We start from the raw sequence: 47,511 nt of genomic DNA on the forward strand, positions 1-47,511 counted from the left end.
CTCGCGGTCCGGGATCAGCCGCATCCCACCCGCCCCGGGCGTCACCACCACCGGCTCCGGCTCCACGAGGCCCGAGGGCCGCCGTCCCCCGTCCGTCGCCTCGGTCCACTGCCCGAACACCACCTCGGCCGCCTCCAGCCGGCCCAGCTCGGCGTCAATCTCCGCCAGCTCCTTGCGCAGCAGCTCGGCCCGCTCAGTCAGTCGCATCCGCCGCTCGATCGTCCACGTCAGCACGTCCACCATGCGCCTCCCTCCCGTTGCAAAACCTACGAGACGCCTCGGGCGGACCACCCCAGAACCCGCGAACCGGCCCGTGGCAGACGATCACCTGCTAATGATCACGTCCGAGATCAGCACGAGCGCGTCAATCTCCACCCACACCAGCGGCCCGACCTGCGAATTCAGGATGAAAATCGCTCAATGGCTGCTAGCAGCCTCATCGGCTGCCGCCCCTGCGTCAGCCGCGGCAGCAGAGTCTGCCTCCGCGATGGTCTTGTCCGTGTCATCCGCTACGGCAGAATCCGTCGGCGAGTCCGCCTCGGTGACAGCTTCGTACGTGAGTCCTTGCTGAGCAGCCTTGGCCGCACCGAAAGTCTGGACGTACTGCTCATCGGTCGCAAGGAGAAGTTGACCTCCCTCTGCACTGGCCGCTGCGTCGCCGTCAGCGGCACTGGTGCCCGCAGACCCTACTGAGCTCTGGTCGGAGACATCGGGAGCATCGGCGTAAGCGGGAGCCACCCAAGAACAACGGACCCCAACAGTGCGAACGAAGCCACTTTGGCCTTCATTCGTTACCCCCCTCTTCTTTTTCACAGGCATCAGCAATACGTCGTGGTCAGCGGCGTACTGCGCGATCAAGCTACCTGCGAAAGATCCGCTCGTCCACTCAATTGAGTGATTGCCGAACAACCATGACAACTGGTGCCCAGGGCTCTGCTCATGCCGCTCAGCTGCACGCTTCAGAGTCGACTGCCTAAGGTTGAACGGGACGGTGGGGGCACGTTCGTTCCACTCAACCATAGGCACCGCAGGTCAGAGGGCCACCCTGCCCACAGTCATCTGGGACAGGACACGAAGGCGCCTTCGGCCTGCACCGCGTGGTACGCGGCGGAGGTCGAAGGCGCCTTGTCGTACGGTCGTTGGGAGCGCGGCGTCAGCCGAGCTGCCCGGTCGGCCGCAGGGTGATGTGGTTGATGTCAACGCCCGCGGGCTGGTTGACGGCGAAGACGATCGTGTCCGCGATCTGCTCGGCGGTCATCGCCGGCGCCGCCTCGGGGGTGCCGCCGCGCTCGTCCCAGAACGGGGTGTCCACCACCCCGGGGGCGACGACGGTCACGCCGACCCCGTCCTTGCCGACCAGCAGCCGAGTGTTCTCGGCCAGCGCGTGCGCGGCCCACTTGGTGACCGAGTACAGGTTGCCCGGCGTGTTGCGCACCCCGGCGACCGAACCGATGATCACGATCCGGCCCTTGGACTCCCGCAGATGCGGCAGGGTCTCCCGCACCAGCAGGGCCGGGCCCAGGACGTTGGTGAGGACCATGGCGCGCATGTCCTCGGGGGCGTGGCTCTCCAGGTTGCCGGGCAGTGAGAAACCGGCGTTGGCGATGACGGTATCCAGTCGGCCCCACGCGTCGACCACGCGGCGCACGGCGGAGGCGACGTCGTGCGCGTCGCTGGTGTCGCCGGTGATCGTCAGCAGCCGCTCGCCCGCTGCGGCCGAAGCGGCGAAGGCGGCCAGCTTGTCCGCGTCACGTCCGGTGACGGCCACGCGGTGGCCCTGCTTGAGCAGGGCGCGGGCGGTGGCAGCGCCGATTCCGGTCGAGCCACCGGTGATCAGCGTGACGGGTTCCATGGGACGGCCTCCTCAACGATGTGGTCATCGGGGCTCCGCCAGGATCCCGGACGTCGATGAACGCCACGTTGCGCGTGAAGTCGACCGACTCCGGGCCGCCGGTTCCCCGAAACGCCTGCACTATACCCAGCGATCTTCCGACCGAGCCTGTTCGCCCTCGCTGACCAGCCGCGACGCCGCACGAAGTGGCCGAAACCGCCCTGCTGGACCCCACATTGGGTCCTGCGGGGCGCGCAGGGCCGGGGCTGCGCTCACGCTCCTGGTCCGGCAAGCATGACGGACAGGAGTACGCGAGGACTTAGCGGTTAGCTGTGATCATGTCTCGCCTGTTCTTCGCAGGGTTTCCAGGTGTTGTTCCCTCATCTGGACGGTGTCATCGTGGAGTTGGTCGAGCGGGCTGCGACCGGGGTGGTCACGATGCATGCGCGGGCCCGCTCGGAGGGTGCGGACTGTCCGCACTGCGGTAGTGCGTCGGGCCGGGTGCACGGCCGGTGCATGCGCAGGCTCGCGGATGCCGGGGTCGGTGGGGCCAGTGTGGTGATCGAGCTGCTGGTGCGGCGGTTCACGTGCCTTGCCCAGCTCCACCAGGAGATCGTCGCCTTGGGTTTCGCCGGAAGGATCCAGACCGTCCAGCGCTACCTCCGCCTGTTGAAGGCCGCCACCGCCGCGCCGCCGGTGCGTGGTCCGGCTCCACGGCCCCGCCGTATCGTCCGCTGGATCATGACCGACCCCGGCAACCTGACCGATGAGGCCGCCGATCTCAAGGAGATCCGGACCAGCTGCCCCGAACTCGATGCCGTCACCCACCATGTCCGCGACTTCACTGCCATGATGCGCGACCTGACGGGCGATCAACTGCCTGCCTGGATGGACCGCATACTCGCCGACGATCTACCTGCCCTGCACTCCCTGGTCAACGGACTGAGCCGCGACATCGACGCCGCCACCGCCGGGCTCTCCACTCCCTGGAGCTCAGGCCATGCGTCACAAGATCGGCGCCAGAGCCGAATTACGTGATCGTCGACAGGGCGGGCGGCGAGCCGGCTCAGCAGGGTGAATTGGTGGGGTGCGGCCTGGCCCTCGCAGAGGGGAGTGCGTTCGTCGGCGACGGGCACTGGGCCGGTTGGGCGTGGAATCCGGGGTGCCCTTACTGCCGGGGGGTATGGGCGACCAGCCGAGTTGGCGTAGTTCGAGTTCGTCTTCGCACTGGCGCTGGCGCGTGCGGCGCCCGCGGTTGCAAGCGGGCTGGCCGGGTGTGGTCTGCCTGACGGGGGGCGGGTGGCGGTTCAGCAGCCGGTGGCGGGGTGGGTGGCTGGGGGAGTGGTGGCCTGGAGGTCCCAGTCGGGGGGGTTGGAGGCGGAGCCGCCCAGTAGTTGGACGGTGCCCTGGACGTTTGTGGCGACGGTCTTGTGCCAGTACCAGGGCCCGGTGGGGGAGGAGTTCGCGGTGTCGAAGGTCCAGCCCAATGTTCGCAGGGCTGCCTTCAGGTGCGCGATGACCTGGGCGTCGGTGCCTCCGCCGGTGAAGTCCAGGTTCACGGTCGGCTCGTCCCAGCCGTAGGTTGATTCAATCCCGTCGCAGGAGTCCCACTTCGGCATGGTCGCGTGTCTGGAGGAGATGTGTGCCCCTGCGGGTGCGGCGCCGAGCACTGGTTTGATCGCCGCGAGCAGCCGTCCGCCCGGGTCGGGGTCCCCGGTCGGCTGCGGCGTGCTGGCGCACCCGGCCAGGACCGCGACTGCCGCAATCACGGCTGCTGGGGCCGCCGCCGTGCGTCTTTGCCGGTGTGCCGCCGTCCCGGGAGCGTTGATCATGGTCTTCAAGACGCCCACCCACCCTGTGTCGGTTCCCCGCGGGCCCCTGGCGCCGGGGTGGCGGGTCCTGCCCTGCGGGGCACGGCGGCTTGGGCGCCGCAGAAGGATCCGCTGCGTCTTCGAGGCGGTCACGCACTGCGGCCACAGCCGTGGATTTCCGGCAGGGCTGCTGTTGATTGTCCGGGTGGTTGTTGTCGGCAGCGAAGGCCGGGGCCCGCCTGCTCGTGGAGGGTGCGGGCCGCGCCAGCCGGCCGAGGGTGCCTGCGGCGGGGCTGGGACCTGCACGACGGCCGGCGCCGGATCGGCTCGCGGCCGCGGACCATCGACGAGTACTTCGCCGTCGAACAGCCGCTGCTGCTGCCCCTGCCGGATGAGCCGTTCGAGACCGGGCGGGTGTTCACTCCCAGGGCCGACCGCTACAGCCTCATGTTGACTGCACTAAAGCGGCTGTTTTCGCAGTTCAGAGGACATGTCGGGGCTCGTTGCTCTACGGTCGCTGCCCGTGACGACAGACGAGGTGTCGCAGCGGGATCTCGCGTCCCTGGCGGTTCCGCTGGTGGGCTCGCTCGCAGCGACCGGCGATCCGTGGGAGCCGTATTGCCTGCTTGACTGCGACGGGGTTCCGGTCGAGGCGGTGAGCGCGTACTTCTGTACTTCCGTGATCTGCAAGCAGCCGGCCGCAGCGCGGCAACAATTCGCTCCTACGGGATGGACCTACTGCGGTGGTTCCGATTCCTGTGGGCGATTGGCCTCTCGTGGGACCGCGCGACGCGCGTGGAGGCACGGGACTTCTGCAGATGGCTACTGATCGCCGGCAAACCGGTCCGCCCGCATTGGCGCCACGGCGAGGACGCTGCGGTGATGAAGCTGTCCGGGGTTCCGTTCGCGGCCTCGGTGCGAGCACATAACGAGACAGTGCTGCGCTGCTTCTACGACTTCCACCTCGGGATTAGCAGCGGCCCGATTCTGATCAACCCGTTCCCCCTCGACCGATCCCGCCGCGGAAGCCGGCCCAATGCGCATCACAACCCGATGGAGCCGTTCCGCAAGGAGCGGACCGGGCTGTATCGGCCACGGGTGCCCAAACGTGTTCCCCGTTCCATCCCTGACGAGGAGTTCAACGAGATCTTCGCGCGGCTGCCATCTCACCGGGACCGGGCGCTGGTCGCGTTCTATGTGTCCACCGGCGCCAGGGCCTCGGAGTTGCTGTCGACGACGCAGGGCGGGGTTGATCCGGGTCGACAGTTGGTCTCGGTGGTCCGCAAGGGCGCGGGTGAGGTCGCCGAGCTCCCGGCGTCCACGGACGCATGCGTGTGGTTGCGGCTCTACCAGGTCGAGATGGAGGGTCTGATCCCGAAGGGGCGCAGGCTTCCTCTGTGGTGGACGTTGCGGCGGCCGATGCGTCCGCTGACTTACCACGCCGCGCACCGGATGTTCGAGCGGGTGAACGCCGCAGCTGGCACCTCGGCCACGCTGCACGCTCTGCGGCACACCGCGGCCTACCGGATGGCGGAGGATCCGATGCTTCCGCTGACTGACGTACAGCTGGTCCTCGGCCACGCGCTGCTGACCACGACGCAGATCTACCTGACGCCCCGGAAAGAGGACGTGATCAGGAGGGTGCTGGCCCACCATGCCGAGCAGACGCGGCAGGCTGCGGCGCGGCAAGAGCCGACGCCGGCTCCCGGCTACGACCAGCGGACGCTGGACGTGCTCTTCGCCAGGGAGGTCCGGTGAGCACGGCGACCAGGACCGTCAACGCGTCGACCTCGGTGGCAGCGATCGGTGACCGCTACCCGGCTCGGCCGGTGCCTGATGACTGGCCGGCAACAAGACAGCCGACTGAGCAGGTGCTGGAGCTGTGGGCGGCGGTGTCTCCCCGCAGGCAGACGCCGCGCAGCCACAATTTCCGCCGCCGCGGGCTCAGGCTGCTGCTGGAGTGGCTGCAAGAGCAGCCCGGAGACAACTGGCAGCAGCGATGGCTGGCCAGCGGCGCGGACGCAGCCGGCGAGCGTTGGGCTGACGGACTGGCCTGCTGGCTGCAGCGGCAGGGCAAATACTCGCGGACACGGCTGGAGACCATGACCAGCGCGCTGATCATCTTGGTCGGGGCCGACGTGATACGCCCCTCGCTGTCCTGGCTCTTCACCGGCGGAAAGAAGCGCAAGGTCGCACGGAACATGATCTGGTCCCGCGACGCCGCAGGCTTCGACCGCGTCAATCGGTTCTGCCGCCAGGACTCCGGATCACCGACGACGCGCGTGAGCACATCGTGTTCCGCCTCGCAGTGATCATCGCGGCCAAAGGCGGGACGACGGCCGACATCACCGTCGGCGACCTGCTGGAGTCCCTGGACATCGAGTACTCCCTGCGCGGAGAACGGCGCCTGGGCTCAGCCGCGTTCCGGGTCCTGCGAGAGCTGGGGGTCTTCGGCCCCGGCGTCCCAACGCTGAGGGAGATCACGGGCAACGGCCAGCTGGCTGTCGAGGAACTCGTCGACCGCTACCTGATCGCCTGCCGCCCGATCCGCGACCTGCTGGTGGACTACCTCAAGGAGCGGCAGCCCGCCCTCGACTACTCCACGCGACGCGGCGAGGTCTATCACCTGGCCAAAAGCTTCTGGGTGGATCTGGAGCAGCACCACCCTGGCATCGCCTCGCTGCGCCTGGACCAGGCTGCGGCGACGGCCTGGAAACAGCGCCTGCAGACCAGAACCAAGAAGATCGCGACCGACGACGGGCAGCGGATCGAGGTGACCGTCGAACGCCTCAACTACCACGACACCCTGGCAACGGTCCGCGCCTTCTACCTGGACCTCGCGCAGTGGACGCTGGAGGATCCCGCCCGCTGGGGCCCCTGGGTTGCGCCCAGCCCAGTGAGCCAGCACGACCTCGACCGGCGCAAAGCCACACGACGCCGAAAAGCCCGGATGGACGCCCGGACCCGCGAGCGGCTGCTCGTTCTGCCAGCCCTCGTGCGCTCCACCTACCAGCACCGCAAAGAAGCCGAGACGCTCCTGGCCGCCGGACGCCAAGCCGAACCCGGCCAGGAGTTCGCCGCAGTCGGCCAGACGCTGATTCGCACACATCGCCCCCACGCCACGCCGGACAACATCTGGGCCACTGATCCGGTCACAGGCCGACAGCGGCTCCTCAACCGCGAGGAGAACCACGCCTTCTGGGCCTGGGCGATCATCGAAGTGCTGCGGCTGACCGGAATCCGCATCGAGGAGATGCTGGAGCTCAGCCACCACAGCCTGGTCCAATACCGGCCCCCCACCACCGCCGAGATCGTACCGCTGCTGCAGATAGCCCCGTCCAAGACCGACATCGAACGACTCCTGGTCGTCGGCCCGGAACTGGCCAACGTGCTGTCGACGATCATCTGTCGGCGTACACGTGAACGTGGCCCCGGCAAGATTTCCGTGAAGCTGGAGTGTGCCACCGTGCGCCGGTGACGCTCCGTCACGGGTAGCGGCGTCGGAGGTGCGCCATGAGGACGACGCGGTGGCGCAGGAGCGGAACACCGGCGCGGCCAGCCATGATCCTCTTCTGGAGCTTCAGATCCGTGATGCGGCCTTCGTTGACGCCGGAGTTGAACGGGGTGGTGATCCCTTGCACGACTGCTGGCTGGTCTTCGCGAATGGCGTTGGCCAGGCTCGCCAAGGCAGGCAGGCCAGAGGCCGCGAGTTGGTCGAGCCAGTCCGGCAGCGGGGCGGCGTCGCAGGCATCGAGCATGGCCGCGAACTGCCTTACCAGAGTGTGGGTTTGGTCGAGCTCCGGGCAGTGTTCGAGCAGTCGATGGAGTGTCTCGGTGGCGTGCAGGCCGCGCCGGGGCGGTGTGGTGGTGATCCACCGGGCGACCTGGCGGGGCGAGGGTGGCCGCTCGCGCGGTGTGTCGATCGGCAGACCGCGACGCAGCGGCGCGATGGCCATCTTGACCCGCTGGTAATGGCCGCGGTAGCCCTTGGCGGCGATCTCCTGGTGCAGCACGGTCGCGGTGTGCTCGCCTTCCTCCCACCGCTGCCGCAAGTAGTCCAGATACGGGGCGAGGCTCGTGGACCGGCGGGGCGGTGTGCGGCGTATGCACTCCTGCCAGGATCCAGCGCGTGCGTACTTGGCCACGGTGCGGCGGTTCAAGCCGAGTTCGCGGGCTATCGCGCTGAGACTGCGGGCTGTACCGGTGTATCCCTGGACGGTCTCGAACAGTCGCTTCGCGTGACGGCGAGCGGGAGTATCGGCCGCCTCACACGGTTCGTGCGACGGCGGTGGTGCCGGTTCGGGCTCAGGCACCGCGGCGGTCAGGCAGTCGCGGTGGGCGGCAGCGATGTCCCCGATCCGCTTCGACAGCCCCTGCCACAGATGGAAGCGGTCGCTGACCTGCACCGCGTCCGGCGCGCCGTCAGCGATGCCCTGACGGTAGACCAGCGAGCCGTCCCGGCAGACCACCTCAACACCGGGGTGCGTCCGCAGCCAGGCGGCCAGCTGCTCGGCGTCGCGCCCGGCCCACAGCTCGATCGGCAAGCGGGTCTCGGCGTCCACCAGCAGGGTTCCGTAGACGTCCGCGTACAGGGCGAAGTCGTCCACGCCCAGCACTCTCGGGGTTGCGGCCGGCGGTAGCGGCAAGCGCATCAAGTGGAACAGCACGCTGGTCCGTGACAGCGGCACCTTCAGGATCTGCAGCAGCCGGGCGCCGCCACGTCCGGCAAGGAGCACCCCGGCCATCTCCACCAGGTGCTGCACCAGCGGGCTGCGGCGCTGGTAGCGCACCGTCAGCCCCTCGACCTGCTCGGCAAACGTCCGCCGGCCGCAGCGCGGGTTGTCACAGAACAACCGCCGCACCGACAGCCCGATCAGCACCGGGCGCCCACCGACGGCGACATCGGCCATAGCGACTGTGCAACCGCGCAGAACCACGACCGCAGTCCGGACACGCCACCGTCACCTCGCGAGTGCAGGCGCTGATGCGGACCACATCGCCCACCACCCACACTCGTTCCACCCGCACCGCATCAAGGTGCGGAGACATGATCGGTAAGAGGTCATCACACTCGCTGACAATGCCCTCGCCCGTGACGGAGCGTCACCGGCGCACGGTGGCACACTCCAGCTTCACGGAAATCTTGCCGGGGCCAGGAAAGTCCGTACGCCGACATCCGCTCTCAAGAACTCATCCGTGACGCCGACGAGTACCGACTCGCCCAACAAGTCAGAAGAGCGAAGTCGGCTCCCCGAGCCACGGCAGCCAGCACGTCGCGACCGACTACACGGCGCCTGCTGGCCTGGCTCTGCGGGTGAACATCGCGCTGCCTACGGTTGAGCGGGACACCGACCGCCAACCTGTCCCACGCAACCGTAGGCACCACAGGTCAGAGCCCCACCCTGCCCACAGTTATCTGGGACAGGACACCTATGAAACAAACCCGGGCCAGGGAGCCTCGCGCTCGCGCTTCGGCTCTCCGGCACCGGCGCCGGGGACGCTCGCTGTGTTCCGGGAGGGCCCGCCGCACCGGCGTGGCCCGGACGGGGAGAGGACTCCGGGGAGACGAGTTCGACCCGTGCGACGATGCAGCGCAGCAGTTGGCCGCAGCCAGGAACCGAACTGCTGCAGCGCACGTCTCCCGCACCATGATCTCAAGCGAGCGCCAAGAGCACGCGATTTCCTCCAGGCTGGTCTCGCCGTCCGAGGTGAGTGTGGATCCGTCGAAGGGCAACGACTACGACAGCTTCGCCGGGGCGTACGCGGCCGCAAACGAGACCAACCTGGTCAATGCCTACTACGAGCGGCCCGCGATGCTGGCCCTCGCTGGAGACGTGGCCGGCCGGCGGATCCTCGACGCCGGCTGCGGCTCGGGGTCCCTGTTTGCCGCGCTGCGCGACCGTGGCGCCATGGTGAGTGGCTTCGACGCGAGTGGCGGGATGCTGGAGCTGGCCCGGCAGCGGCTCGGCGACGGTGCGGACCTGCAGGTGGCGGACCTGGGCAGCCCGCTTCCTTACTCTGATGACACGTTCGACGATGTAGTGGCGTCCCTGGTGCTGCACTACCTGGAGGACTGGGGGCCGGCGCTGGCCGAGCTGCGACGCATACTCAAGCCCGGCGGTCGGCTGATCGCTTCCGTCGACCATCCCTTTGCCATCAACCTCATACACCGTGAGGCCGGCCGCGAGGCCGAGTGCAGCTACTTCGACACCACCAGCTGGACCGTAGAGTGGACCGTGGGCGGCTATACCGCCCTGGTGAGTCGCTGGAACAGGCCGCTGCACGCGATGGTCGAGGCTTTCACCGGGGCCGGTTTCCGGATCACGGTCATCAGCGAGCCGGAGCCTGATCCCGCCGCCCGCGAGATGTTCCCCGAGGCCATCGCGGCCGAGCCGCGCTTCCTGTGCTTCCTGTTCTTCGTCCTGCAGGCCGAGTAGCAACCAGGGCGACCAGCCCCTGCGGAGCGGTCAGCTGTCCTCGTCGTCGGCCGCTTCCTCGCGGGCCAGGCGCCGGGCGGCGGTGGTGACGGCCCCTACCTCGTCACCCCCGAAGGATGCGAGGACGCCCCGATCCTGGGCAGGGAGGCGTCAGCGTCCTGCGCCGCTGAAGCCACGTCACGTCAGGCGGCCTGGTCGAGGCCGGCGGCGGTCAGGTCCTGCTCGCGCAGTGGGGTGAAGTCGACGTCGAGTTTCGGGTCGTATGCGTCGGGCTGGATGCCGAGTTCGTGCGTGGAGTACTCGCCGAACCGGTTGATGTGCTCGGTCAGGTATGGCGAGATGTGCGCCAAGTCCTCCGGGGCGATCTCCCACCCTTCCTCCAGTAGCTGACGGACGATCTCCGCGATGTCCAGGGCGTTGTGGAAGATCACCGCGTTCGTGAGCAGCGCGTTGAACTTCATCGCCTTCTCCTGCTCGATGGGGTCGTTGTCGGCGATGACGCCACGGTTGCCGAAGCCGATCCACTGGGAGAACCGGTTGAACGACTCCACCTTGTTGGTCGCCGCCGTCACCCGCCGGCGCAGTGGCGCATCCGAGAGGTAGCGCAGCATTCTGTGGAATCTGCTGTGTCAAGCCGTGTGCCCTGCGAACGCCTGGATGTCGAGATTGATCAAATGGCCCGCCGTCTATGCGGACCGGTCGACCACGGCACCAAATCTCCGACGCCCGAAAATCTTGTCAGAGTCACGTTCAGCGGTACGTCTACAGCAGGGCGAGGATTTCGGCGGTGGTGCCGTTCTCGGCCAGGAGGGGGAAGATCGTCCCTATGGCGTGCTTGTGCGCCTCCGCGTTGATGTCGGTGACGGCGTCGGTGGCGATGGTGACACTGAAGCCGGCGTCGTGTGCGTGGCGGGCGGTGGACTCCACGCCGAGGCTCGTGGCGATGCCGGTGACCACTACCTGGGTCACGTCCCGCTGCTGGAGCTCAGTGGCCAGGTCGGTGCCTTCCAGTGCGCTCCAGCCGCCCTTGGTGATGACCAGGTCGCCGGGCTGCTGATCCAGTTCGGGGACGATGTCCAGGAACCCGTCCGGGGTCTGCTCGACACGGGGAACAGAGACCTCGCTGCGCCCGATGGGCATCTGGGCGGGATCGAGCCGGACCAGCACGACGGGCAGGCCGGCGGCCCGGAAGTGTGCGGCCAGGGCCGCGCTGTTGGCGATCACGTCGGCGATCGGGTGGACCATCTCGTAGGCCATGGTGCCTGCCTGCAGGTCGACGACCACCAGGGCGGTGCGCTCATCGAGCGTCGTCACGGGCATGGTGTTTGTTCCTTTCTGGTATGGGGGTTCCGCGTCTTTCCCGCCCCGGTCAGGAGGTGAACGGGTTGTCAGTACGGGTGACTACCTCGTGCGGAATTCCTTCGGTATACATGATCAGTGCCGGCCGGCGAGGTCGTCGGGATCGATGAGCAGCCGCCCGGTGATTCGGCGCCGGGATCCCGGGCGGCCCGCCGTTCCTCGTCGGCGCCGCGCCGCCGGTGATGAGCGCGGCGGCGCGGCGCCGTCATCCGGCCCCTCGGCTGGTATTGATGGCGCCGAGCCCGCAGTTCCCTTTGTGTCCTATCTGCAGCGCTACCGGGGTTCTCTCATCGCCGCCTCCATAGGAAGGGAAAGTATTTCCTTTCCTTATTATCCACACGGCTGCGCTGAGGGATCATCGTGTGGGGCAGGTGATGTCGGTGATGCCGCCGCATTGCTCGTTGGTGAGATAGCTGGGCATGTCCGAGGGCCAGTGGTCGGTGGTGTAGTGGGTGAAGGTGCCGATGGCGGTGGTGTAGCCGAGGTTGAGAACGTTGCACAGGGCGACGACGGCGAGGATGCGCGCGGCGTTGGCCTTCCAGCGGGGGCCGGTGATCTGCTCGCTGCCGCGCTCGACGGCCGTCAGGCCGTTTTCGTCGCGGCGGTAGAGCAGGTAGCCGGCGATGACGAACGGGGTGGGGAAGAAGACCAACTCAAGGATCGGGAACTGGTCGTAGTGGCCGCCATGGATGGAGAAACCCTGGATGGCGCCGGGCCAGGCGTCGATGTGCTGGACTAGGGCGCCGGCCAGGTCCATGAGGCTTAGGGTGCACCACACGCTGGCGAACCCCGCGAGGATCACAAGCCAGAGCGGGGCCTCGGGCCGGCGTCGCTTCACTGTGCGTATGGCCCACAGGGACACGAAGGTGGCCAAGGTGAAGGTGACGAAGTAGTTGGACGGATTGATCAGCAGGGGTTCGGCGATGCGGTTGCCGTTCGTGCTGTGATATCCGGGGATGAATCCGGCCCAGCTGCCGCGGTTCACCGCGGCGGAGTTGTAGGTGAACATGGGGGTGAGGAAGTTCAGCCACGGGTCCAGCCAGTAGGAGGACAACCAGCCGAGCATCAGAAGGCGGGCTGAGTCGATCCGCCGGGTCTTGTAGATCCCGCGGATGAACCAGATCAGCCCGACGACCCCCATCACGGTGCTGATGGCCTCGAAGCCCCGCACCATCAACAGCCCGGTCGAGGAGAGGTGGTCAGGGCCGGTGGGTGTGGCTCTGAAATCCGACGAGGCGATCCATCGGATGTAGACGGCAGTCTGGACGGCGATGAATACCGCGCCGAGGCCGGCCCAGACATGCACGGGCCGAAGCCGACGCCGACCGGCGACGTCGACGGCAGGGACATCTTGCAGCATGACGAACTTTCTGTTCGGGATGAGGAGTTCGAGCAGCCCGACGGGCGCCCTCTGGCCGGGGCGGCAGTGGTCGCAAGACAGAGCTCGCGCCGACACGCCGGTCCAGGCCGGCTTTGCGCCGTCAGTCCGCACAGGGGCGCCGCCAAGCGGGCAGCACCATCTGATGGACCAAGCGGCGCAGCTCGTGGTCGGTGATCAAAGCACCCGCTACCTCGGGGTGTTCATGGCCCACGGAGACAGGTTCGGTCTCCGGGCCGGTCAAGGACTGTCGAAGACGAGGGCTGTTGCCGGTCTTGCTCACGACGGGGACCGTCCCTCAGAGATGGAGGAGGCTCTCATTGGGTCTCAGGTCTTCCGGTCGTGACAGAGGGGCAGAAGCACACGGTCGACGAACCGGGCGATCCGGGCCCGGTCGGGACGAACGCCATGCACCAGGAGCTCGTGCAGGTAGAACGATCGCGCCGCATCGGCGACGTACTCTGCGTCGACGTCGGGCCCGATCTCTCCCCGCTCGGCCGCAGCGGTGAGGAGGTCTGTGCAGTAAGCGGTCTCGTGTCGCCGGATGAGCTCACGCGCGAAGGCACCCAGGTCGCCCGCGATCCGGGACGCGACGATCAGACCCACCGCGAGGTTGGGCGACGCCTTCTCGGACGCTGCTTGGCTCTCCATATTGGCGATCAGGTCGCCGCGGAGTGTTCCGGTGTCTGCCAGGGTGACGGATGCCGCCAGCTCTTGCTCAACCGCTCGCTGAAGGGCCGCCGCCATCAGTTCATCCTTGTTGGCCCACCGCCGGTAGGCGGTCTTCGTGCTGGCTCCGGCCGCCTCACACACTGCGCCGACGGTGAGCCTGTCGTACCCAACCTGGGACAGCACCTCAAGCGCCGCGTCAAGGAGTGCCTCCTCCCGCTCACGGCTCAGTGGCCGGCCGACGGTAGCCGCCTTGGGCTCTTTCATTGCCGCCTCCACAGGAAGGGAAACTGTTTCCTTTCCTTATTATGCACACGGCTGCGCTGGCGCGGAACGGAGGGTGTGAACTGTCACAGTCCAGGGCGGTTCATTTCGCGGGAGGCTTTTGATCGCACTGTGAGCGTCCGGCGACCCTGTGTCCCGGTCCGGAGATCCTTGGCGCACTGGCGTCCGATGGCATCGATGATCTGGTCTGCAGTCTTCGTCCGGCAGAACCGGGCCCGCGGGTCTGCGTCCGGTCGGAGCCGCTCACCACAGGCTGGGCAATACCGGACGGGCGCCCGGCCGTCACCATGGGCCATGTGACCAGGCTAGGCCCGCCAGAAGGTCACTTCAGCGACTTCGGACACGGGCACTTATCGTCGGCTCATGCCGGGTGCGGCCGTGTCACAGGCCATCGGCGATGCCCCGCCGGACCTCGATGATCGGCAGCAACTGGCGCGGGGTGGGCCCGGACGGCGTGGGGATGTCGGCGAGGCGTTCCAGGAGCTGGCCCAGGGCGGCTTGGCCATCGTCGACGGCGGCTTGTTCTTCGTCGGTCAGCGGGATCGCGGCCCGCATGCGCTGGAGGTTGTCCTTCGCCTCCAGAAGCTGGGCCTTGCTGGAGTCCTTGGGTGCGTAGAAGTCGCAGCGGGCGCACGCCATGCGGTGCAGGCACTGCTCGAAGAACGTGTACGTAGAAGTTACGTAAAATCTCCCTGGGTGATCATGTAGCCCGGGTTCATCCACGATCCTGGGGAACGGCTTGAGCAGCACATCGGTACTCATGGCCAAGTGGCCGGTACTGGCGCGAAACGATCACGCGGCAACCTGGCTGCAGGCGTGGGAAGATCTCGGGCGCGCCCCGCGGACTCTGGACGCCTATGCGCGCGGGCTGGCGGAATACCTTGCGCTGTGTGAGCGCGAGGCGGTCGATCCGCTGTCGGCGGGTCGACCGCATGTGGGAATGTTCGTCCGCGAGTTGACGTCTCGGCCGCATCGCTGCGGCGCGAACGTCGTGTCCATCGAGTCGGGGGTAGGGCTGGCGAACGCGACGATCCAGCAGCGTCTGGTGCCGGTGCGCCTGTTCTACGACTTCCTTGTCGAGGAAGGGCTGCGCGAGTCCAATCCCGTGGGCCGCGGACGGTATACCCCTGGTCGGCGCGCGAGCGGTCAGCGGGGGCTGGTGCCGCGGTTTTCCAAGCTGCCCTGGATCCCGACGGAGCAGCAGTGGCTGGACCTGCTGGAGGTCGCGCGGCGTGAGCCGGTGCGGAACCGGGTGATGCTGGCGCTCGCCTACGATGCGGCGCTGCGCCGGGAGGAGTTGTGCTCGCTGCGCACCGGTGATCTGGATCCGGCGCACCGGACGGTACGGGTGCGGGCGGAGACGACGAAGAACCGGCTGGAGCGTGTGGTGCCGTACTCCGCGCCGACGGGTGTGCTGCTGGCCGACTACCTCGCCCGTCGCGCGGCCATCAGCCGGGCCCGGGGGCCGCTGTTCTTGTCGGAGTCGCGGCGCAACCACGGTCAGCCGCTGAGTCTGTGGACGTGGTCGAAGGTGGTGCGCCGTCTCGCGCTGACGGCCGGTGTCGAACGGTTTTCCACCCACACCACCCGGCATCTGTGCCTGACCGATCTGGCACGGATGGGCTGGGAGGTGCACGCCATCGCGTCGTTCGCCGGGCATCGCCGCACCGACACGACGTTGCGGTACATCCACCTCTCCGGCCGTGATCTCGCCGAGAAGCTGAAGAGCGGGATGGACCACATTCACGCCTGGCGGGTACGGATGCTCGCCGCCGCGGGCACGCAGAACGACGCGGCGGGAGGAGTCTCGCGATGACGACCACCGTTGCGACTGTGGGTACCGGCGGAGGCTGGCAGTGTCCGATCGACCTGCGCCGCTACGACCGTTCGCCCGTGCTGTCGATGGCGGAGCAGCGTGCCATTCGCGAGCTGGGCGTGCGAAACCTGCGCCGGCTGCGCCATCACGACCCGGATGCTCCCCAGTGGGCCGAGATCGGGCGACTCCTGCGACCTCTGCAGGATGTCAACGCCAGCTTCGACACGCCGCCCAGCATGCACACGCGGCGGGCCATACACGACGCAGCCGCCTGCTGAGGTCTGCGGACGTGGGCCGAACCTTCTGGGGCTGGAGCCAGCAGGATTGGCTGGACTTCCTCGGCCGCAACCATAAGGCCTACCAGGAGCAGGTGCCCGCCTGGGCGGAGGGGTACGTAAGGCCCTTCCTCTGCGGCCACGCCTACCACCTGGGCGGCTACGCTCGGTTCCGGCATCTGGGGCACTTCGACCGTTTGTCGCTGGCCTGCCGCGTCTTCGGGCGACGGCTGGTCGAAGAGGAGATCGCGCGCGTTCGTACCGTGCTGACCGGCTGGGGCTATCAGTACGGCAAGGAAGAGGACAAAGGCGTGCCCTCGGTGATGAGCCAGCTCTTCCTCCTCAACCGCAGCCCGCACACCGGTGACCTCACCACGCCGTTCTTTGACCGCGTCCGGCGCGAGGAGCTTCTGACCGACGGGGGCATGAGGGTCCTGTACGCGGTGCAACGGGCCGTGGCAGCCCTCGGTTTCTGCGACCCGCCCGCCACGGTCTCCGGCTCCGATGTGGTCAGCCAGACCGGGGTGCCACCGGTATGGGCCGCCTGGGTGGAACGGTGGAACGCCACGACGACCATGACCCACCGCTCCCGCCTCCACGTCAGGGCCGCGCTGCTGAAGACCGGACGGTGGATCGCCGCACAGCAGCCGCAAGCCGCCGATCCCGCCGCATGGACCCGGCAGACGTGCGCGGCCTGGATCGCGGCCGTCGACCGCATGGAGATCGGCGACTACGTCGTGCGCACCAGCAGCTTCGCAGAACGCCTCGGCCAACCGCTGCAGGCCAACTCGAAGGCCGGCCTGATCCGCTCCGTACGGGTCTTCTTCCGCGACCTCCAGGACTGGGAGTGGCTGCGCCCGGGATTCGACCCCCTGCGAGCTCTGTCGGTGCCGCTCAGCATCATTGCCCTGCTCGGCCCGCACCCACGGGTGATCGCTGACGAGGTCTGGGCCAAGCTGCTGTGGGCCGGACTCAACCTGGAATCGGCCGACATCCCCCGCGGCAAAGCCGGACCCACCTACCCCCTGGAACTCGTCAGAGCCGTCACGCTGACCTGGCTGTTCGCCGGGCAGCGCAGCAACGAGATCGCCCGGCTGCGCCTGGGCTGCATCCGCTGGCAGCACGACGGCAATCCCGTCGCCGGCGACTCCGATAACGTCCTCGCCCGGGACGCCGTCTGCCTGCTGGACGTACCCGCGCACAAGACCGGCACCGCGTTCACCAAACCGGTCGACCCGCTGCTCGGACAGGCCATCAACGCCTGGGAATCACTCCGACCCCAGCAGCCGAAGCGAACCGACAAACGCACCGGAGAACAGGTCGACTTCCTGTTCTCCCACCGCGCCCGTCCTGTTTCCAGCGGCTACATCAACAGCAGCATCATCCCCATGCTCTGCCGCAAGGCCGGCGTCCCGGCCGCCGACGTCCGCGGCAACATCACCAGCCACCGTGCCCGCTCCACCATCGCCAGCCAGCTCTACAACGCCAAAGAGCCCATGACCGTGTTCGAACTGCAGGCGTGGCTTGGCCACCGCTCCCCGGAATCCACCCAGCACTACGCGAAGATCAGCCCCAACACGCTGACCAAGGCGTACGAGGACGCCGGGTACTTCGCCCGCAACGTACGCACCATCGAGGTCCTCGTCGACCGCGACGCCGTCGCCTCCGGCGCGGCCGCCGCCGGGGAACCGTGGCAGCACTACGACCTGGGCCACGGCTACTGCATTCTGTGGAATCTGATTTGTCAAGTAGTTCAGCCTTTGCCCTGGTTGACGGCGACGATCGGTAGGAGCGTCGCGGTCGCCGGAACGCCGATCTCGCGGGGTGTCGTTCCGGCTGGCGTGGGGATGTCGACCAGTCGTTCCAGCAGCTGGTCGAGCGCGGCCTGACCGTCGTCGACGGCAGCGCGTTCCTTGTCGCTGAGCGGGACGCTCGCCAGCATGCGCTGAAGGTTGTCCTTGGCCTCCAGGAGCTGGCCCTTGCTGGAGCCCTTCGGTGTGTAGAAGTCGCAGCGAGCGCAGGCCATCCGGTGCGGGCACTGCTCGAAGAACGTGTAGGTGCAGAACCCGTGACCGAGGTCGTAGTACTGCCACGGCTCGCCCGACGCGGCCGCTCCGGAGGTGACCGCGTCCCGGTCGACCAGGACTTCGATGGTGCGGACGTTGCGCTCGAAGTACCCGGCGTCGTTGTAGGCCCTGGCCAGCGTGTTCGGGGTGATTTTGGCGTAATGCTGAGTAGCTTCTGGGCTCCGGTGACCGAGCCAGGCTTGCAGCTCGAACAGCGTCATCGGCTCCTTGGCGTTGTAGAGCTGGCTGGCGATCGTTGACCGGGCCCGGTGGCTGGTGATGTTGCCCCGGACATCGGCGGTCGGGACGCCGGCCTTGCGGCAGAGCGAGGGGATGACCGCGGTGTTGATGTAGGTGTTCGCGAGGCGTTTGGCCCGGTGCGCGAACAGGAAGTCCACCTGCTCACCCGTCTTGCGGTCCAGCATCCTCGGCTGCTGCGGCCGTGCATCCTGCCATGCCTCGATCGCCTTGCCCAGCAGGGGGTCGATGGGCTTGGTGAAGGAGGTGCCGGTCTTGTGGGTGGGGACGTCCAGCAGGCAAACGGCGTCGCGCGCCAGCACCTCGTCGGAGTCGCCGGGAATGGGGAAGCCGTCGTGCTGCCAGCGGATGCAGCCCGTGCGGAGGCGGGATATCTCGTCGCTGCGCAGGCCACCGAAGAGCCAGGTCAGGGTGACGGCGCGGATGAGTTCGATCGGGTAGCAAAGTCCGTAGGTGTTGGTCGGGAAGTCCTCGGGATCGACGTTGAGCCCGGCCCACAGCAGCTTCGCCCATATGTCGTCGGCGATCACCCGGGGGTTGGGGCCGATCAGCGCCGCGACGCTCCTGGGCGTGGCCAGTGCGCGAACGGGGTCGAAGCGGCGGGGAATCCACTCCCATTCCTGGCAGTCCCGGAAGAACGTCCTGGTCGCGGTGAGGTAGCCGGCCTTCGTGCGAGGGGACAGCGGTTTGCCGCCGCGCTTGTCGAGTCCCGCCCGGCGCTGCACGTGCTCGCCGACGGTCATCCGGTCCAGGGCCGCGACCCAGGCCGCGCAGGTCTCGCGGGTCCACTGGGCGGGTTCGACGATCTCGGGGTGCTCGGCGGCGAGCCACCGGCCCGCCTTGGCCACGATGGACCGGAACCCGCCCCTGACCTTCGGCGTGAGCGTCGAGGTGTCGTGCCAGCGCTCCACCATCGCGGCCCAGGGCTCAGGAACGCCTTCGAGGTCGGGCATCACGGCGTGGATGGGCTTGGGCGGTGGGCCGGCGTGTCCGAGGGCGGCGATCGCCCGGTGAACACCGTGGAGGTTTCCGCGCCGGGCCCCGGACGGGAGCGCAGGGCTCTCGCGGGCCCGTTGCAAGGCATCGGTGGTCATGTCCTGCAGAAGCGGGCTGCGGTTGATCAGCATGATCTGGACCAGCACGGTGCGGAACTGGCCGAAGGCGCCGTTCGAGGGGTGATAGCCCCAGCCCTGGAGGGTGGCCGCCACCTGCGCGATCGTCTCCTCGACCGGCTCTTGACCGAAGACGCGCCAGGCAAGCGAGCGGCGGATGAACCCGCCGATGCGGTGGAAGTCGGTAAAGTCGCCGAGCAGGTAGGCGAACGCGGCCACGTAGGGCCGGACCGTGCCGTCAATCCACCCTGGCCAGGCGGCCTCGAACTCCTTGTGGCCAGGGGCGATGAGGCGGACCCAGTCGTCTGCCGACCACGCCCAGAACGACGTGCCGTCCTCCAGGCAGCGCCGCAGGATCAGGCCGATGGCGTCGGTCACGGCCCGGCGATGGGCGGGCGTGTCCGGGCACCACCGAAGCACGGCTCGTGCATCGTCGAGCGGGCGGAGCAGTCGGGAGATCGCCCGCCACTCGACCCGCTCCGGGGCATAGCCCCGGCGTCGGCGAACCTCCCAACCCAGACCGGTCAGCGCCGCGCTCTCGCGTTCAGCGAGTTCGGGGCGACGGTCGTATCGGGCCGGGTCAATGGGCCAAGGCCAGGAAGGGGCCGTGGCCGTCTCGGAAGCGGCCGCCGATATCGCCGCGGTCACAGCGCGACCGTCCCGGTCGCCTGCTCGCCGAGACGGGCCAGCATCTGCACCCGCCAGCCGTGGATCTGCTCCATGCCACGGCTGAGCTTGTCGGCCAGATCCCGGCCCGACAGGTGGATGTAGGTGAGTGTGGAGTCGGTGTGCCGGTGGCCGGCGAAGGTGGCGATGGCGTGCAGTTCCCAGCCCATCCGGGCCAGGTCGGTCAAGCAGAGGTGTCGCGTGGTGTGCGTGGAGAATCGCGGGACATCGGCGGCCAATGCGATCCGGCGGACGACCTTCGACCAGGTCCACAGGCTCAGCGGCTGGGCGTGGTTGCGCCGGGACTCCGACAGGAACAGCGGGCCGCGGGCCCGGCTGATCCTGGCCCGGTGTGCGAGGTAGCCCGAGAGCAGGACGCCGGTCGGCGCGGAGTACGGGACGACGCGCTCCAGCCGGTTCTTGGTCGTCTCAGCCCGTACCCGCAGGGTTCGGTGGGCCGGGTCGAGGTCATCGGTCCGCAGCGAGCACAGCTCCTCGCGGCGCAGTGCGGCGTCATAGGCGAGAGCGAGCATGACCCGGTTGCGGACCGGCTCCGCGGCGGCGACCGCGAGGATGTCCAACCACTGCCGCTCGGTGGGTATCCACGGCAGCTTCGTGAGCCTCGGAACGAGGCCGCGCTCGTGCCCGCCACGGTGCCGGCGGCCAGGCGTGTAGCGGCCCCGGCCGACCGGGTTGGAGTCGCGCAGTCCGTCCTCCACAAGGAAGTCGTAGAACAGCCGGACCGGTACCAGGCGCTGCTGAATCGTGGCGTTGGCCAGGCCCGAGCCCGAGTCGATCGAGACCACATTCGCTCCCCGGCGGCTCGGCCGAGATGTCAACTCCCTTACATAGACGGCGATGTGTGCCCGGTTCGCGGTCAGTGGGTCGACATTCTCCCGCTCGCACATCTCCAGGTACTCGGCCAGCCCCCGGGCGTAGGCATCGATCGTCCGGGGAGCCCGACCCAGGTCGCTCCACACCTGCAACCACCCAGCGGCCTGCTCGTGCCTGCCGAGCACCGGCCACTTCTCGTCCAGCACCACCGTGCCCAACACATCTCCTCAGTCCGTGGTCGTACCGCAGGGAGATGATCTCCGCTGCGGTCAGATTCCACGTAACTGATAGCTGCACCGTACGGATCACCCGGCCGACCTCCCGGAAGGCGGCGTAGGTGGCGTTCTTCCGTGAACCGGAGCGCAGCCGCTTCAGCAGCGTGGAGGAGGAGATGGCACCTTCGCGTACGGAGACGGCCACGCGCATCAGGTGGCGGAACTGGGACTCGATCAGGTCGAAGTCGATGACGTGCTTGCCCGGCTCGCCGAACAGGGCGTCGATGTGCACGTACTCCGTGGCCTTGGAGGGCCGGTAGAAAGGTCAGTTCCTTCCAGTTCCTGATCCTGGGCATCAGGTCGAAGCCCAGCAGGTGGGTGAGCGCGAAGACAGGGAAACTCTGGCCTTGGGTATCGGCGTGCACAGTGGTCGGCTGCACCTCGCTGGTGTTCTTCAGCAGGCCCTCGATGATGTAGACGGCCTCCCAGACGCCGCATGGGATGAAGTGCGTGAACAGCGCGATGTAGGTGTCCGAGACGTGGTGGTAGGCGATGCCGCCCGGCTTGCCGTACCGGACGCTCGTCTCGGAGAGCAGGTTGTCGAGGTAGGTGTCCATGTGGGTGCCGTCCGCAGCCACCGCGGTGCCGTCGCCCCACGCCTGCGAGATGTCCAGGCGGGCGTGCGCGTTCACCAGGTCGGCGACCGCCTCGTTCAGCAGCACGATCGAGAAGTGCTTGTTGGCGACGTACGACAGCTCGTGCCCGCTCACGCCGGGGATGTGCCGGGCGGCCTCGTAGGGGCCCATGTTGGTGCCCTTGACGAACGTGACGATCACGTAGCGGCCCAAGGGGTCGGTGAGCTTGGGCTCGTTGCCGGACGGCGGGCCGAAGCGGCGCCACCACTCCACCCAGTACGCGGTCCGGGCCACGATCCCCATCAGGGACCGCTCCGGCATCCTCGCCTTGATCTCCTGCTCCAGGCGCTTCGCTGAAGGCCGCTGGCCGTCAGCGCGGAACGCCTTCAGCGACGGGATGCCCGTCTCCGGATCGATGACCAGGCCCTCGTTCTCCGGGTACCCGGCGTCCGCCGCCGCGGCAGCGCCTCGCAGCTTGTCCTCCAGCTGCCGTCGGAAGAACTTCGCGTCGAACTCGGCGCTCTCGCCCGGCTCGGCGAGGCCGACCTCCACCAGGTAGGACCCCAGCGTCTCCTGGACGACTTCCCAGTCCAGCAGTTGCTCGGACCAGTCGGCGTACTCCTCCGAGCCGACCACCGCGACGTCGCCGGTACGCAGCTCCTCGGCGAGTGCGGTGAAGACCATCGCCTCGAAGTGCTTGCGGACGAACTGCCCGGTCCGGGTCTTGTCGAGGACGGCCTTGCGCCAGTTCTGGGTGGCGAAGGAGATGTCGACCTCCTTGCCCTCCTCGTTGAAGGCGGTGATGTACTCGCCGCGGGCCGCTTGGTGACGCTGGGCGTGCGCGAGCGCGTCCAGCACCCGGCTGTCCTCGCTGGTCGCGGTGAACTTCAGGTTCTCGGCGGCGGCCAGGTCGAACGTCACTGCCCGGTCCCGGCCGATCTGCCCGTACAGCAGGACTTCCCAGAAGTTGCCGTGGTGGGCGGAGACCTTCTCGATCTGCTCGTACTGCTTGGCGAACCCGCCGAAACCCTCCACCGCCCGTGTGACCGCGCCGAGCCCGCCGGCCTGCACCATCTGCGCCTTCACCAAGGTGAGGACCGCAGGGGAGACTCGGCCCTCCAGCCGCTTCGCGACCTCGGCCACCGACGCCTCCTCGTCCAGGCCCTCCAGGGCCTGGCGGGCCTCGGCGGTCATGGCCGCGGCCTTCTCCAGCGCTTCGTGGGCCGGGCCGCCCTCGTCGATGTGCTTGAGCACGGTGCGGTAGTTCCCGATCAGGGTCTCAACGATCTCCCGCTCGGCGAGCCGGATCTCCTCCAGCTCCGCCTTGGCCTTCTTGATCTTCGTCGCCACGCGCTTGCAGAACATCGTCGCCAGGTCGTCCCGCACTCGCATCCGCGCCTTGTGCGTCAGGGCCGCGACCAGCGCGATGCGTTTGACGGGGGCGAAGTCCCGTAGCTCCGAGGCATCAGCCGCGTCGGCCTCCCCGGCGAAGTCGGTGATCTTCCCTGCGGCGACTCCGTCCATCCACACATCGGTGTCGCCGAGACCGTCCAGCCATTCCAGACGCTTGGTCAGGTTCTTGAAGTGCGACCAGGTCGGGCCCTTGGCGGGCTTCTTCAGCCGGTTGAACAGCGTCGTCCCGTCGCTGTCGCGCTCCTCCAGCAGCCGCATGAGCCCTGCCCGCTGAGCGGCGCTCATGCGGTCGTGGATGCCCGCGCGGATCGAGGCGTTCACCTCGGTGCGGATCTTCGAGGCCATCTTGTCGAAGGTCGAGAATCCCGGCAGTTCCAGCCCGGCCTCCACCACCTTCTCCAGCGCGATGTTGATTAGATCTGCTGGGCGGTTCTTCGCCGCGGCCTCCTTGCGGATCGACTGTTCGACGATCCCCCGGGCCTTTGCCTGGTCGTACGTCACGCCGACCCGCTTGCGGACCAGGCCACGGTGATGCTTGGCCGTCCTCTCCGATCGGTAGACCGGCAGAGTGCCCTCCGGCAGCTCCACCGCCCGCCGTACGAAGTCCACCACCATCACCGGGACGTCCTCCAGAGCCGGGAAACCCCATGCGCCGGTACGACTTCAACATCAGCAGCAGGGCCAGCAGATACTCATCGCAGTCCGTGGCATCGGCCGCCCACTCCAGCTCCTCGCGAGTCGGCGAGAAGAACAGATGCAGCTCGTGCGCGGTGATCAGCCGCTTGAACCGCGGATACGCGGTCCGCTCGATCGAAGTCACAACCCACCCCAGGCCCAGATGACGCTCAACATCACCACCAACGACACTGAGCCGAACGGGTGACGGGCCGGGCCCTCAGGGCTTCAAGATCATCCTGTTGCCCCTTTGACGCGTATCTCGGTCACACCCCTGGATCGCGCGGCAGTCCGCCGCTGTCGGCCCATACGGCCAGCCGCCCGACGGCATACAGAAGCCGCCGCACCTCGTAGCTGGTGGCCGGGGCGGTAGCCGCCACCGTCGCCCGTACCTGGTCGGCGACCGGCGCCCACCGCCGGTGCGGCAGCCGCGGGCGGTAGTCACGGATCCGGCCGGAGATCTCCGAGTTCAACGTCACGGCCCAAGCCCACCGGCTGGTCAAGCAGCCAGCGAAGGGGTTGAAGCCGATCTTCACGGAAAGGAGTGCATCTGCATGGTCGGAGGCATGAACCGCCGAAGGCCGCCGCGCGAGCTTGCCCGCGATCCGGAAGCCTGGCCCCACGCCCAGCTCACCGACCCCGGTGCCGTCGCCGTCCAGGCCATCGCCCGAACCCTCACGAGCATCCTGGAGACCCAGAAGCGGAGCCTGCGGCAGACCGCCGCCGGCGCCGGGGTCAACCGGCAGGCCATCGCCGACCTGCTCGCCGGACGCTGCTGGCCCGACGTCGCCACCGTCGCCCGCCTGGAGAACTTCCTTGCCGTGCCGCTGTATCCGACCTGCGGCGGAACGCATCCCGACCACTGAAAACCGGCCTTCCCGCCCCCGGGCACCAACGGCGTCCAGGAACGACGAAATAGGCCACGCACCCCCCGGGGCGAGCGCGGTTGCTCTAACCTCGGGAGAGTGCGTGAGCCACTACCAATGGGGTCCACGTCGAAGGTTTCGAAGAGGGTCCAAGCTCAACGGAACCCGTCCCCTCCTCCCCGTAACGGGAGGAGGGGACAGTTTCGGGATGGCGCTGTCGTCAGGCGGCCCCTTCCAACCCGGTCTCGTCACCGGGCCCGGACCGCGCTGCCTGCCCGGCCTCGGGTGTCCGCACGATCGCGAACACGGCGGTCTTCACCTCGGCGATCCGTCCGTGTCCGGCAAGCCGCTTGCAGGTCGCGCGGATCGTCTCCACCGCCGCCGTCCCGGACTTGCCCTCCGTCGGGCGCCCCAGAGCAGCGGTGAGATCCCTGACGTGCATCTGCTTCCCGGACGTGGCCAGCAACTGCTCGATGGCCTGCATCACCTCGCCGGACTTCGCCCCAGCCCTCTGCTTCGGCCGCGCGTTCTTGGTGCCTGCCTGCCGGCGTCCCTGCGGGGACGCAGCCGTCTCAGCTGCCGGAGCAGGGGAGTCGTCGTGCGAGGGTGGGGTGTCGCTCCCGGCCGTCTCCGAAGCGGTTTCATGCTCCTCAGCAGCGCTCGGTGCCTGGGCGAGGATCTCGTCGAGGGCACCGGCGAGCTGATCACGGGTGGTCTGGGCTTTCAGCAGATCATCCTGGACAGCCGCGAGTTCGGCCGCCAGCTCACGCTGGCGTTCCTGGAGACGGTCTGCCTTGCGGGCGTAGAAGTTCACGGCCGCACGCACCCCTGACGCCGCAGCAGCATCATCCGTGTCAGCGAAATCCATCCGCCCTCCCCAGCCAGACGACGCCTCAGGCGCATCGCCAGACATCGTAGGCAACGCCAGACGTCCCAGACAGCCAAATGGCAAACCACGTCTGGCAGTTGGCCAGACAGACTGGCCTCCGCACGGCACGGCCTCGCACCCGCGGCTGACGACTACCGCTGCCAGACGTACCGAACAGGACCGCAGCCGCACCGATGTCGCCCCGGGCCGGAATGAGTTCCCCGAAACGCATTTCGTCGTCTCCGGCAGCGGGCGGCGGCATCACCACTACGATGCCTCTCATGCATCACCTCTGTGACTGACCAGCGATCGTTCTGTGGCCCTCCGCAGGCCACGGGGCACACACGACGTCATTCCGTCGTTCGTCCCGTTCATCTTTCGGGACGTCACACTGCTGGAGTCACTGGTGTTCCTCGCTCGACGCCGCCCTCACGGAAGCCTTGTCGCGCTCCTGCGTGACAACGCCGACTTCCGACGCCTCTTCTGCGCTTCCGCTCTCAGCCTGACCGGTGACTGGTTCACTTTCGTCGCCCTGAGCAGCTTCGTCTACCGCCACACGGGCTCGCCGGGCTGGACAGCACTGCTGTTCGCCGTCAACTCCCTGCCCGGGGTCGTGCTGCTGCCGCTGATCGGACCCCTCACCGACCGGTTCGACCGGCAACGCCTGCGCATCGCGTGCGACCTGGGCGCGATCATCCCGGTCGCCGGCCTGCTGGTCGCCTTCCACATCCAGTCCGTCCCTCTGGCCCTCGGGTGCCTGGCAGGACTGTCCATCGCCGCAGCGATCGCGAGTCCCATCCCCGAGGCCGCACTGCCGAACCTCGTCACTGCCCGAGAGCTTCCACTGGCACAGACTGCTCTGGGAAGCCTCTACTCGGCGGGCCTCCTTGTGGGAGCTGGCCTGGGAGGCGTGGTCTCCGCGGCATGGGGCCCCTCGGTCACTCTCGTCATCGATGGGGCGACCTTCGCCGTCTCCGCACTCCTCATCATGAGGATCAGGCAGCCGCTCTCCAAGACGATCGCGAATCGTCGGATCCGGATGCGGGCCGATACGGCCGAACTCTGGACCTTCGTACGGACCACCTCGGTGGTCTCCGCCTTTCTGTGGCTGACCGTGGGACTGCGCCTCTGCTACGGCATGGTCGGCCTGCTGCCTGTTTACGCTCTCGACCGCTTCCACGTCGGCGACGCCGGCGTCGGTGCCCTGTATCTGGCACAAGGACTCGGCGCTGTACTGGGTCCCTTCCTCGGCCGACGACTCGTCGCCGGGTCGATGCGCCGCAGACTGAACGCCGCCGGTGCCGCCCTGGCGCTCTTCGGGATCGGCTATCTTGCCCTGGCGCAGGTCACAGCCCTCGGTCCCGGCATGGCCGCAGCTCTGATCGGCCACATCGGAGTGGGCGCCTGCGCCATCCTCGCCGTCAACGGCCTTCAGCTCGCGACCCCCGACCACATCCGCGGCCGGGTCATGGTCCTCGTCTTCGGCCTCTCCTCCGCTTTCCAAGGCGTGTCGTCTCTCGCGGTGGCACCTCTGGCCGCGTCCATCGGCATGCCCGACACCACCCGACTTCTCGCTGCACTCGCCATCGCCTGCGCAGCCGTCTGGACGGTCGGTGTAACACGCACGGGGACAGCGCGAAAGCGCGTCGAACCGGACATGTCCCACGAGGACACCCCGGACCTCGCGCACTGAGTCCTGTCAAGAACATGCCCACCTGCACCTTCGAGGGGTGGGCCGCAGACCGCAGCGGCAAGTGGAGACACCACCCTCATTTCCTGCTCTGCGTGTGACCAGCGCATATGCAGTCGCACTCACGTCCGGTGTTCGTCCGGTAACCGCACTGTGATCGCCCCCCCCTCGCGGGAGAGAGTGTTGAAGCGGCAACGGGTGTCCGGACGCACGGTGTCGCAAGGCCACGACCAGCCCCGAAGGGAGTGAATACAGTGGACGACCTCCTCCAGAAGATCGCCGCGACGATCACGAACGAGGACATCACGCAGGCGCAGGAGTCCTCCGCCGCCATGAGCGAGACGAGCGGTGACGCCAAGAAGTACCGGCTGCAGATGTTCGCCGCCGACCAGGGCTGAGCCCGAGCGGGCCGCCGCCGCAGGAAAGATCCACTCAAGAATCCCTGCGGCGGCGGCCCGCGATCGCACCCCCAACAGTAGCTGCCGCCGATGAGGCGAGGAGAGGTCATGCTGCATCTGTTCGGAGCCGAAGAAAATCTGAGGACAATCACCGCTCTCGCCTTTCCTTTCATCGGTGAGGGGCAGCCGGTGACATTCCCTGTCCTCAAGGAGGCGTACCGATCCTTCCTCCGAACTGTGCAGCCGAGCGTCCCGTCGGAAACCGGTGACGAGCCCGCTTACATCCAGGAGACGCGTCGAACCCTGGAGTACCTGGGCGTCTTCAGCGCAGACTCGGCCTTGACCGACACCCGCTACCAGTTCGGAACCGTGAACGAATCCTCGGTGGCGATAGAAACAGGTGCGCAGAAAGCGCTGGCCTGGACCCAGAAGTGCGCGGACTCGATCGCTCGGCGAGACGAAGCCTTCGCCGCGCTCTTCCCGCTGGCCATGAACGCGGTCTTCCAGGCGCCCAGCGGGATCGCCAGCGGAGGCACCACCAGCGCTGCACTCGGTGTCCTGTGGGTTGACCCGAGGGACTCGTGGGACGACCGTGATCTCGAAGAATTTCTGATACACGAACTGAACCACACGCTGATCTTCCTGGACGAGTGTCGGTTCGGACTCTTCACGTCCTACCCGGAACTCCTCAAACAGGAGAACTGGGTTACCTCCGCGATCCGCAAGACAGTCCGACCGCTGGACAAGGCGTATCACAGTGCGATTGTCGCTGCGGACGTCCTGCTCGCGCGTGAAGAAATTCTCGGGCACCCGGATTCCGCGATACTTCACCCTCTCTCGCCGGCCATGGCGCAGGGAGCCATGGAGGCCATCAGGGACATCAGCCTTCCGCCCACACGAGATCTCCTCACCCCGCACGCGCTGGAAACCCTGGACCGCTGCCGACAAGAAGTAGAGCGTCTGACGCGGAAGAACGGGTGGCCGATGGCCGTCCCGGCCGGCGAGTGAGGAGCTGGCCAGCCGTGTATTTTCTCGGAGGCGCTGCAGCCAACCTGCAGACGGTCATGGTGCTCGCCCGGCCACACCTGCCGGAGGGCGAACCGGTCAACGAGACAACCGTCGCCCGGGCCTACCGCGACTACCTCGCCGACCTTCAGCCGGGCGTCCCCAGCACCCCCACCACCGAGACATTCCTTGTGCGTGACGAATCCCAGTCCGAATTCCTGGCCGACCTGTTCGGACTGAAGGAGAGCCCGGAGAGAACCCAGGAAGACGCGGTGGCGGAAACGCCATCAATGGATGACACGAAGTCCGCTTTCTTTGGCGAAGGGCTGAAGGGGCTCGCCCAGTACGACGCGGAACTCTCCATGCTCTTCCAGATGGCCGTGAAGTCGATTTTCTCCACCCCGGCCAGTCACATCCCCGGAAGCATGACCGTACGTGCCGCGCTCGGCGTCATGTGGGTGTACCCGCTCAAAACCTGGGCGATCGAGGACCTGATCGAGGCGTATGTGCATGAACTCACGCACACGCTCGTCATGCTCGACGAGCGCCGCTTCACCCACTACCCGCACTACGACGAACTGGAATACGAAGAGAATCTCGTGAACTCTGCGATCAGGAACGAGAAACGCTCACTCTTCGCCTCCGTGCACAGTGTCTTCGTGGCGAGCGAACTTCTTCAGCTGCGAGAAGTCCATCACGGCCACCGGCTGGAGTTTCGCATACACCCGCCATCGCGGAACATGCGCGAAAAGTCGCTTGCGGCTCTCGAATCCATTCTTGCTCTCCCGAACATCGATCGCCTTGCCAGTCCCCGGCTCCGGGACCTGCTCGAAACAACAGGAAAGCAGCTGGACACCCTTCGTCCTGGCGCACTGGGATCCTGATCGAGAGAAGGTGGACAATGTTTTTTCTCCGAGGTCCCGAAGAAGGACTCCAGGACGTCGTCACACTCTCCGCTCCCTACCTCGACCGGCGCAGCGTTTCGCTTCCCGCGGTCAAGGCCGCCTACCAGACGTACCTTGCCGTTCAACAGCCCAAGGTCCCAGCGAAGACCGTGGAACACACGGAATTCGTCCGCGATGCATCATGGCGGACAGAGCTGAGCCGCTGGTTCCGCAACCCTGACGCACCTGACGCGGCAGGAGTACCGGAAGACTCTTCGGCAGTAGAACGGGCCATGGACCGAGTCGAAGAAGGATTCCGCATCCTGTGCGGGAGCGAACCCGAACTTGCCCCGCTGTTCGATCTGGTCGTCAATCAGGTATTCGTCATGACGCTCCCACAGGAACCGGGCAGCGGTTCCTCCTTCGACGGAGTCGGGCTCGTCTACGTCAACCCTCTGCCCGAGTGGAGCACGCAGGACGTCATCGAATGCCTGGTCCATGAGTTCGCCCACACGCTCCTCTACCTGGATGCCCTACGGCACACTCACCACCCTGACTACCGCCTGCTCGACATGCCGGAAAACGAGGCGGAAACCGCGATCACCGGGCGCCGTCGTTCAATCTTCTTCGCGTTCCAGAGCTTCCTCATCGCAGCCGAGATCCTCACCGTCCGACACCGGCATCCCGAAATCTGCCCCGGCGTAGGCATACACGGGTCCACTCCCGAGATCCTGGCCACCGCGAAGAGGACGTACGACCGCTGCATGGCGCATCCCAACCTCGACGCTCTCGCGACACCCCGGCTCAAGGCCCTTCTCAGCGACGCTCGCACTCGCATGCTGGAGATCGAGCAGAGCATGTAGCGGAACCCAGGGCACTGCTCGCTCGCACTCGCTGTGAGTCAACCTCATGTGAAGCCGACGGGGAACGATCTTCGACGTCACGGGGAACGATCTTCGGAGCGTATAGTCGCCGCACGTCACACGCACTCGTGAACACCCCACGCACGACTGTTCTTGAGTTCGCTCGGGAGCGGTTGACGAGATCCCGCCGATCTTCATGATCGGTCGGGATCTTCGTCGTTTCCGGGGTCTGTTCGAGCCTGTTCGGGGTGGTGGATGGCGGCGGACGCCCAGCGTGGCCGTGCCGCTGTCCGGCTTCTCCGTGTCACACGCATCGCAGCCAGCCCCGGGGTGCCGGGGCTGGCTGCGGTCGTGTTCGGTTCTTGTGGTTCAGCGGCCTGTGGTGGGTGGCGGCGGCCGTCCGGTCTGTGTGGGTGGTTCGGTCTCCCGTGGTGCTGGCGGCTGGGGGTCGGTGTTGTCGAAGACGGTGTCGGTGAGTTGGGTGCCGCTGCGCTGGCAGAGCCAGGTTTCGAGGATGTCGAGGTTTCCGGCGGTGACCAGGATGGCGACGAGGAGCGTCTGGGCTGCCTGGCCCGGTGCCGGGCGGTGTTTCGGGTTGCCGATGTCGATCTCTTCGCCCTTGAGGCGCCCGTGGATGCCCTCGTTGTGCGAGCGGATGGGTTTGTAGGCGGCGATCCAGTCGTCGGACAGGTAGTGGCTGTCCTGCCGGAACTTGGCGGTCTTGAGGTCGCCGGAGGCGTCGGCGGGGACGGTGATGTCGGACTTGCTGCTGACACGGGGCAGTTCGTCCGCCGGTGGCGGGGTGAGCCATTCGTCCTGGGGGAGCTGGACGGTTGGTCGGGCGGAGGGGTGTGCGGCGCGTTTGCGGCTGTCGCTGAAGTCGACCGTTGCAGAGGGCGGGCCCGGGGTGCGGGGTGTGCGGGGGCGGAGCCGGTCGCGGCGTGCGCAGTTTACCGACGGCGAGGGTCCGGCGGCAGGGCATTGGAGGCGGATGGCGCCGCGTGCGTCGGGTCCTTGTTTGGTCTTGAGGTAGTGCGGCTCGCGGGCGGTGATGTGCTCGGTGAGCTGCTGGTTGTCGTGGATTTCGCGTACGGCTTTGTCGTCCAGGCCGCGGGTGGCCTGCACGAGTGCGGCGGGCATGTGAGGGCAGGCGAGGGAGCCGTCGACGAGCAGGGCGCCCTGCCAGCTGCCCTGCTGACCGCGGTCATTGACCTTGTAGTCGAGGGCGAGTCGGTAGCCGAGGCGGCGTACGGGGATCTGAAAGTTCTCAGGAGAGCACCCGGTGTAGGCGCGGTCGGCCGCGCAGGTGCCCACCGGCAGGCCGAGGCCGCCGAGTTCCTCCAGGGCGAGGACGGCGTTGCGGCCGGTGCGGACGGTGGGGGTGTCCAGGACCGGGCCGACGCACATCTGCGGGTAGGCCGTCGGCTTGCCCGCGGGCTCGCCGGGGCGGCGGCGGTGCGCGGCGACGGCGAACGTGGCGCTGTAGCCGAAGGTGCCTTCGTCGGAGCCCCCCCTGAAGTGCCAGCCTGCGGTGATCTCCACCGACGCGGTCTGGGACCGTTCGCTGGCGTGGCGGGCGAGGACCGGGATGGCGGTGGCGTCCACGCCGAGGTCCCCGCGCCAGCCGCGCAGGTGGCCCCGGACCTGGGCAGATCGGACCGGGGCCAGGACCAGTTGGTTGGCCAGCTGCTGGAGCCGTTCGGCGGCTTGCCGGCCGGCGGGGACGTTCCAGGCCGTCCGCGCAGGCGTCGGCGGTCTTCTGGGCAGGCGGGAGCGGCGGTCGCGGCGGGCGGGGGCGAGGATGGTGAGGCCGACCTTGAAGTCCTCGATCCTGGTGATCTTTCCGGGGCGGATGCGGGGTCGCAGGGCGCGTGCGGCCGTCTCGTCCGCCGCGGGGCGGGGGGGCTATGCAGAGATCGCTGCTACACCACTCGGCGGGACGCCATCGACCAGTCAATGGCAGTTCGAGGTAACGATCGGGCAGGTGGACGGATGCCTGAGTCGCCCTCGCCTGGAGGTTTCGTCAATGCGGTCGCGTCTTCTGGAGACCGGACGGACCATCCCTCCAGAACCACCACGGAACTCACGAACAATTCATTTGGTCCCGGCGGCGTCGACAAGGAGCGGCAGGAGGACTTGGTCGACGATGCGGGTGATGCCGTCGGCATGGAGAGGTGCGCCGAGGAGTGATTCGTGTCCGAGCATGAGCGCGATGGCGGACGCGATTTCGAGGCGATCGGGCGCCAGGATGCGCTCAACGCGTTCGGAGGTGAGTTCCCCGCGATGGTGGGCCCGGTTAAGGCACGCGGCGATGCCGTCGCGTTGCGCGGCGACGTATCGTGCGCGGAGGATCGCGGTGATCTGTGGGTGTGTGGGGGTGGTGGCGGCGAGAACGGTGGTGAGGCGCTGCGCTCTGGGTTGTCCGCAGGCGCTGGTTCCCACGAGAGTGAGGATCAGGTCATCACGGAGAGTGGCGGCATCGGTGACACTTTGGGGTGGGTCAGGAAGCAGGAGGCTTTCCAGCGCGTCTGCGACGAGGTCTTCGCGCGAGGCCCAGCGTCGGTAGACGGTGGCTTTGGCGACGCCGGCACGTAGAGCGACGGCGTTCATGGTGAGGTTGGCATAGCCGTGCTCCGTGAGGAGGTCCAAGACGGCTTCGATGATGCTTGCGTCGCGCGCGGTGTCGCGCGCAGGGCCGTAAGAGGCGCTGGGGCGCTGTCGTCCGGAGGTACTGGTCTTCCTGCTCACACCCTAGACTGTATCGTATCGAGTTGCGTGTCTGCGGTACGCCCAGTCGGTGGCGAGGATGGAGAGCGCTCCCGGCGAGGGGCTATCTGAATGATCTTGGGATTCGCGGGCAGGAGCCGGGCATCCGTGAGGGCGGGGCTCGGTACGCGCCGCGACCCACGACTGCGCCGGCGGCGGCCCGGCGTCGAGATGTTCGCGCCAGGGCACGGCGACCCGCGTCCGGTCGGATCCTCTCGACCCGTAAAGAGCCCGCGGGTATCGCCCAGCAGGAGATTCCACCTGCCACCACGTAGCGGATCGCATCCAGCAGTTGGCGGTGGCAGTAGACCTCGGGCCGCCCGTGCGGCCAGGACGGTCCTGTCCGGCTGATCAGCAGCATTGTTGTGCGCGTGCTGATGCGCCCCTCCAAGCAGGTAGGCGCCGGCGCCGAGGGTGATCCGAGGGCATGGCGACGGATCGGGCAGTGCTGCAGAACGTACACTCGATACCACGACGTCTCGATACGGTACAGTTTCGGGTTAGGTAAGAACGCGAGATCAGAACCATCGAAGGAGACCCCCATGTCCCGACTGGGCTCCGTTCCGCTGTCCGTCCTGGATCTGGCGACCGTCAGTTCCGGCAGCACCGACGCCGAGGCCGTCAACCGCTCCGTCTCACTCGCACAGCACGTCGAGGGACTGGGATACCAGCGGTTCTGGACCGCCGAGCACCACAACATCCCGTCGGTGGCCAGCAGCGCGCCCGACCTCCTGGCGCTGCGCGTGGCGGACGCCACCTCGACCATCCGGGTCGGCGCGGGAGGGGTGATGCTGCCCAACCACTCCCCACTCCAAGTCGCGGAGCGCTATCTCACTCTGGAGGCATTCCACCCAGGCCGCATCGACCTCGGGCTCGGCCGCGCACCGGGCACCGACCGGCGCACCGCGCACGCCGTGCGCCGCTCGGAGGCCCTCGACTTCGGGAGCCAGATCGACGAACTGACCGGCTTTCTGGACGGTGCCCTGCCGCCCGGGCACCGTTACGAGGGGATACGGGCCCTGCCTCAGGGGCCGAGCCGGCCGACGCTGTGGCTCCTGGGGTCCAGCCTGGCGAGCGCGTCCCTCGCGGCAGCCCGGGGAGAGCGGTATGTCTTCGCCGCGCACCTTGCTCCCCACCTCGCAGGGGTGGCCGTGCAGCACTACCGGGAGCAGTTCCGGCCCAGCGCCGCTCTGCAGCAGCCGTACGCCATCGCCTCCGCCACGGTGATCGCCGCCGAGGACGACATGCAGGCCGACCGGCTGGCCGGCTCCAGCGCCCTGGGCTTCGTCCGCACAGCGACGGGGCGGCCGCAGCCGATACCGAGCCCGGAGGAGGTGGACGCGCACCGCTGGACCGACCAGGAGCGCGCCGTCGGTCAGTCCTACCTCCAGGGGCAGATCATCGGGGGTCCGAAGACGGTCGAGGCCGGGCTGAGCGACCTGCTCGAAACCACGGGCGCCGACGAACTCATGATCACCGCGACCGTGCACTCCGCCGACGACCACCGGCGGAGCTTCGAGATCATCGCCGAGGCCGCGGCGGGCACGAAGGCGTCCCGCTGATGGGTGCCCTTGAAGAGCTGGCGATCCCCGCGCGTCCCGTACTGACCCCGTCGACGATCGTCTCCGTCACGGCCGGGTTGCGTCAGCCGTCGTCCACCCGGCTGCTCACGGACCGTCTCACCGAGGCCGTGACTTCCCAACTCGCTTCAGTCGGCGTTGAATCGAGTGCCCGCACGATCGAACTGCGCGACTACGCCCACGACATCGTCGACATGTTGCTGACCGGCCGCACCAGCGCGTCGCTCACCGAGGCGATCACGGCGGTCAACGGTGCGCATGCCCTGATCGCCGTGACTCCGGTGTTCACAGCGTCGTATTCGGGCCTGTTCAAGTCGTTCGTCGACATTCTCGGCAAGGAGTCCCTCGTCGACAAGCCCGTGCTGCTGGGCGCTACCGGGGGCTCGTCGAGGCACCAGCTGGCGCTGGAGTACGCACTGCGGCCGCTCTTCGCCCACCTGCGCGCCGACACCGTCCCCACGGCCGTGTTCGCCGCCCCCGAGGACTGGGGCCCCGAGGGCGAGGACCGGCTGGCGGCACGAATCGGCCGGGCGGCCGACGAGTTGGGCTCCCGCCTGCACAGCCGCGCCGGGCTGCGGCACACCCACTGACCACTGCCACGCAAAGGAACACGACATGAACTCCAGTACCCCACAGCGCTCGATGATCCTCGGCGCCCAGGTCATGAACTACGGCTCCGCCGAGGCGGCCTGGCGCTGGCCCGGCAGCGATTCCCGGACCTACCTGAACCCGGACACCTGGGCCGAGACGGCTCACGTGGCCGAAAGCGGCAAGTTCCACTTCCTGTTCATCGCCGACCACGCTGCCGTCCGCGAGGACCTGACCCACCAGAAGCCCTCGGCCACGATCGACCCGATCGTGGTGGTCAGCCATGTGATCGACCACACGGAGCGCATCGGCGTCGTGCTCACGCAGTCGACGACCTTCAACTTCCCTTACACCGTGGCCCGTCAGCTCAAGGCTCTCGACCTGCTCAGCGGCGGTCGGATCGGCTGGAACGCAGTCACCACCAATGACCCGACCATCGCCGCGAACTTCGGCGTCCCCGTCGCCGACCGGGCCACCCGGTACGAGCGGGCGCACGAGTTCGTGCAGCTCGTGCAGGCCCTGTGGGGAAGCTGGGGGCCCGACGCGCTCAAGCTCGACACGGAGGCCGGGGTGTTCGCCGACGCCTCCGAGATCCGCCCGATCGACCTCGGCGGCCGGCATGTCGCCTCGCGAGGCCCGCTGCCCATCCCGCCCTCACCACAGGGGCAGCCGATCCTATTCCAGGCGGGCGGCGGTGCCGAGGCCCTCGCCTTCGCCGCCAGGTACGCCTCCGGGGTCTACTCCATGGCGACCGACATCGAGACCGGGCGTGAACACCGCCGTGCCCTCCAGGACGCGGCCACGCGGGCAGGCCGGGCGCCCGAGGACGTCAAGCTCTTCATGGGGGCCTTCACGACCGTCGCGGACAGCACGGAAGAGGCGCTGGCCCGCCGCGAGGCCCTGCTACGCCTGTCAGCGACACCCCTGTCCACGAAGGTGCGGCAGCTGTCGGCCCTCGTGGGTCTCGACATCCCGGCGAGCGGGCTCCGCGAACCGCTTCCCGCGCAGGACCGCGCCCTCCTGCGCCCGGCGCCCTACCAGCTGCACTCCAAGAAGGCCGTGCGCCTGCTGGAGGAGGGGCGCTCCCCCTACGAGGTCATCCTGCGGGGAATCACCGACTTCCACACCACGTTCCTCGGCAGCCCTGAGGAGATCGCGGACGAGATGCAGGAGCTCTTCGAGGCCGATGCCTGCGACGGCTTCGTCATCACCCCCGATGTGGTGAGCGACGGCCTGCCCGCCTTTGCGGAGAAGGTCGTCCCGGTTCTTCAGCGCCGCGGGCTCTTCCACGAGGACTACGAATCCGCCACGCTCCGTGGGCACTTCGGCGCCCCGCACCAGTACGGCCGAGACATCGCGGGGGCGGGCTGCGGCACGAAGTGGAACGCGTGACCGAGCCCGCTCAGTTGAACGGAGAGCTTTTACGGGGTGTGTGACCTGCACTTCAACGAAAAGACCACGTCCGTTTCCGCCATGCCACCAAGAGCCGACAGCCACGACCTGCTGGCGGACCACCCGAGCGTCACCATTCCCCTCGGTCGACCCGGGCCCAGAGATCGACCGGGGACAGCCCGGCGGGCGCGGCCGTCATGGTCGAGCAATCGGGCCGGCTTTGTTCACGAGACAGCAGATATACAGCATTTTCGACAGCACGCGGACAGAGGCGCTGTTCGCATGTGAAGCCGGTGGGGAACGATCTTCGACGTCACGGGGAATGATCTTCAGGGCTTCTTGTCGCCGCACGTCACACTCACTCGTGAACACCCGGTCGAGGCCGGTCGCGTGCTGATTCTGGACACCGTCTTGTGGGCGCCGTCCGACAACGGGCAGCGGGGCATGCTCGGCACCGCCACGGCCACCGTCGCATTCCGCCCCGACTCCGTCGAGCGCCCGGAGCTGCGCTACATGCTCACGAGCGCACAGGTGCGGGCCCTGGACGAACACCGCTCTGGCGACCTGCGCCTGGAGATCGAGGTCCGCGCCACCCTGCCCCAGGCGACCTCGTACCCGGGTGCCTCGGCGACGCTGTACATCTCAGTCGCCGAGAGCCGCTGGCGCCAGCAGATGGAGGGCCTCGGTCCGTCCCTCGCCGTCGAGATGTCCGTGCCCTTCCCCGCGGACGACGAAGGGCGCCAGGAAGCCGTCGGCTACCTGCGGGAGGCCCAGCGCCGGCTGCGGGACGACGACATCGACGGCGCCATGCTCGAAGCGCGTCGCACGCTGGAGTACATCAAGGTCAACAGCGGCTGGTCCTGGCCCGGCAGCAAGCCGGCCCGCGAGCGCACCCCGGAGGAACGCTGGGCCTGGATCCGGGCCGCGATCGAGGACCAGGCGAGCGGCGCGCTCCACAAGGACGCCGTCACCAAGACGTTCACGTACAGCCGTGCCGAGGCGGAGACGATGATCGCGATGGCGGCCGCGCTGCTGCGCCTGCTTGGCTGACCCCGCCCCACCCGGTCCCGGGCCCCCGGGAGAACGGTCTCCTGGGGCTCACGGTCGTCAGCGGTGATAGAGAGGGCGCGAGCGGGGCGTTGTCAGTGCCGATGGCGATGATGGCCGCATGACGATCACGATGCAGAATTTTGCGCTCACCTGGACCGACCCGGACGGCACCCCGCGCTCCTCCGCTGTCGCCTATGACAAGCCGAGCGCTGGCAGACGCAAGCAAGGACTCGAGGACGCTGGTTGCCGCGACGTGCAGATCGTGGAGACCAAGCCGGGTCAGCTGCCCGAAGCGGTGGCATGACTCCTGCCCCCGGGCGGAGATCTCAACGTCTCTCCTGGACCGAGCCTGGGTTCAGGCTCGCTCGGTCCACTCTTTGAGCGTGTCGGCGAGGGCCCGTATGTCCATGTCCCCGGCCGTCACCTGCTCGGCTAGGTCGGCCGCCTCCTTTGCGGTGAACCGTGCCGTCCTGCCGCTGGCGTGTAGGTAGCCGGCCGCGACGGTGATGCCGAACAGGGCGTTGCTGTGCTCCAGCGCCGGGACGCGGCACAGCGAGTGGAACAGCGCGGCGGCGCGGTGGTGGGGCTGGTCGTAGATGAGGTCGTCCATCACGCGGAAGCAGTGCCTGGCGCGGGCGGCCTCCAGGGCTCCCCAGTCCGTCACGTCCGGGTCGCCGAGCTGGGTGCGGGCAAGCTCCAGCAGCCACGGAAGATCAATGGTCAGGTCCACTGCGGCAGGCCCGCCCTCACGCAGCGGTAGCGCTGGGCCCGGGCTGCGGTCCGAACCGGCTGGCGAACTCCTCGCGCATTCCCGGCGTGGCCAGGAACTCGGCGCAGCCCTGAAGGAACCGCGCCTTGTTCAGGCCGTCGGCCAGGACGCGGCCGGCGTACACGTCCGGGTCCTCGTGCCGCTGGTGCGCCTCGCGCTTCAGCTGCTCGTACTGCTCGTCATCGATCTCGATGCGGATTTCCCTGGCCATGCCCCCACGGTAGCCGGACCCGGTCGCTGAGGGGAGGGATGAGCGGAGTGCTCTCCCATGAGGAATGAGTCCGCGACGGCGGCCGCGGCGGTCCCGGCAACGGATCTCGCCTGCCGACCGCGGTCGGATGCGGGAGTACAGCCCGGTCCCGCCGCAGTGGGCGGGTGTGCTATACGCCGGCGGACTGTCGTGCTACGGCTTTCCGCCCCCTCACTCAGCCGTCAACGCAAGGCGAGCGCCTAGCACTTGAGGTGACGTCTACTGTCGGGAGCCCCAGTAGTATGAATCCCGCCTCACCAGACCCTCCCTTGAACTCCGCGTTGGGGGACGCGAGTTCACAGACCACCGGGACCCGGACCGCGGGTGCCGGACGGAGGGAAAGGTGAGGTGGTGGTGCGATGTCCGACCTGGACAAGCACGGCAGGAAGAAGTGGACCGGCCCTGAGAAGTGGCAGGTCATCCTGTCCGCGCTGAGCTTCGGGGTGGCGGCCATCGCCCTGGTGGGACAGTTCGCTCAGTACTTCTGAGTGCCCACCCGAGGACCCGGTCGGACCGGCAGCTGCATGCAGCGAGCCCGGTCGGCATCTACTCGACCGGGCTCGTCAACTGCGTGAAGGCCTAGTTCTGGTTCCCGCCGGAGCTAGGCCCTTCGTGCTTTACACCCCTTCCGGGGCGAGACTTCATCGAGCTCTAGTTACTTCTAGTCTGCTCGACTTAGCTCGTACGACAATCTCTCACGTCATCGGATTCGATGCCAACATCCGCGATCGTTGTCGGAGTACCTTCTCGCTACGTCCTCCGTACGTTCTCGCAGCAGTCTCGCAACACTCTGGCTTCGCGTGGAAACCATCTCTGTGAGCCGTTGGGTGTTCTCCGGCGTTCGCCGATCTTGTCGTCGAGGGTGTTCCTTGCCTGAGATCCGTCTCGAGTAAGCACGTCCGCGATTACTTCGACGTTCGCCGGCGCCGTATCGGTCACGCCGCAGGAGATCTGGGATGCCTGGATGCCGTGTCCGTACCCCGCCGACTTCACGACTCGGCTCAAGACTTCCGCGCGATCACCGTTGAGAACGGTAGAAGCGGCCACTGACATCAGTCGCTCCGCAAGTCCGCTTGGTACGCGTCGCCCCTGGGATGAGACTGAGGGGCCGCTCAGCGATCAGGGGTGAGGTACCTAGTCACGCGGTTGACCGCGCTGCTGGAACTCGTGTAGGTCCCGGCTGCTCATGGGTGCAGGGTCAGGCCACGATCCCCGGCTGGTGTCGGCTACGGAAGTGTCCCGGGTGGCAAAGACATCGGCGAGCAGCGGGATGCGGTCGCGGGCTTCACGGAGGGCCTTGAGGAACGGGTCACCGGCGGCTGCCTCGACGCGTGCATCGTCGCCCGGCTCGAAGGGCGGCACCTGGGATCCGGTCTCCACGCGAGGGACGGTACCAGCGGGCCCGGCTCCTGCCGACCGCGTTCAGGCAAGAAGAAAGGGGCAGCGGCCGTTAGACGGCGGGTGCCCCTTTAAGTCTGCGACGAGCGTACCACGTGATCGTCGCCGGGCGCGGGGTGTGTGATCCCCTCGACTAGGGTGCTGCGGTGACATCCGCTCCTGCATCCGATCCCTACGCCCGGCACGTGCTCGCCCGCATGTCGGACTTTTTCACCGACGAAGGCACGCCGTGGGCGCGCCGCCTGTGGGACATAGGTTCGGTGCTGGCCCTCGAGGAACTGTGGGAGGCCGGCTACTGGAAGGCCCACGGGGTACTGTCGCAGACCGCTTGCGACTGGCAGCGCATCCAGCTCAACGCTCTGATCGGTCCTGACCGGGGTCTTGGAGACCGGGACCTGCGCAGGGAGCTCACCGGACTGCTGAGGAATCCGCTGCCGGATCCGAGCCCTGAGCGCCGTCGGCTCAAGGAGATCATCGGGCACGTCCGGTCCGGGTATCTGGAGCGGTGGGCTGCGTCGATCAACGTTCCCATCGAGGAGCGGGTCAAGCCGGAGCGGTTCTCCCGCACCGTGGCCTCTCACCTTCTTGATCTTGGCTACAGCGCCAGCCACCTCAAGGCCTGGGCGAAAGATCTCTACGACACGCGCGCCACGACGGCGGACATAGCGGACAGCGCTGCTGCGCTTGCGCGGACGCCAGCCCGGCCGTACGAGGTGCTGGTGGCGCTGGAGAAGGTGCCCCAGCGGCAGCTCGCCGAGCCGCTGGAGCACTGGTACGACAAGGGCAAGATCATCGCCTGGCTACGCGAACACGGCCACGACACCGCTGGCATCCGGCCCGGCGGCGGGTTCGTCTACCGGTTCACGGCACTGGACGCCTTCAGTGCCGCCGAACAGGCCCGGCAGATGCTGGAGCGGATGACCGCCCGCTCCCAGTTCCTGCGCCGGGACCGCGGAGGCGTGGAGCCCCTCCCCCACATCTGGGTCGCCGGACATGCGCGTGCCATCCCGCTCGATCCCCCGGCGCGAGGCGCCGACGTTCTGACCCTGGTCAACGAGGGACACCTCTACCAGGTCGCCGGCACCCGCAGGCGTATCGACGACGCCCTGGAACTCGCGGCCGCGGTCAACCGCGGCCCGATGGCCCCGGCCGTCGCCGGCGCCTGGGCCGCCGTCGAATCGCTGCTGACCCACCCAGACGATCCAAAGGGGGAGAACGAGAGGTCCGGAAAGGCGGTGGCCGCCGACCGTATGGCAGCCATCATCGCCTGCTCGTGGCCCCGCGCCGAGCTCACCGCCCTCGCACACCACCACAAGCCCCGCACGAAAGACGAGCTCGCCCGGGGCATCGCGGCCTGCGCCACGAACCAGGAGCGCGCCCGTCTGGCAGCTGCTGCGTTGCAGGCGGGCGGCGCCTCGGCCCTGGACTTCACCGGGGCCTCCACGAAGTACAGCGACCGGCCCGCTGCCCAGCGCATGGCCGACCTGGTGAAGGACCCCCGTCCGGTGCTGGGCGATGTCGCCGGCGCCTTCCGGATCGCCCTGCGGCGCCTGTATCGCACGCGGAACATCATCCTGCACGGCGGCGCCACCGAGGGCGTGGCGCTGGAGGCCTCACTGCGCACCGCGGCCCCGCTCGTCGGTGCCGGCCTGGACCGCATCGTGCACGCCGCGTACGCCGAAGATCTCGACCCGCTCGATCTCGCGGCCCGGGCCGAAGTCGCCCTTCAACTCGTCAACGGCGAGACGGGGCTTTCCGTTGTCGACCTCCTGGAACCCGTCTGACGGTTGAGGTCGTCACTGCACGAGTAGGCAGTGGCTCATGTGCGCGAGCCGTTCTGCTCCTGCGGCATAACGGCAGCGTCCAGCGCCTGTGCCACGCCTCTCAGGCGCTCCCGCAGTGCGCTGCGGTCCGCACCGCGAGTCTTGTTGGCATGGCAGTTGGGGCACAACGCGATCATGGCGCCTGGGTGGTCGCGGCCGCCCTGGGCGTGGTCGTCGATGTGATCGATCTCCAGCAGGGGCTGTCCTGCTGGAGTGCGGTAGGGCAGGACGGCGAGCAGACAGTCGGGGTTCTCACACCGGCCCTGGCTGCGCAGGAGAACCGCCTCGCGGGCGGCACCGCTGCGGACCCGGCGCTCCCCCGAGGTGAGGACCCGGGCCTGGTCCCGGCCGGCTGCCTCCCCTGTCTCGGTTCGCCGCCGCAGTTCGCGGTATCGCGCGCGCCATGGCACTGTCTTGGCGCGCATCTTCCGGCGCGCGAAGGGCTCCTCGCGCAGGAGGAGTTCAGCGGGTGCCGTGGGGTGCTCCGCCGCGTCGAGTACTTGATTGATCCTCAGCAAGCCCCGTGCGCGGGTCTGCCCGTTCACGAGCCCGAGCACGTTCGGCCCTGGCGCCCCGCGAATCATGTCCGTGAGGAGGCGGCCCGCCGCGATCGTCTTGCCCGCGCCGATCTGACTGTTCAGCGCGATCCGATAGCCCATGCCGAATCGCCCGATACCTTCCAGAAGTTCCGGTTCACGGGATACCGCGCGCCGTGCGCGCCCGCCCTGCAGCCATTCGGGCAGGCCTACTTCTTCCCCAACGCCAATCCCCCGCACAAACACTCCTCTTGGGTGCCGTCCCTGTGACGTGATGGCATCCTGGCACGCACCACCGACACCCGAGCTGTCGCTGAACACTGCGGCCGCCGTCCCTTGGCTCAGGAGGACGCAGCTTGGGGAGCACCTCTTTGAGTGAGCGGCCACCGTACGAGGGACCGGGGCGAGGGCGCGGTTCTACGATGCCGAGATGGCTTCCTACGCGAAGGACCCTCGCTGCACCTCCATGGCCGAGGCCCTCGTCCCGTTGCTGCGCCGTGCCTGTCCCGAGGACGCCGGCGGCTACGGAGGCTCGTACCAGGTGAATCTGGACGATGAGGAGGCCGTCGGCCTGGGCGGGGTGGAACTGATCAGGGCCGCGATGCGCAAGGCAGCCCGTCAGCTCGGCTGGAAGGTCACCACGGTCGGGATGATCGGGACTCGCTTCGGCACGACTGTCGCCGTCCAGGACACCCGGGACGTTCCCGAGGAGTACCGGCTGATAGTCGACGCGGCGATGGAGAAGCGTATGAGTGCCGCGCTGGCCAGGGTGTGGGGTGAGCCGGGCGAGGCGCCGGTCCAGCGCGGCTCGGTCGCCCTGATGACGCAGGAGTTCCGCGCGGCTGTCGCCGCGGCGAACGCCTGACCCGTCCCGCAGGCCTTGCAGATTCCGGCCGGCGCGATGTCTGGCACACGCGGTCTCCTCGGGCGGAGGTGAGCCGATGATGTACGGATGGCCTACATAGCTCCCCCCTCGTGGCCGCCACCGGATGGGTGGCCGCCACCGTCCGACGACTGGACACCGCCGACGGGTTGGAGGCCGGACGCGCGCCGACCCGTCCGTATTCCGCCTGACGGACACGGTGTGCTGCTGCCCGGGCCGCCCGACGCTGAGGGGCCCTCCGCGCTCGAACCACCGGCCGACGTCGCGGATGCACGCGACCGCGTCGTGGTACGGATGCTGGCCCTGTGGGCGCGATCCGTCCAGCGTGACGCACACAGCTACTACCAGGCCGCGAGCAAAGCCGTTTGGACGGACCGGGCGATCGACTACGGCGAGGAATGGTCACCCACTGAGGATGATCTCGCACGGGTGCTCGAGGACGTCTGGGTCCGGGGCTACCGGCTCGTCATGTCGGCCTACCAGATGGAGCGCTGGTCGCGGGCCCACCAGCAGATCACCGGCGGCAGCGAGCAATCGGACGATCAACTGAGGATGCTGCGCAACACCATCGAGCACCTCGACGAGGCATCCTTCACCGACCTCGTCGCACAGAGGGGCCCGCTCGATCCGAAGAACAAGAGGAAGAAGTGGTCCATCGACGAGCTGCCCGGCAAGGAACTCTTCCTCGGGTTCGATGCCGGCTTTACCGAGGCCGCGTTCGGCCTGGTCAACCTGCAAGACGTGACGACGCGAGCGCGACTGTACGCCCAGCTTGATGCGCCCGACGAGCCGTCGTTCGACGACTACGTGCCCGAGTGGTACGACTCGGGAAGCGACTGAACCGCACCCTGCCGAGTACTTGAGGACGGCATTCTGCGACGAGCCTTCGGTAACTGCCGCGTTGTTCCCGGCTCGCGGGAACGAACCGGTCAACGGCCGAAGCCCCGCACGAGGCGGGGCTCCGGATGGGACGATGATCCAGTGTCCGGGGCTGTTAACGGCAGTCCCGGGCACGCTCTACTTCTGCTGGGCTGCGGCCGCGGTGTCGCGGAGTTCGTGCACTGCCCGGCGGGGCACCCTGGCGCGGGTGGCGATCTCGCTGTCACTGCGGCCCCAGCCGATCGCGGCCGTGACCAGATGCAGGCGCTCCTGGCGGGTGGTCTCCAGCTTCTTGTCCACGGCGTCCGTCGAGTTCTCCAGCTCGGCGATGTCGGCGCCTACGACCGCCAGCCGGTCCCAGCCTCGGTTGCGCAGCTGCTCCCGGTGAGCGGCGGCGGCCTCCCGTGCTCCCAGCAGGCGCCACCCCTGTCGTGCGGCGTTCTCCTCCTCGCGGTCGGCCCAGCGGTCGAGTTCGGCGTCGGTGGAGGTGGACGTGATGTCACCGGCGGCCAGGCGGCCGTGCTCGGCGTCCCAGTCCGGGAACTCCTTGAGCGGGCGGGGGTCACCGGCCATGAGGACGCTCCGATACCAGGCCCGGACGCCCAGGACGTCGTGGCCCTTGCCGCTCCCGTCGCGGTACGGGACGCCGAAGGCCTCGTTGACCTCGGGGTGCCAGTGCTCGTTGCTCCCGAGGAACCGGGTGATCGACTCGCAGTCCTTGGCGAGTTCGTCCAGCGGCCGGCGCATGGCGTTAACGGTCTGAACTGGCCCCACTTTTCCGGCCCGAACTGGCCCCACCGGCGGGGCGTACGGGAGCGTTCGGGGGTTGTTCCGGCTTGAGTTGGCCCCGTCTTGGAGCTGGGGCTGGGACGCTCGCGGTAGGTCGCCGTGAGGGGGCGATGCCGGGTGGCGTCCTCGAAGGAAGAACTGTTCCTGCTGATCCGCCGGGACTCGTGGCAGCAGGGGCTGTCGGTCCGCGCGTTGGCGCGCAAGTACCGGGTCCACCGACGGCTGGTGCGCGAGGCACTGTGTTCGACCGTGCCCGCCCCGCGTCGGACGCCGCGACGGCCTTCGCCCAGGCTGGAGCCGTTCAAGAAGACGATCGACCAGTGGCTGCTCGACGACCTGGATGCTCCGCCGAAGCAGCGGCACACAGTGAAAAGGATCCTGAGCCGGCTTCAGCAGGAGGCCGGCGCCGACATCGCCTACTCGACGGTGTGGGACTACGTGCACCGGCGCCGGCAGGAGATCGCCGAGGCAGCAGGGGCGACACCGGCGGCGGGCTTCGTGATCCGCCACAACCAGCCCGGCATGGACGCGGAGGTCGACTTCGGCGAGGCATGGGTGGACCTGGCCGGCGAACGCACCAAGTGCTTCGTGTTCGCGTTCCGGCTGGCCTACTCCGGCAAGGCCGTGCACCGCATCACCGCGTCCTGCGGACAGGAGGCGTTCTTCGACGGACACGTCCACGCGTTCCGCACGCTGGGCGGTATCCCGGCCGGTCAGATCCGCTACGACAACCTCTCCCCGGCAGTCTCCCGAGTGGTGCACAGGAGTCGCTCCCGTGAGGAGCATCCACGCTGGGCGGACTTCCGCAGGCACTTCTCGATCACCCCTTTCTACTGCGAGCCCGGTCTTCGCGGGGCCCATGAGAAGGGAGGGGTCGAGGGCCAGGTGGGCTACTGGCGCCGGAACTACCTGACCCCGGTCCCGCGCGTCGACTCCCTCGACGAGCTCAACGACGCCTTCGCCGGCTTCGAGGAGGCCGAGGAGAACCGGCGGATCGGGATGCGGATCCGCACCATCGGCCAGGACTTCGTCCGCGAAGCACCGCTTCTGCTGCCCCTTCCCGCGGATCCCTTCGAGACCGGCCTCGCCCTGAACCCGCGGGTCGACCGCTACGGCATGGTCGCCGTCCGGGTCTGCCGCTACTCGGTTCCGGTCCGCTTCATCGGCCGCACCGTCCACGTTCTCCTGCGCTCGAGCGAGGTCGTGGTCTTCCACGGCCGCACCGAGATCGCCCGCCACCCCCGCCTGACGACCAAGGGCGCCGAACGGGTGGTGCTGGACCACTTCCTGGAAGTCCTGCTGGCCAAGCCCGGCGCCCTGGCCGGCTCCGAGGCGCTCGATCAGGCTCGCCGCGAGGGCACCTTCACCCCCGCCCACGAAGCACTCTGGTCCACGGCCAAACACACACTCGGCGAGTCCGAGGGCACCAAGGCCCTGGTTCAGGTCCTGCTGCTGCACCGCCACCTGCAGCACCGCGACGTGGTCGCCGGGATCCGTGCCGCGCTCGCGGTCGGCGCCTGCACCGCGGACGTGGTCGCGCTGGAAGCCCGCAAGGCCGCCGAGACCGAGGGCCGGTCCCCGACCGTCACCGCCACCACCGTCCTGCCCGAGCCGGTCACCCCGCCGGACCTGCCGCTGCCCAGCCTGACCGAGCGCCGGGCCACACGCCTTCCCGCCGACCAGCGGCCGCTGCCCACCCTCGAACGCTGGGACCAGCTCCTGCACCGTCCTGGAAAGGAAACCCGATGACCGGCCCGCACCACACCCTGACCGAGCCCGCCTCCGACGCCGCGATCGACACCGCCTGCCGGGTCCTGCGGCTGCCGACGATGCGGGCCCAGTTCGCCGACACCGTCGCCCGCGCCGAGCGCGAGCACCTGTCCTACCGCGGCTTCCTCGCCGAGTTGCTGATGGCCGAGTGCGAGGACCGGGACCGCCGCCGGTCCGAGCGCCGCATTCGCGCGGCCGGCTTCCCACGCCCGAAGTGGCTCTCGGATTTCGACTACACGGCCAACCGGAACGTCACCCCGGCCCTGATCAACAACCTCGCCACCTGCGAATGGGTCAAGAAGGGCGAGCCGCTCTGCTTGATCGGTGACTCCGGCACCGGCAAGTCTCATCTGCTGATCGGCCTCGGTTCGGCCGCCGCGATGTCCGGCTTCCGGGTCCGCTACGCGCTCGCCGCAAAACTCGTCAACGAACTCGTCGAAGCCGCCGACGAGAAACAACTGACCAAGACGATCGCCCGATACGGGCGCGTCGACCTGCTTTGCATCGACGAGCTTGGCTACCTCGAACTCGACCGTCGCGGAGCCGAGATGCTGTTCCAGGTTTTGACCGAGCGGGAGGAGAAGAACAGTGTGGCCATCGCCTCGAACGAATCGTTCGGAGGCTGGACCAAGACGTTCACCGACCCCAGGCTCTGCGCGGCCATCGTCGACCGGCTCACCTTCAACGGCACCATCATCGAGACCGGCACCGAGTCCTACCGCCTCGCCC

The 47,511-nt window shown here is 68.1% G+C and carries 44 protein-coding genes and 4 pseudogenes; 26 read left to right on the forward strand and 22 right to left on the reverse strand.

Going from position 1 to position 47,511, the window contains the following annotated elements:
• A partial coding sequence (locus tag MKW14_RS38565) for a hypothetical protein (protein ID WP_240871124.1) occupies positions 1–243 on the reverse strand: 243 nt, incomplete at its 3' end.
• 910 nt (positions 244–1,153) lie between these two features.
• Complete coding sequence (locus tag MKW14_RS38570) at positions 1,154–1,852, reverse strand: SDR family oxidoreductase (RefSeq protein WP_240871128.1); 699 nt, start codon at positions 1,850–1,852, stop codon at positions 1,154–1,156.
• 378 nt (positions 1,853–2,230) lie between these two features.
• On the opposite strand from MKW14_RS38570, the gene MKW14_RS38575 reads away from it, so the two are divergent.
• Positions 2,231–2,869 carry a transposase family protein gene (locus MKW14_RS38575; RefSeq protein WP_240871130.1) on the forward strand — a complete coding sequence of 213 codons (639 nt, stop codon included), beginning with the start codon at positions 2,231–2,233 and terminating at the stop codon, positions 2,867–2,869.
• Positions 2,870–3,138: 269 nt separating this feature from the next.
• Here MKW14_RS38575 and MKW14_RS38580 read toward each other — a convergent pair whose 3' ends face one another.
• Positions 3,139–3,600, reverse strand: coding sequence for a hypothetical protein (locus MKW14_RS38580; protein ID WP_240871131.1), 462 nt, complete (start codon positions 3,598–3,600; stop codon positions 3,139–3,141).
• A gap of 771 nt (positions 3,601–4,371) precedes the next feature.
• Between MKW14_RS38580 and MKW14_RS41735 the strand changes: the two are divergent.
• From MKW14_RS41735 to MKW14_RS38600, 4 genes and pseudogenes are all read left to right on the forward strand, one after another.
• Positions 4,372–4,419, forward strand: a pseudogene (locus MKW14_RS41735) (hypothetical protein); the annotation flags it as partial.
• 105 nt (positions 4,420–4,524) lie between these two features.
• Positions 4,525–5,400 carry a tyrosine-type recombinase/integrase gene (locus MKW14_RS38590; protein ID WP_240871196.1) on the forward strand — a complete coding sequence of 292 codons (876 nt, stop codon included), beginning with the start codon at positions 4,525–4,527 and terminating at the stop codon, positions 5,398–5,400.
• Positions 5,397–5,954: a hypothetical protein gene (locus tag MKW14_RS38595; protein ID WP_240871132.1), complete on the forward strand. Its 558-nt coding sequence runs from the start codon at positions 5,397–5,399 to the stop codon at positions 5,952–5,954. Before MKW14_RS38590 ends, MKW14_RS38595 begins: the two co-directional genes overlap by 4 nt.
• The gene (locus tag MKW14_RS38600) at positions 5,951–7,120 is read left to right on the forward strand and encodes a hypothetical protein (protein WP_240871133.1); all 1,170 of its coding nucleotides are present in this window, start codon (positions 5,951–5,953) and stop codon (positions 7,118–7,120) included. The genes MKW14_RS38595 and MKW14_RS38600 overlap by 4 nt, the downstream gene beginning before the upstream one ends.
• 7 nt (positions 7,121–7,127) lie before the next feature.
• Here the strand turns inward: MKW14_RS38600 and MKW14_RS38605 are convergent, their stop codons facing one another.
• Complete coding sequence (locus tag MKW14_RS38605; protein WP_240871134.1) at positions 7,128–8,552, reverse strand: ISL3 family transposase; 1,425 nt, start codon at positions 8,550–8,552, stop codon at positions 7,128–7,130.
• A 738-nt stretch (positions 8,553–9,290) separates the two neighbouring features.
• Between MKW14_RS38605 and MKW14_RS38610 the strand changes: the two genes are divergently transcribed.
• The gene (locus tag MKW14_RS38610; RefSeq protein WP_240871136.1) at positions 9,291–10,079 is read left to right on the forward strand and encodes a class I SAM-dependent methyltransferase; all 789 of its coding nucleotides are present in this window, start codon (positions 9,291–9,293) and stop codon (positions 10,077–10,079) included.
• A 182-nt stretch (positions 10,080–10,261) separates the two neighbouring features.
• On the opposite strand, the gene MKW14_RS38615 is transcribed toward MKW14_RS38610, so the two are convergent.
• From MKW14_RS38615 to MKW14_RS38635, 5 genes are all read right to left on the reverse strand, one after another.
• On the reverse strand, positions 10,262–10,690 hold the full coding sequence (locus tag MKW14_RS38615; RefSeq protein ID WP_240871138.1) for a Tn3 family transposase: 429 nt from the start codon (positions 10,688–10,690) through the stop codon (positions 10,262–10,264).
• 151 nt (positions 10,691–10,841) lie between these two features.
• Positions 10,842–11,399, reverse strand: a complete 558-nt coding sequence (locus tag MKW14_RS38620; RefSeq protein WP_240871141.1) for a cysteine hydrolase family protein — start codon at positions 11,397–11,399, stop codon at positions 10,842–10,844.
• 394 nt (positions 11,400–11,793) lie between these two features.
• A complete protein-coding gene (locus tag MKW14_RS38625; RefSeq protein ID WP_240871142.1) occupies positions 11,794–12,930 on the reverse strand; it encodes a spirocyclase AveC family protein in 1,137 nt (378 codons plus the stop codon).
• 213 nt (positions 12,931–13,143) lie between these two features.
• Positions 13,144–13,752, reverse strand: coding sequence for a TetR/AcrR family transcriptional regulator (locus tag MKW14_RS38630; protein WP_240871143.1), 609 nt, complete (start codon positions 13,750–13,752; stop codon positions 13,144–13,146).
• 399 nt (positions 13,753–14,151) lie between these two features.
• A complete protein-coding gene (locus MKW14_RS38635; protein ID WP_240871144.1) occupies positions 14,152–14,532 on the reverse strand; it encodes a hypothetical protein in 381 nt (126 codons plus the stop codon).
• On the opposite strand from MKW14_RS38635, the gene MKW14_RS38640 reads away from it, so the two are divergent.
• The 3 genes and pseudogenes from MKW14_RS38640 to MKW14_RS38650 form a co-directional block, all read left to right on the forward strand.
• A complete protein-coding gene (locus MKW14_RS38640) occupies positions 14,531–15,586 on the forward strand; it encodes a tyrosine-type recombinase/integrase (RefSeq protein WP_240871145.1) in 1,056 nt (351 codons plus the stop codon). The two genes, MKW14_RS38635 and MKW14_RS38640, sit on opposite strands and share 2 nt — an antisense overlap.
• Positions 15,583–15,864, forward strand: a complete 282-nt coding sequence (locus MKW14_RS38645) for a hypothetical protein (protein WP_240871146.1) — start codon at positions 15,583–15,585, stop codon at positions 15,862–15,864. The genes MKW14_RS38640 and MKW14_RS38645 overlap by 4 nt, the downstream gene beginning before the upstream one ends.
• Positions 15,865–16,577: 713 nt before the next feature.
• Positions 16,578–17,420 (forward strand): annotated as a pseudogene (locus MKW14_RS38650) (tyrosine-type recombinase/integrase); the annotation flags it as partial.
• Positions 17,421–17,614: 194 nt separating this feature from the next.
• Here the strand turns inward: MKW14_RS38650 and MKW14_RS38655 are convergent.
• The 5 genes and pseudogenes from MKW14_RS38655 to MKW14_RS38670 all read right to left on the reverse strand — a co-directional run bounded on the left by MKW14_RS38655 (position 17,615) and on the right by MKW14_RS38670 (position 24,214).
• Positions 17,615–19,675, reverse strand: coding sequence for a tyrosine-type recombinase/integrase (locus tag MKW14_RS38655; RefSeq protein WP_240871150.1), 2,061 nt, complete (start codon positions 19,673–19,675; stop codon positions 17,615–17,617).
• A 266-nt stretch (positions 19,676–19,941) separates the two neighbouring features.
• Positions 19,942–20,769 (reverse strand): tyrosine-type recombinase/integrase, encoded by an 828-nt coding sequence (locus MKW14_RS38660; protein WP_374116659.1) that lies wholly within the window; start codon positions 20,767–20,769, stop codon positions 19,942–19,944.
• 376 nt (positions 20,770–21,145) lie between these two features.
• Positions 21,146–21,304, reverse strand: a pseudogene (locus MKW14_RS41740) (Tn3 family transposase); the annotation flags it as partial.
• A 34-nt stretch (positions 21,305–21,338) separates the two neighbouring features.
• Positions 21,339–23,693: pseudogene (locus MKW14_RS38665) on the reverse strand (Tn3 family transposase); the annotation flags it as partial.
• Positions 23,694–24,001: 308 nt separating this feature from the next.
• Positions 24,002–24,214: a hypothetical protein gene (locus MKW14_RS38670; RefSeq protein ID WP_240871154.1), complete on the reverse strand. Its 213-nt coding sequence runs from the start codon at positions 24,212–24,214 to the stop codon at positions 24,002–24,004.
• Positions 24,215–24,301: 87 nt separating this feature from the next.
• On the opposite strand from MKW14_RS38670, the gene MKW14_RS38675 reads away from it, so the two are divergent.
• On the forward strand, positions 24,302–24,601 hold the full coding sequence (locus MKW14_RS38675) for a helix-turn-helix domain-containing protein (RefSeq protein WP_240871155.1): 300 nt from the start codon (positions 24,302–24,304) through the stop codon (positions 24,599–24,601).
• Between the two features lie 220 nt (positions 24,602–24,821).
• Here MKW14_RS38675 and MKW14_RS38680 read toward each other — a convergent pair whose 3' ends face one another.
• Positions 24,822–25,415, reverse strand: coding sequence for a hypothetical protein (locus MKW14_RS38680; RefSeq protein WP_240871157.1), 594 nt, complete (start codon positions 25,413–25,415; stop codon positions 24,822–24,824).
• Positions 25,416–25,875: 460 nt separating this feature from the next.
• Between MKW14_RS38680 and MKW14_RS38685 the strand changes: the two genes are divergently transcribed.
• The 5 genes from MKW14_RS38685 (at position 25,876) to MKW14_RS38705 (ending at position 30,309) form a co-directional block, all read left to right on the forward strand.
• Positions 25,876–27,162 (forward strand): MFS transporter, encoded by a 1,287-nt coding sequence (locus MKW14_RS38685; protein WP_240871158.1) that lies wholly within the window; start codon positions 25,876–25,878, stop codon positions 27,160–27,162.
• A 251-nt stretch (positions 27,163–27,413) separates the two neighbouring features.
• Positions 27,414–27,557 carry a hypothetical protein gene (locus MKW14_RS38690; RefSeq protein ID WP_172629058.1) on the forward strand — a complete coding sequence of 48 codons (144 nt, stop codon included), beginning with the start codon at positions 27,414–27,416 and terminating at the stop codon, positions 27,555–27,557.
• Between the two features lie 108 nt (positions 27,558–27,665).
• The gene (locus MKW14_RS38695) at positions 27,666–28,565 is read left to right on the forward strand and encodes an aKG-HExxH-type peptide beta-hydroxylase (RefSeq protein WP_240871160.1); all 900 of its coding nucleotides are present in this window, start codon (positions 27,666–27,668) and stop codon (positions 28,563–28,565) included.
• Between the two features lie 14 nt (positions 28,566–28,579).
• Positions 28,580–29,446, forward strand: coding sequence for an aKG-HExxH-type peptide beta-hydroxylase (locus MKW14_RS38700; protein ID WP_240871162.1), 867 nt, complete (start codon positions 28,580–28,582; stop codon positions 29,444–29,446).
• A 17-nt stretch (positions 29,447–29,463) separates the two neighbouring features.
• The gene (locus MKW14_RS38705) at positions 29,464–30,309 is read left to right on the forward strand and encodes a hypothetical protein (protein ID WP_240871163.1); all 846 of its coding nucleotides are present in this window, start codon (positions 29,464–29,466) and stop codon (positions 30,307–30,309) included.
• Positions 30,310–30,678: 369 nt separating this feature from the next.
• On the opposite strand, the gene MKW14_RS38710 is transcribed toward MKW14_RS38705, so the two are convergent.
• Both MKW14_RS38710 and MKW14_RS38715 read right to left on the reverse strand, forming a co-directional pair.
• On the reverse strand, positions 30,679–31,914 hold the full coding sequence (locus MKW14_RS38710) for a hypothetical protein (RefSeq protein ID WP_240871165.1): 1,236 nt from the start codon (positions 31,912–31,914) through the stop codon (positions 30,679–30,681).
• 489 nt (positions 31,915–32,403) lie between these two features.
• Entirely contained in the window at positions 32,404–33,057 is a 654-nt protein-coding gene (locus MKW14_RS38715; protein WP_240871166.1) for a TetR/AcrR family transcriptional regulator, read from the reverse strand.
• Between the two features lie 560 nt (positions 33,058–33,617).
• On the opposite strand from MKW14_RS38715, the gene MKW14_RS38720 reads away from it, so the two are divergent.
• The 5 genes from MKW14_RS38720 to MKW14_RS38740 all read left to right on the forward strand — a co-directional run bounded on the left by MKW14_RS38720 (position 33,618) and on the right by MKW14_RS38740 (position 37,989).
• Positions 33,618–34,637, forward strand: coding sequence for an LLM class flavin-dependent oxidoreductase (locus MKW14_RS38720; RefSeq protein WP_240871168.1), 1,020 nt, complete (start codon positions 33,618–33,620; stop codon positions 34,635–34,637).
• Positions 34,637–35,245 (forward strand): CE1759 family FMN reductase, encoded by a 609-nt coding sequence (locus tag MKW14_RS38725; protein WP_240871170.1) that lies wholly within the window; start codon positions 34,637–34,639, stop codon positions 35,243–35,245. Before MKW14_RS38720 ends, MKW14_RS38725 begins: the two co-directional genes overlap by 1 nt.
• Positions 35,246–35,270: 25 nt before the next feature.
• Complete coding sequence (locus MKW14_RS38730) at positions 35,271–36,635, forward strand: NtaA/DmoA family FMN-dependent monooxygenase (RefSeq protein WP_240871171.1); 1,365 nt, start codon at positions 35,271–35,273, stop codon at positions 36,633–36,635.
• Between the two features lie 390 nt (positions 36,636–37,025).
• Positions 37,026–37,685: a hypothetical protein gene (locus tag MKW14_RS38735; RefSeq protein WP_240871172.1), complete on the forward strand. Its 660-nt coding sequence runs from the start codon at positions 37,026–37,028 to the stop codon at positions 37,683–37,685.
• 118 nt (positions 37,686–37,803) lie between these two features.
• Positions 37,804–37,989 carry a DUF8636 domain-containing protein gene (locus tag MKW14_RS38740; protein ID WP_058928898.1) on the forward strand — a complete coding sequence of 62 codons (186 nt, stop codon included), beginning with the start codon at positions 37,804–37,806 and terminating at the stop codon, positions 37,987–37,989.
• 51 nt (positions 37,990–38,040) lie between these two features.
• On the opposite strand, the gene MKW14_RS38745 is transcribed toward MKW14_RS38740, so the two are convergent.
• Both MKW14_RS38745 and MKW14_RS38750 read right to left on the reverse strand, forming a co-directional pair.
• The gene (locus MKW14_RS38745; RefSeq protein WP_240871174.1) at positions 38,041–38,415 is read right to left on the reverse strand and encodes a fic family toxin-antitoxin system, toxin component; all 375 of its coding nucleotides are present in this window, start codon (positions 38,413–38,415) and stop codon (positions 38,041–38,043) included.
• Between the two features lie 16 nt (positions 38,416–38,431).
• Positions 38,432–38,665 carry a hypothetical protein gene (locus MKW14_RS38750; protein ID WP_240871176.1) on the reverse strand — a complete coding sequence of 78 codons (234 nt, stop codon included), beginning with the start codon at positions 38,663–38,665 and terminating at the stop codon, positions 38,432–38,434.
• Positions 38,666–39,063: 398 nt separating this feature from the next.
• Between MKW14_RS38750 and MKW14_RS41145 the strand changes: the two genes are divergently transcribed.
• Positions 39,064–39,192: a hypothetical protein gene (locus MKW14_RS41145; RefSeq protein ID WP_275297652.1), complete on the forward strand. Its 129-nt coding sequence runs from the start codon at positions 39,064–39,066 to the stop codon at positions 39,190–39,192.
• Positions 39,193–39,838: 646 nt separating this feature from the next.
• On the opposite strand, the gene MKW14_RS38755 is transcribed toward MKW14_RS41145, so the two are convergent.
• Entirely contained in the window at positions 39,839–40,084 is a 246-nt protein-coding gene (locus MKW14_RS38755; RefSeq protein ID WP_240871178.1) for a hypothetical protein, read from the reverse strand.
• A gap of 164 nt (positions 40,085–40,248) precedes the next feature.
• Here MKW14_RS38755 and MKW14_RS38760 point away from each other — a divergent pair, with 164 nt between their 5' ends.
• A complete protein-coding gene (locus tag MKW14_RS38760) occupies positions 40,249–41,886 on the forward strand; it encodes a hypothetical protein (protein WP_240871183.1) in 1,638 nt (545 codons plus the stop codon).
• Positions 41,887–41,921: 35 nt separating this feature from the next.
• Here MKW14_RS38760 and MKW14_RS41425 read toward each other — a convergent pair whose 3' ends face one another.
• Positions 41,922–42,701 (reverse strand): HNH endonuclease, encoded by a 780-nt coding sequence (locus MKW14_RS41425; RefSeq protein ID WP_240871186.1) that lies wholly within the window; start codon positions 42,699–42,701, stop codon positions 41,922–41,924.
• A 190-nt stretch (positions 42,702–42,891) separates the two neighbouring features.
• Here MKW14_RS41425 and MKW14_RS38770 point away from each other — a divergent pair, with 190 nt between their 5' ends.
• Together MKW14_RS38770 and MKW14_RS38775 are read left to right on the forward strand one after the other, a co-directional pair.
• Positions 42,892–43,326 (forward strand): hypothetical protein, encoded by a 435-nt coding sequence (locus tag MKW14_RS38770; protein WP_240871187.1) that lies wholly within the window; start codon positions 42,892–42,894, stop codon positions 43,324–43,326.
• A gap of 219 nt (positions 43,327–43,545) precedes the next feature.
• Complete coding sequence (locus MKW14_RS38775; protein WP_240871189.1) at positions 43,546–44,184, forward strand: hypothetical protein; 639 nt, start codon at positions 43,546–43,548, stop codon at positions 44,182–44,184.
• Between the two features lie 177 nt (positions 44,185–44,361).
• Here MKW14_RS38775 and MKW14_RS38780 read toward each other — a convergent pair whose 3' ends face one another.
• A complete protein-coding gene (locus tag MKW14_RS38780; RefSeq protein WP_240871191.1) occupies positions 44,362–44,970 on the reverse strand; it encodes a hypothetical protein in 609 nt (202 codons plus the stop codon).
• Between the two features lie 159 nt (positions 44,971–45,129).
• Between MKW14_RS38780 and istA the strand changes: the two genes are divergently transcribed.
• Positions 45,130–46,761: an IS21 family transposase gene (istA, locus tag MKW14_RS38785; RefSeq protein ID WP_240871193.1), complete on the forward strand. Its 1,632-nt coding sequence runs from the start codon at positions 45,130–45,132 to the stop codon at positions 46,759–46,761.
• The coding region (gene istB / locus MKW14_RS38790; RefSeq protein ID WP_240871195.1) for an IS21-like element helper ATPase IstB at positions 46,758–47,511 on the forward strand (754 nt) is incomplete at its 3' end. The genes istA and istB, both read left to right, overlap by 4 nt.

This window comes from Streptomyces gilvus (genome assembly GCF_022513565.1).
GTDB lineage: Bacteria > Actinomycetota > Actinomycetes > Streptomycetales > Streptomycetaceae > Streptomyces > Streptomyces gilvus.

Bases quoted from the DNA above. Each gene is read 5' to 3' on its own strand.
- MKW14_RS38570 (WP_240871128.1), bottom strand. From the start codon at position 1,852: ATGGAACCCGTCACGCTGATCACCGGTGGCTCGACCGGAATCGGCGCT.
- MKW14_RS38590 (WP_240871196.1), top strand. From the start codon at position 4,525: ATGAAGCTGTCCGGGGTTCCGTTCGCGGCCTCGGTGCGAGCACATAAC.
- MKW14_RS38605 (WP_240871134.1), bottom strand. From the start codon at position 8,552: ATGGCCGATGTCGCCGTCGGTGGGCGCCCGGTGCTGATCGGGCTGTCG.
- MKW14_RS38610 (WP_240871136.1), top strand. From the start codon at position 9,291: ATGATCTCAAGCGAGCGCCAAGAGCACGCGATTTCCTCCAGGCTGGTC.
- MKW14_RS38615 (WP_240871138.1), bottom strand. From the start codon at position 10,690: ATGCTGCGCTACCTCTCGGATGCGCCACTGCGCCGGCGGGTGACGGCG.
- MKW14_RS38620 (WP_240871141.1), bottom strand. From the start codon at position 11,399: ATGCCCGTGACGACGCTCGATGAGCGCACCGCCCTGGTGGTCGTCGAC.
- MKW14_RS38630 (WP_240871143.1), bottom strand. From the start codon at position 13,752: ATGAAAGAGCCCAAGGCGGCTACCGTCGGCCGGCCACTGAGCCGTGAG.
- MKW14_RS38640 (WP_240871145.1), top strand. From the start codon at position 14,531: ATGGCCAAGTGGCCGGTACTGGCGCGAAACGATCACGCGGCAACCTGG.
- MKW14_RS38635 (WP_240871144.1), bottom strand. From the start codon at position 14,532: ATGAGTACCGATGTGCTGCTCAAGCCGTTCCCCAGGATCGTGGATGAA.
- MKW14_RS38645 (WP_240871146.1), top strand. From the start codon at position 15,583: ATGACGACCACCGTTGCGACTGTGGGTACCGGCGGAGGCTGGCAGTGT.
- MKW14_RS38675 (WP_240871155.1), top strand. From the start codon at position 24,302: ATGAACCGCCGAAGGCCGCCGCGCGAGCTTGCCCGCGATCCGGAAGCC.
- MKW14_RS38695 (WP_240871160.1), top strand. From the start codon at position 27,666: ATGCTGCATCTGTTCGGAGCCGAAGAAAATCTGAGGACAATCACCGCT.
- MKW14_RS38705 (WP_240871163.1), top strand. From the start codon at position 29,464: ATGTTTTTTCTCCGAGGTCCCGAAGAAGGACTCCAGGACGTCGTCACA.
- MKW14_RS38720 (WP_240871168.1), top strand. From the start codon at position 33,618: ATGTCCCGACTGGGCTCCGTTCCGCTGTCCGTCCTGGATCTGGCGACC.
- MKW14_RS38725 (WP_240871170.1), top strand. From the start codon at position 34,637: ATGGGTGCCCTTGAAGAGCTGGCGATCCCCGCGCGTCCCGTACTGACC.
- MKW14_RS38730 (WP_240871171.1), top strand. From the start codon at position 35,271: ATGAACTCCAGTACCCCACAGCGCTCGATGATCCTCGGCGCCCAGGTC.
- MKW14_RS38740 (WP_058928898.1), top strand. From the start codon at position 37,804: ATGACGATCACGATGCAGAATTTTGCGCTCACCTGGACCGACCCGGAC.
- MKW14_RS38750 (WP_240871176.1), bottom strand. From the start codon at position 38,665: ATGGCCAGGGAAATCCGCATCGAGATCGATGACGAGCAGTACGAGCAG.
- MKW14_RS41145 (WP_275297652.1), top strand. From the start codon at position 39,064: ATGTCCGACCTGGACAAGCACGGCAGGAAGAAGTGGACCGGCCCTGAG.
- MKW14_RS38770 (WP_240871187.1), top strand. From the start codon at position 42,892: ATGGCTTCCTACGCGAAGGACCCTCGCTGCACCTCCATGGCCGAGGCC.
- MKW14_RS38780 (WP_240871191.1), bottom strand. From the start codon at position 44,970: ATGCGCCGGCCGCTGGACGAACTCGCCAAGGACTGCGAGTCGATCACC.